At 57.1% G+C, this 57,671-nt stretch carries 46 protein-coding genes, 2 rRNA genes and 1 pseudogene (2 of these 49 only partly in view); 33 read left to right on the forward strand and 16 right to left on the reverse strand.

The annotated features are described in order from the left end of the window. From ACA074_RS03535 to yfiB, 8 genes are all read left to right on the forward strand, one after another. Positions 1–2,687 (forward strand): 23S ribosomal RNA (locus tag ACA074_RS03535); it begins 207 nt to the left of the window's first position. 151 nt (positions 2,688–2,838) lie between these two features. Then, positions 2,839–2,954 (forward strand): 5S ribosomal RNA (gene rrf / locus ACA074_RS03540). A 155-nt stretch (positions 2,955–3,109) separates the two neighbouring features. Further along, complete coding sequence (recC, locus tag ACA074_RS03545; RefSeq protein ID WP_497616348.1) at positions 3,110–6,562, forward strand: exodeoxyribonuclease V subunit gamma; 3,453 nt, start codon at positions 3,110–3,112, stop codon at positions 6,560–6,562. Further along, complete coding sequence (recB, locus tag ACA074_RS03550) at positions 6,559–10,248, forward strand: exodeoxyribonuclease V subunit beta (protein WP_497678452.1); 3,690 nt, start codon at positions 6,559–6,561, stop codon at positions 10,246–10,248. Before recC ends, recB begins: the two co-directional genes overlap by 4 nt. Continuing rightward, the gene (gene recD / locus ACA074_RS03555) at positions 10,245–12,350 is read left to right on the forward strand and encodes an exodeoxyribonuclease V subunit alpha (protein ID WP_497678453.1); all 2,106 of its coding nucleotides are present in this window, start codon (positions 10,245–10,247) and stop codon (positions 12,348–12,350) included. The genes recB and recD overlap by 4 nt, the downstream gene beginning before the upstream one ends. Positions 12,351–12,472: 122 nt before the next feature. Then, on the forward strand, positions 12,473–13,048 hold the full coding sequence (gene yfiR / locus ACA074_RS03560) for a regulatory sequestration protein YfiR (protein WP_187681267.1): 576 nt from the start codon (positions 12,473–12,475) through the stop codon (positions 13,046–13,048). After that, on the forward strand, positions 13,045–14,313 hold the full coding sequence (gene dgcN / locus ACA074_RS03565) for a diguanylate cyclase DgcN/YfiN (protein ID WP_187681268.1): 1,269 nt from the start codon (positions 13,045–13,047) through the stop codon (positions 14,311–14,313). Before yfiR ends, dgcN begins: the two co-directional genes overlap by 4 nt. After that, positions 14,313–14,813, forward strand: coding sequence for an outer membrane lipoprotein YfiB (yfiB, locus tag ACA074_RS03570; protein ID WP_187681269.1), 501 nt, complete (start codon positions 14,313–14,315; stop codon positions 14,811–14,813). The genes dgcN and yfiB overlap by 1 nt, the downstream gene beginning before the upstream one ends. Here yfiB and ACA074_RS03575 read toward each other — a convergent pair. Continuing rightward, positions 14,810–15,757, reverse strand: a complete 948-nt coding sequence (locus ACA074_RS03575) for a LysR family transcriptional regulator (protein WP_187681270.1) — start codon at positions 15,755–15,757, stop codon at positions 14,810–14,812. The genes yfiB and ACA074_RS03575 overlap by 4 nt on opposite strands. Positions 15,758–15,906: 149 nt before the next feature. Here ACA074_RS03575 and ACA074_RS03580 point away from each other — a divergent pair, with 149 nt between their 5' ends. Together ACA074_RS03580 and mmsB are read left to right on the forward strand one after the other, a co-directional pair. Beyond that, the gene (locus ACA074_RS03580; RefSeq protein ID WP_497678454.1) at positions 15,907–17,433 is read left to right on the forward strand and encodes a CoA-acylating methylmalonate-semialdehyde dehydrogenase; all 1,527 of its coding nucleotides are present in this window, start codon (positions 15,907–15,909) and stop codon (positions 17,431–17,433) included. Positions 17,434–17,443: 10 nt separating this feature from the next. Continuing rightward, the gene (gene mmsB, locus ACA074_RS03585) at positions 17,444–18,331 is read left to right on the forward strand and encodes a 3-hydroxyisobutyrate dehydrogenase (RefSeq protein WP_497678455.1); all 888 of its coding nucleotides are present in this window, start codon (positions 17,444–17,446) and stop codon (positions 18,329–18,331) included. Between the two features lie 104 nt (positions 18,332–18,435). Here the strand turns inward: mmsB and ACA074_RS03590 are convergent, their stop codons facing one another. From ACA074_RS03590 to ACA074_RS03605, 4 genes are all read right to left on the reverse strand, one after another. Next, positions 18,436–18,786, reverse strand: coding sequence for a cupin domain-containing protein (locus tag ACA074_RS03590; RefSeq protein ID WP_016770579.1), 351 nt, complete (start codon positions 18,784–18,786; stop codon positions 18,436–18,438). Between the two features lie 106 nt (positions 18,787–18,892). Continuing rightward, positions 18,893–19,264: a MerR family transcriptional regulator gene (locus ACA074_RS03595; RefSeq protein ID WP_401270446.1), complete on the reverse strand. Its 372-nt coding sequence runs from the start codon at positions 19,262–19,264 to the stop codon at positions 18,893–18,895. A 47-nt stretch (positions 19,265–19,311) separates the two neighbouring features. Beyond that, the gene (locus ACA074_RS03600) at positions 19,312–19,887 is read right to left on the reverse strand and encodes an NAD(P)H-dependent oxidoreductase (protein WP_401270448.1); all 576 of its coding nucleotides are present in this window, start codon (positions 19,885–19,887) and stop codon (positions 19,312–19,314) included. 46 nt (positions 19,888–19,933) lie between these two features. Further along, complete coding sequence (locus ACA074_RS03605) at positions 19,934–20,815, reverse strand: LysR family transcriptional regulator (protein ID WP_497678456.1); 882 nt, start codon at positions 20,813–20,815, stop codon at positions 19,934–19,936. Positions 20,816–21,028: 213 nt separating this feature from the next. Here ACA074_RS03605 and ACA074_RS03610 point away from each other — a divergent pair, with 213 nt between their 5' ends. Next, positions 21,029–21,793 (forward strand): sulfite exporter TauE/SafE family protein, encoded by a 765-nt coding sequence (locus ACA074_RS03610; protein ID WP_497678457.1) that lies wholly within the window; start codon positions 21,029–21,031, stop codon positions 21,791–21,793. On the opposite strand, the gene ACA074_RS03615 is transcribed toward ACA074_RS03610, so the two are convergent. Beyond that, positions 21,783–22,097 carry a putative quinol monooxygenase gene (locus tag ACA074_RS03615; RefSeq protein WP_187676615.1) on the reverse strand — a complete coding sequence of 105 codons (315 nt, stop codon included), beginning with the start codon at positions 22,095–22,097 and terminating at the stop codon, positions 21,783–21,785. The two genes, ACA074_RS03610 and ACA074_RS03615, sit on opposite strands and share 11 nt — an antisense overlap. Positions 22,098–22,279: 182 nt before the next feature. Between ACA074_RS03615 and mdaB the strand changes: the two genes are divergently transcribed. The 3 genes from mdaB (at position 22,280) to ACA074_RS03630 (ending at position 24,970) form a co-directional block, all read left to right on the forward strand. Beyond that, positions 22,280–22,870 carry an NADPH:quinone oxidoreductase MdaB gene (gene mdaB, locus ACA074_RS03620; protein ID WP_401270458.1) on the forward strand — a complete coding sequence of 197 codons (591 nt, stop codon included), beginning with the start codon at positions 22,280–22,282 and terminating at the stop codon, positions 22,868–22,870. Positions 22,871–23,061: 191 nt separating this feature from the next. Next, positions 23,062–23,973, forward strand: a complete 912-nt coding sequence (locus ACA074_RS03625) for a LysR substrate-binding domain-containing protein (RefSeq protein ID WP_187676617.1) — start codon at positions 23,062–23,064, stop codon at positions 23,971–23,973. Positions 23,974–24,076: 103 nt separating this feature from the next. Further along, the gene (locus ACA074_RS03630) at positions 24,077–24,970 is read left to right on the forward strand and encodes an NAD-dependent epimerase/dehydratase family protein (RefSeq protein WP_497678458.1); all 894 of its coding nucleotides are present in this window, start codon (positions 24,077–24,079) and stop codon (positions 24,968–24,970) included. Positions 24,971–25,345: 375 nt separating this feature from the next. On the opposite strand, the gene ACA074_RS03635 is transcribed toward ACA074_RS03630, so the two are convergent. After that, a complete protein-coding gene (locus ACA074_RS03635) occupies positions 25,346–25,507 on the reverse strand; it encodes a hypothetical protein (RefSeq protein ID WP_187676619.1) in 162 nt (53 codons plus the stop codon). 476 nt (positions 25,508–25,983) lie between these two features. On the opposite strand from ACA074_RS03635, the gene ACA074_RS03640 reads away from it, so the two are divergent. From ACA074_RS03640 to ACA074_RS03655, 4 genes are all read left to right on the forward strand, one after another. Beyond that, positions 25,984–27,333 carry a GntP family permease gene (locus tag ACA074_RS03640; protein WP_401270467.1) on the forward strand — a complete coding sequence of 450 codons (1,350 nt, stop codon included), beginning with the start codon at positions 25,984–25,986 and terminating at the stop codon, positions 27,331–27,333. A 15-nt stretch (positions 27,334–27,348) separates the two neighbouring features. Further along, on the forward strand, positions 27,349–28,209 hold the full coding sequence (locus ACA074_RS03645; RefSeq protein ID WP_489881296.1) for a MurR/RpiR family transcriptional regulator: 861 nt from the start codon (positions 27,349–27,351) through the stop codon (positions 28,207–28,209). Between the two features lies 1 nt (position 28,210). Next, entirely contained in the window at positions 28,211–29,668 is a 1,458-nt protein-coding gene (locus ACA074_RS03650) for an N-acyl-D-amino-acid deacylase family protein (RefSeq protein WP_497678459.1), read from the forward strand. A gap of 118 nt (positions 29,669–29,786) precedes the next feature. After that, positions 29,787–30,155, forward strand: coding sequence for a glyoxalase superfamily protein (locus tag ACA074_RS03655; protein WP_187676623.1), 369 nt, complete (start codon positions 29,787–29,789; stop codon positions 30,153–30,155). 227 nt (positions 30,156–30,382) lie between these two features. On the opposite strand, the gene ACA074_RS03660 is transcribed toward ACA074_RS03655, so the two are convergent. Together ACA074_RS03660 and gliR are read right to left on the reverse strand one after the other, a co-directional pair. Further along, a complete protein-coding gene (locus tag ACA074_RS03660; protein WP_187676624.1) occupies positions 30,383–30,748 on the reverse strand; it encodes a DUF6124 family protein in 366 nt (121 codons plus the stop codon). 415 nt (positions 30,749–31,163) lie between these two features. Then, positions 31,164–32,180 (reverse strand): AraC family transcriptional regulator GliR, encoded by a 1,017-nt coding sequence (gene gliR, locus ACA074_RS03665; protein WP_497678460.1) that lies wholly within the window; start codon positions 32,178–32,180, stop codon positions 31,164–31,166. 193 nt (positions 32,181–32,373) lie between these two features. Here gliR and ACA074_RS03670 point away from each other — a divergent pair, with 193 nt between their 5' ends. The 3 genes from ACA074_RS03670 to ACA074_RS03680 all read left to right on the forward strand — a co-directional run bounded on the left by ACA074_RS03670 (position 32,374) and on the right by ACA074_RS03680 (position 33,608). Then, the gene (locus tag ACA074_RS03670; RefSeq protein WP_401270478.1) at positions 32,374–32,619 is read left to right on the forward strand and encodes a FitA-like ribbon-helix-helix domain-containing protein; all 246 of its coding nucleotides are present in this window, start codon (positions 32,374–32,376) and stop codon (positions 32,617–32,619) included. After that, entirely contained in the window at positions 32,616–33,035 is a 420-nt protein-coding gene (locus tag ACA074_RS03675) for a type II toxin-antitoxin system VapC family toxin (protein ID WP_497678461.1), read from the forward strand. The genes ACA074_RS03670 and ACA074_RS03675 overlap by 4 nt, the downstream gene beginning before the upstream one ends. 300 nt (positions 33,036–33,335) lie before the next feature. Further along, positions 33,336–33,608 (forward strand): RNA recognition motif domain-containing protein, encoded by a 273-nt coding sequence (locus ACA074_RS03680; protein WP_497616368.1) that lies wholly within the window; start codon positions 33,336–33,338, stop codon positions 33,606–33,608. 80 nt (positions 33,609–33,688) lie between these two features. Here ACA074_RS03680 and ACA074_RS03685 read toward each other — a convergent pair whose 3' ends face one another. Both ACA074_RS03685 and ACA074_RS03690 read right to left on the reverse strand, forming a co-directional pair. Continuing rightward, a complete protein-coding gene (locus ACA074_RS03685) occupies positions 33,689–34,552 on the reverse strand; it encodes a methyl-accepting chemotaxis protein (RefSeq protein WP_401270513.1) in 864 nt (287 codons plus the stop codon). Continuing rightward, positions 34,547–35,608: pseudogene (locus tag ACA074_RS03690) on the reverse strand (methyl-accepting chemotaxis protein); the annotation flags it as partial. The gene ACA074_RS03685 and the pseudogene ACA074_RS03690, both read right to left, overlap by 6 nt. A gap of 244 nt (positions 35,609–35,852) precedes the next feature. On the opposite strand from ACA074_RS03690, the gene pmrG reads away from it, so the two are divergent. Together pmrG and ACA074_RS03700 are read left to right on the forward strand one after the other, a co-directional pair. Continuing rightward, positions 35,853–36,524, forward strand: coding sequence for a lipopolysaccharide core heptose(II)-phosphate phosphatase PmrG (pmrG, locus tag ACA074_RS03695; protein WP_497678462.1), 672 nt, complete (start codon positions 35,853–35,855; stop codon positions 36,522–36,524). Then, positions 36,521–37,360 (forward strand): phosphatase PAP2 family protein, encoded by an 840-nt coding sequence (locus ACA074_RS03700; RefSeq protein WP_497678463.1) that lies wholly within the window; start codon positions 36,521–36,523, stop codon positions 37,358–37,360. Before pmrG ends, ACA074_RS03700 begins: the two co-directional genes overlap by 4 nt. Here ACA074_RS03700 and ACA074_RS03705 read toward each other — a convergent pair. The 4 genes from ACA074_RS03705 to ACA074_RS03720 all read right to left on the reverse strand — a co-directional run bounded on the left by ACA074_RS03705 (position 37,342) and on the right by ACA074_RS03720 (position 41,197). Next, positions 37,342–38,781, reverse strand: coding sequence for an ArnT family glycosyltransferase (locus ACA074_RS03705; RefSeq protein WP_489881303.1), 1,440 nt, complete (start codon positions 38,779–38,781; stop codon positions 37,342–37,344). The two genes, ACA074_RS03700 and ACA074_RS03705, sit on opposite strands and share 19 nt — an antisense overlap. A 69-nt stretch (positions 38,782–38,850) precedes the next feature. Further along, a complete protein-coding gene (gene rimJ / locus ACA074_RS03710; RefSeq protein WP_401270491.1) occupies positions 38,851–39,438 on the reverse strand; it encodes a ribosomal protein S5-alanine N-acetyltransferase in 588 nt (195 codons plus the stop codon). Positions 39,439–39,684: 246 nt separating this feature from the next. Continuing rightward, positions 39,685–40,056 (reverse strand): DUF6124 family protein, encoded by a 372-nt coding sequence (locus ACA074_RS03715; RefSeq protein WP_187676633.1) that lies wholly within the window; start codon positions 40,054–40,056, stop codon positions 39,685–39,687. 214 nt (positions 40,057–40,270) lie between these two features. Continuing rightward, positions 40,271–41,197: a hypothetical protein gene (locus ACA074_RS03720; protein ID WP_497678464.1), complete on the reverse strand. Its 927-nt coding sequence runs from the start codon at positions 41,195–41,197 to the stop codon at positions 40,271–40,273. A gap of 241 nt (positions 41,198–41,438) precedes the next feature. On the opposite strand from ACA074_RS03720, the gene ACA074_RS03725 reads away from it, so the two are divergent. From ACA074_RS03725 to ACA074_RS03740, 4 genes are all read left to right on the forward strand, one after another. Beyond that, positions 41,439–42,479 carry a DMT family transporter gene (locus tag ACA074_RS03725; RefSeq protein ID WP_497679307.1) on the forward strand — a complete coding sequence of 347 codons (1,041 nt, stop codon included), beginning with the start codon at positions 41,439–41,441 and terminating at the stop codon, positions 42,477–42,479. Positions 42,480–42,922: 443 nt separating this feature from the next. Continuing rightward, entirely contained in the window at positions 42,923–43,345 is a 423-nt protein-coding gene (locus tag ACA074_RS03730; RefSeq protein WP_222943980.1) for a hypothetical protein, read from the forward strand. Further along, positions 43,342–44,847, forward strand: coding sequence for an ATPase domain-containing protein (locus ACA074_RS03735; protein ID WP_497678465.1), 1,506 nt, complete (start codon positions 43,342–43,344; stop codon positions 44,845–44,847). Before ACA074_RS03730 ends, ACA074_RS03735 begins: the two co-directional genes overlap by 4 nt. Then, positions 44,844–46,469, forward strand: coding sequence for a sensor histidine kinase (locus ACA074_RS03740; RefSeq protein WP_497678466.1), 1,626 nt, complete (start codon positions 44,844–44,846; stop codon positions 46,467–46,469). Before ACA074_RS03735 ends, ACA074_RS03740 begins: the two co-directional genes overlap by 4 nt. A 428-nt stretch (positions 46,470–46,897) precedes the next feature. On the opposite strand, the gene ACA074_RS03745 is transcribed toward ACA074_RS03740, so the two are convergent. After that, positions 46,898–47,548 (reverse strand): hypothetical protein, encoded by a 651-nt coding sequence (locus ACA074_RS03745; protein ID WP_497678467.1) that lies wholly within the window; start codon positions 47,546–47,548, stop codon positions 46,898–46,900. A 617-nt stretch (positions 47,549–48,165) separates the two neighbouring features. On the opposite strand from ACA074_RS03745, the gene ACA074_RS03750 reads away from it, so the two are divergent. From ACA074_RS03750 to ACA074_RS03775, 6 genes are all read left to right on the forward strand, one after another. Beyond that, the gene (locus tag ACA074_RS03750) at positions 48,166–49,089 is read left to right on the forward strand and encodes a hypothetical protein (RefSeq protein ID WP_497678468.1); all 924 of its coding nucleotides are present in this window, start codon (positions 48,166–48,168) and stop codon (positions 49,087–49,089) included. A 53-nt stretch (positions 49,090–49,142) separates the two neighbouring features. Further along, positions 49,143–49,373 (forward strand): helix-turn-helix transcriptional regulator, encoded by a 231-nt coding sequence (locus ACA074_RS03755; RefSeq protein ID WP_497678469.1) that lies wholly within the window; start codon positions 49,143–49,145, stop codon positions 49,371–49,373. Positions 49,374–49,697: 324 nt separating this feature from the next. Then, positions 49,698–50,687 carry a YagK/YfjJ domain-containing protein gene (locus tag ACA074_RS03760; RefSeq protein ID WP_497678470.1) on the forward strand — a complete coding sequence of 330 codons (990 nt, stop codon included), beginning with the start codon at positions 49,698–49,700 and terminating at the stop codon, positions 50,685–50,687. A gap of 469 nt (positions 50,688–51,156) precedes the next feature. Further along, positions 51,157–52,542 carry a hypothetical protein gene (locus ACA074_RS03765; protein ID WP_497678471.1) on the forward strand — a complete coding sequence of 462 codons (1,386 nt, stop codon included), beginning with the start codon at positions 51,157–51,159 and terminating at the stop codon, positions 52,540–52,542. Further along, positions 52,539–54,488 (forward strand): phospholipase D-like domain-containing protein, encoded by a 1,950-nt coding sequence (locus ACA074_RS03770; RefSeq protein ID WP_497678472.1) that lies wholly within the window; start codon positions 52,539–52,541, stop codon positions 54,486–54,488. The genes ACA074_RS03765 and ACA074_RS03770 overlap by 4 nt, the downstream gene beginning before the upstream one ends. Then, a protein-coding gene (locus tag ACA074_RS03775) for a DEAD/DEAH box helicase (protein WP_497678473.1) crosses the window boundary here: on the forward strand, positions 54,485–57,671 show its 5' portion. The gene runs 467 nt beyond the window's last position; the window shows 3,187 of its 3,654 coding nt (coding positions 1–3,187); its start codon is at positions 54,485–54,487; its stop codon lies off the right edge, out of view. Before ACA074_RS03770 ends, ACA074_RS03775 begins: the two co-directional genes overlap by 4 nt.

Raw genomic sequence — 57,671 nt, forward strand, 5'->3', positions numbered from 1 at the left:
CCCTGAGGAAAAGAAATCAACCGAGATTCCCTTAGTAGTGGCGAGCGAACGGGGACTAGCCCTTAAGTGGCTTTGAGATTAGCGGAACGCTCTGGAAAGTGCGGCCATAGTGGGTGATAGCCCTGTACGCGAAAATCTCTTAGTCATGAAATCGAGTAGGACGGAGCACGAGAAACTTTGTCTGAATATGGGGGGACCATCCTCCAAGGCTAAATACTACTGACTGACCGATAGTGAACTAGTACCGTGAGGGAAAGGCGAAAAGAACCCCGGAGAGGGGAGTGAAATAGATCCTGAAACCGTATGCGTACAAGCAGTGGGAGCCCACTTTGTTGGGTGACTGCGTACCTTTTGTATAATGGGTCAGCGACTTATTTTCAGTGGCGAGCTTAACCGAATAGGGGAGGCGTAGCGAAAGCGAGTCTTAATAGGGCGTCTAGTCGCTGGGAATAGACCCGAAACCGGGCGATCTATCCATGGGCAGGTTGAAGGTTGGGTAACACTAACTGGAGGACCGAACCGACTACCGTTGAAAAGTTAGCGGATGACCTGTGGATCGGAGTGAAAGGCTAATCAAGCTCGGAGATAGCTGGTTCTCCTCGAAAGCTATTTAGGTAGCGCCTCATGTATCACTGTAGGGGGTAGAGCACTGTTTCGGCTAGGGGGTCATCCCGACTTACCAAACCGATGCAAACTCCGAATACCTACAAGTGCCGAGCATGGGAGACACACGGCGGGTGCTAACGTCCGTCGTGAAAAGGGAAACAACCCAGACCGTCAGCTAAGGTCCCAAAGTTATGGTTAAGTGGGAAACGATGTGGGAAGGCTTAGACAGCTAGGAGGTTGGCTTAGAAGCAGCCACCCTTTAAAGAAAGCGTAATAGCTCACTAGTCGAGTCGGCCTGCGCGGAAGATGTAACGGGGCTCAAACCATACACCGAAGCTACGGGTATCATCTTAGGATGATGCGGTAGAGGAGCGTTCTGTAAGCCTGTGAAGGTGAGTTGAGAAGCTTGCTGGAGGTATCAGAAGTGCGAATGCTGACATGAGTAACGACAATGGGTGTGAAAAACACCCACGCCGAAAGACCAAGGTTTCCTGCGCAACGTTAATCGACGCAGGGTTAGTCGGTCCCTAAGGCGAGGCTGAAAAGCGTAGTCGATGGAAAACAGGTTAATATTCCTGTACTTCTGGTTATTGCGATGGAGGGACGGAGAAGGCTAGGCCAGCTTGGCGTTGGTTGTCCAAGTTTAAGGTGGTAGGCTGGAATCTTAGGTAAATCCGGGATTCTAAGGCCGAGAGCTGATGACGAGTCATCTTTTAGATGACGAAGTGGTTGATGCCATGCTTCCAAGAAAAGCTTCTAAGCTTCAGGTAACCAGGAACCGTACCCCAAACCGACACAGGTGGTTGGGTAGAGAATACCAAGGCGCTTGAGAGAACTCGGGTGAAGGAACTAGGCAAAATGGCACCGTAACTTCGGGAGAAGGTGCGCCGGTGAGGGTGAAGGACTTGCTCCGTAAGCTCATGCCGGTCGAAGATACCAGGCCGCTGCGACTGTTTATTAAAAACACAGCACTCTGCAAACACGAAAGTGGACGTATAGGGTGTGACGCCTGCCCGGTGCCGGAAGGTTAATTGATGGGGTTAGCTAACGCGAAGCTCTTGATCGAAGCCCCGGTAAACGGCGGCCGTAACTATAACGGTCCTAAGGTAGCGAAATTCCTTGTCGGGTAAGTTCCGACCTGCACGAATGGCGTAACGATGGCGGCGCTGTCTCCACCCGAGACTCAGTGAAATTGAAATCGCTGTGAAGATGCAGTGTATCCGCGGCTAGACGGAAAGACCCCGTGAACCTTTACTATAGCTTTGCACTGGACTTTGAATTTGCTTGTGTAGGATAGGTGGGAGGCTTTGAAGCGTGGACGCCAGTTCGCGTGGAGCCAACCTTGAAATACCACCCTGGCAACTTTGAGGTTCTAACTCAGGTCCGTTATCCGGATCGAGGACAGTGTATGGTGGGTAGTTTGACTGGGGCGGTCTCCTCCTAAAGAGTAACGGAGGAGTACGAAGGTGCGCTCAGACCGGTCGGAAATCGGTCGTAGAGTATAAAGGCAAAAGCGCGCTTGACTGCGAGACAGACACGTCGAGCAGGTACGAAAGTAGGTCTTAGTGATCCGGTGGTTCTGTATGGAAGGGCCATCGCTCAACGGATAAAAGGTACTCCGGGGATAACAGGCTGATACCGCCCAAGAGTTCATATCGACGGCGGTGTTTGGCACCTCGATGTCGGCTCATCACATCCTGGGGCTGAAGCCGGTCCCAAGGGTATGGCTGTTCGCCATTTAAAGTGGTACGCGAGCTGGGTTTAGAACGTCGTGAGACAGTTCGGTCCCTATCTGCCGTGGACGTTTGAGATTTGAGAGGGGCTGCTCCTAGTACGAGAGGACCGGAGTGGACGAACCTCTGGTGTTCCGGTTGTCACGCCAGTGGCATTGCCGGGTAGCTATGTTCGGGAAAGATAACCGCTGAAAGCATCTAAGCGGGAAACTTGCCTCAAGATGAGATCTCACTGGAACCTTGAGTTCCCTGAAGGGCCGTCGAAGACTACGACGTTGATAGGTTGGGTGTGTAAGCGCTGTGAGGCGTTGAGCTAACCAATACTAATTGCCCGTGAGGCTTGACCATATAACACCCAAGCAATTTGCGTCGAAAGGCCAGATTGCGGTGTGTGAAGACGAAACGAACCGAAAGTTCGATGTTCACAAAACACCGACAGCTGTCACATACCCAATTTGCTGAAGCGAGGCCATCAGGTCACGACTCAGTACCCGAATTTCTTGACGACCATAGAGCGTTGGAACCACCTGATCCCATCCCGAACTCAGCAGTGAAACGATGCATCGCCGATGGTAGTGTGGGGTTTCCCCATGTGAGAGTAGGTCATCGTCAAGATTAAATTCCGAAACCCCAATTGCGAAAGCAGTTGGGGTTTTGTTTTGTCCGCAGGAAAGTTCGTACAGCAATCACAGACGCCGTCCGGCTGTCATCACCTGCCGACAATGCTAAGGTTCTGACCTAGCTTTTGTACTTTTCTCCAAGGAAGTCTTATGCCGGACGCCCAGTCCCTCAACGCTGCATTCATGGTGGTTCAGAGCAATAGCCTGGACGAACTGCGCAGCCTGGTGGTCAGCATCATGCGGCGCTATCCACTGGCTCCCTTGGAAAATGAAATTGCCCTGGTACAGAGTAACGGCATCGCCCAGTGGCTTAAATTGGCCTTGGCCGAGGACCCTGAAGAAGACGACCTTGGGGGTTGCGGTATCGCTGCGGCGATTGATGTGCAATTGCCCGGTAGTTTCATGTGGCAGCTCTACCGCATGGTTTTGGGCCGAGATGAAATTCCGGCCAAATCCCTGCTCGATAAAGCCCCGCTGACCTGGCGCCTCATGAGGCTGCTACCTCAGGTTATCGACCGCGCGCATTTCGAACCTTTGCAACGTTTCCTGACTCACGACACTGACCTGCGCAAGCGATATCAATTATCCGAGCGCCTGGCGGATCTGTTCGACCAATACCAGGTGTATAGAGCTGACTGGCTTGAAGATTGGGCTGAAGGTCGACATCAACTGCGTAACGTCAGAGGCGAAGTAAAGCCACTATCGCCCACCAGTTGCTGGCAGGCTGAGCTCTGGCGTGCGTTGTTGGAAGATGTGGGTGCCCAAGGTATGGCTCAGAGCCGCGCCGGTGTTCATCAGCGTTTTATCGAGCGCATCGGTAACCTCGCAGAAGCGCCAGCGGGGCTGCCTTCACGAGTGATCGTTTTCGGGATTTCCTCATTGCCGGCCCAAGTGCTTGAAGCGTTGGCCGGACTCGCGCGTTTCAGTCAGGTTCTGCTGTGTGTCCATAACCCATGCCGCCATCACTGGGCCGACATCGTCGCTGACAAGGATTTGCTGCGTCACCAGTACAAGCGCCAATCGCGCAAGAGCGGTATGCCCGTAGTACTTGATCCCGAGACCCTGCATCAACATGCTCACCCTCTCCTTGCGGCATGGGGAAAACAAGGTCGCGATTACATCAACCTGCTCGACAGCTATGACGATCCCAACAGCTATCGATCGGCATTTCGCGACGGACGCATCGACCTGTTCAGCGAAACCCAGCCACATAATCTGCTCAATCAACTTCAGGACGACATCCTGGAACTGCGCCCACTCGATGAGACTCGCGAGCATTGGCCTGTGGTGGATCTGGCACACGACAAGTCGATCCGTTTTCATATTGCCCACAGCGCTCAACGCGAGGTGGAAATCCTTCACGACCAACTACTGGCGCGGTTCAGTGCCAATCCGGATCTACGCCCTCGCGACGTGATTGTGATGGTGCCGGACATCGACAGCTATGCACCTCATATCCGTGCGGTTTTTGGTCAACTTGATCGCTATGACCCACGCTTCATCCCATTCACCTTGGCGGATCAGGGACAGCGCGGGCGTGATCCATTACTGATTGCGGTTGAGCACCTGCTCAAACTGCCGGACAGTCGTTTCCCCGTCAGTGAAATCCTCGACCTGCTTGACGTTCCCGCATTGCGCGCCCGTTTTGGAGTGGAAGAGCGCGACTTGCCGACGCTACACCGCTGGATTGAAGGCGCCGGTGTGCGCTGGGGCATGAACGCCCAGCAACGTGCCGGGCTAGGTTTGCCGGACGAGTTGGAGCAGAACAGCTGGCACTTCGGCCTGCGTCGAATGCTCCTTGGTTACGCGGTCGGTAGCTCAACAGACTGCGCGGGTATCGAGCCCTACGATGAAATCGGGGGGCTGGATGCCGCGTTGATTGGGCCCTTGGTAGCTTTGCTCGATGCGCTGGAACTCGCCCATCAGGAACTCACACAACCGGCTCAACCCAAAGAGTGGGGGCATCGCTTGCAGGCGTTGATGCAGCTGTTCTTCAAAGCCAGCAACGAGCACGACGATTACTTGCTCACTCAGCTTGAAGAGCTTCGCGAAACCTGGCTGGAGACCTGTGGGGCTGTAGGACTTGAAGATGATCTTCCGCTTACCGTCGTTCGTGAAGCCTGGCTCGCCGGACTGGATCAGGGCCGTTTGTCTCAGCGCTTTCTTGCCGGCGCGGTGAACTTTTGTACGCTGATGCCCATGCGTGCCATTCCATTCAAGCTTGTCTGTTTGCTGGGGATGAATGATGGCGATTATCCCCGCGCGCAACCACCACTCGACTTCGATCTGATGGGCAGCGACTACCGGCCGGGGGATCGTTCACGGCGCGAGGATGATCGCTATCTTTTGCTCGAAGCCCTCCTGTCTGCACGTAACCAGCTCTACATCAGTTGGGTTGGCCGCAGCATTCGTGACAATAGCGAGCGACCTGCTTCGGTGCTGATCGGCCAGTTACGCGATCATCTCGCCAGCGGCTGGCGATCAATCGACGAAAGCCAGGATCTGTTAAGCGCCATGACGGAAGAACACCCGCTGCAGCCCTTCAGTGCGCGCTATTTCCACGAAGGCGATCAGTTGTTCAGCTATGCCAGCGAATGGCAGGTTTTGCATCAAAGCCACGAGAAACAAAACGAGGCGGAATTGCTCGCGCCCCACGTCCAGGAGGAGCCATTGAGTCTCACCCTGTTGCAGGACTTCTTGCGTAACCCGGTTCGGCACTTTTTCACTCAGAGACTCAAAGTGTACTTTGAAGCCGCGCAAGCGCCGCAGGCCGATGAAGAGCCTTTTGTACTGGACGCTCTGCAACGATATACGCTCAGCGACAGCTTGCTCGAAGCGGCGCTCAGGCAACCGGACAATGTTGATCAGGCACTGGAAGCCCAGGCCCGACGTCTGCAAAACAGTGGGTTATTGCCAATGGCAGGGTTTGGCGAGTGCCTTCAACGGGAGCTGATCGAACCGTTACCCGACCTGCTGCAACGCTATCAGCAACTCCTGACCCTGTGGCCGACGCCGTTGACCAGTGCGACCCCGATCAGCCTCGAGTTGCAGGGCTTGCGTCTTGAAGGCTGGCTCTCGGCTTTGCATCAGCGCGCTGACGGAGGTCTGTTGTCGGTCACGACCATTCCCAACAGCATCGGCTCGATCAAAAGCCGCAAATGGCATCGACTCACAAAGCCCTGGGTCAATCACCTTGCGGCCTGCGCCAGCGGTCTCTCGCTGACCACGGCGTTGGTGGCCAGTGACGACACGTTACTGCTTGAACCCATGGAGCAGGGGAGAGCCATTCGTTTCCTCGGGGATCTTCTACTCGCCTGGCAAGCGGGCATGCGCCAGCCTCTGCCGATCGCAGTGAAGACCGCTTTTGCCTGGCTGTCCCAGACCGACCCAGTCAAGGCCGAGGCCGCTGCCCGTAAAACCTACGAAGGCGATGGACAGACCAGTGAAGGCGAGCGCCGCGAAAGTCCTGCACTGTCCCGACAATTCACCGACTTCGTTGCATTACTCTCGGACGAGACCTTTTCAGGTTGGTGCGACGCCTTGTATCGTCCTCTGTTTGAAGCGCCCTGGCAGTCATTGTCCAGTGAAGGGGCGCGCTCATGAGCACGAAGACACCACTTGCGCTGGCATTCCCTCTGCGGGGCAGCCAGTTGATCGAAGCCAGTGCCGGCACTGGCAAAACCTTCACTATTTCTGCGCTCTACCTGCGGCTGATCCTTGGCCATGGTGGCGAGTCAAACGGCTTCGCCCGCGAACTGTTGCCGCCTCAGATTCTAGTGGTGACGTTCACCGATGCAGCGACCAAAGAACTGCGTGAGCGGATTCGCACACGCCTTGCCGAGGCCGCGCGATTCTTCCGTGACGAAACGCCAGCCCCTGATGCACTGATCGCCGAACTACGCGATCAATTCGACCCTCAGCAATGGCCCGGTTGCGCCAATCGTCTGGATATCGCTGCGCAATGGATGGACGAAGCAGCCGTCTCCACCATTCACAGTTGGTGTCAGCGCATGCTGCGCGAGCATGCTTTCGATAGCGGCAGCTTGTTCACCCAATCCCTGGAAACCGACCACAGCGATTTGCTCGGCGAAGTGCTGCGCGACTACTGGCGCCTGTTCTGTTACCCGATGCAAGGTGACGCCTTGAATTGGGTTCGCAGCAATTGGGGTGGGCCTGCGGCGTTGTTACCTCGGGTGCGCGGTTTGTTCGCCAGTGAGCGCGACAGCGATGAAGGCAAAGCTCCGGCAGAGCTGATCGAAGAGTGCTTGCAAGAGCGCCGCGCAGCTTTGATCGAACTGAAAATGCCATGGCGGCAATGGGCCGATGAGTTGCTCGCGATCTGTCATCAGGGCGTTGCCAGTAAAACCGTCGACGGTCGCAAGATGCAGGCACGGTACTTTGAACCGTGGTTCGAAAAGCTCAGGACCTGGGCCGAAGACGAGTCATTGGAGCAACTGGACATTGGCACCGGATTCACGCGACTGACGCCCGACGGGATGGCCGAAGCCTGGAAAGGCCAAGCCCCGAGTCATCCGGGACTCGACGCGATGCCGTGGCTAAAGTCTAGCCTCGATTCTTTGCCAACCCCCGATGCGGCGGTGTTGCAGCACGCCGCCAAATGGGTAGGGGCGCGCTTCGAAGAAGAGAAACGTCGCCGCGCCGAGATGGGCTTCGACGACATGCTGCTGCGCCTGGATGCGGCGCTGCAATCGGAGGGCGGCGAACGTCTCGCAACGCTGATTCGCGAGCAATTCCCGGTCGCGCTGATCGACGAGTTTCAGGACACCGACCCGGTGCAATACCGAATCTTCGAAAGCATCTACCGCATCGAAGAAAACAATCCCGATACTGGTCTGTTTCTGATCGGCGATCCCAAGCAGGCGATTTACGCTTTTCGTGGCGCAGACATCTACACCTATTTACGCGCTCGCCAAGCCACTACCGGTCGTCTGCATACGCTGGGCACCAACTTCCGTTCCAGCCATGGCATGGTGACAGCGGTCAACCATGTATTCGAGCGCGCTGAGTCCCGAGAGCAGGGACGCGGCGCGTTTTTGTTCCGGGAAAAAAGTGGTGAAAACCCTGTACCGTTTCAACCGGTGGAATCTCAGGGTCGTAAAGAAAAACTGCAGATCGCCGGACAGGACGTCGCGGCGCTGAATGTCTGGCACTTGTCCACCGATCAACCCCTGTCAGGCGCGGTCTACCGTCAACAGTTGGCAGCTTCCTGCGCGAGCGAAATCACCGCTCTGCTCAATGGCGGGCAAACCGGTAGCGCCGGGTTCATTCAGGATGGCAAAGCCTTCAGAGGCCTGCGACCGTCCGACATTGCGATCCTCGTACGTGACGGAAAAGAGGCCCAGGCTGTTCGCGGGGAACTCGCCAACCGCGGTGTGCGCAGCGTTTATCTGTCCGACAAGGATTCGGTTTTCGCGGCTCAGGAAGCTCACGACTTGTTGTCCTGGCTCAAGGCCTGCGCCGAGCCTGATGTCGAGCGTTCCCTGAAAGCGGCGCTGGCCTGTATCACCCTGAACCTGCCGTTGGCAGAGCTCGAACGCCTGAACCAGGATGAGCTGGTCTGGGAAACTCGCGTCATGCAGTTCCGGGGCTATCGCGAGCTTTGGCGCAAGCAAGGCGTACTGCCGATGTTGCGGCGCCTGCTGCATGACTTCCACTTGCCGCAGAACTTGATCGCACGTAGCGATGGTGAGCGTGTGCTGACCAACCTTTTGCATCTGTCGGAACTGATGCAGCAAGCCGCCGCCGAACTGGATGGTGAGCAAGCGTTGATCCGTCATCTGGCCGAGCTTCTGGCGTTGTCCGGTCAGGCCGGCGAAGAGCAGATTCTGCGTCTGGAAAGCGACGAACAACTGGTCAAAGTCGTGACCATCCACAAGTCGAAAGGCCTCGAATATCCGTTGGTGTTTTTGCCCTTCATCTGCTCGGCAAAACCGGTGGACGGTAGCCGATTGCCGCTGCATTACCACGACGCTTCGGGCAAGGCTCAAGTGAGCTTGAAGCCAACCCCCGAGCTGATTGCGCAAGCGGACGATGAGCGTCTGGCCGAGGATTTACGCTTGCTCTACGTCGCCCTGACCCGGGCGCAACATGCTTGCTGGCTCGGGGTGACGGATCTCAAACGGGGCAACAACAATAGCTCCGTTCTGAATCTTTCTGCGCTGGGTTACTTGCTGGGTGGTGGCGACTCCTTGAAGGAGTCCATCGGACTGAGTCGTTGGCTGCAAGATCTGCAACAAGACTGCACGGCCATCAGCATGGGTGAAATGCCGCAACCCACCGACGAGCATTACCAGCCACCGCGCAATGACTCGGTCCTCAGTGCCACTCTGTTACCCAAACGCAAGGCCAGCGAAAACTGGTGGATCGCGTCATACAGCGCATTGCGCATCAGCGACGTATTGAGTGTCGGCAGTGATGAAGCGCCGGACAGTCCTCAGGCCCAGAAACTGTTCGATGACGAACGTCTCGACCCCGATGCTCCGCGAGAAATCATTGCCGGTGGTGCCGATATCCATCGCTTCCCCCGTGGCCCAAATCCGGGAACGTTTCTCCATGGTTTGCTGGAGTGGGCGGGTGACGATGGTTTCGCCGTTACCCGTGAGGCATTGGAGGACGCGATTGCCCGGCGTTGTAATTTGCGCGGCTGGGAGGGCTGGATAATTACCCTGACTGACTGGCTGCAACACTTGCTCAAATCCCCGCTACTGGTTGGTGGCGGGCAAGCACCGGTCATTCTTGAGCAACTGAAACAGTACCGGGTCGAAATGGAATTCTGGTTCGCCAGCCATAAAGTCGACGTACTCAAACTCGACGAGCTGGTGCGCCAGTACACCCACAATGGCGTGGCGCGGGTGGCGGCCGAACCGGTGCAGCTCAATGGCATGTTCAAAGGCTTCATCGACCTGACCTTCGAGCACGACGGTCGCTATTACGTGGCCGACTACAAATCCAACTGGCTGGGTGCCGATGACCTGGCCTACACCGAACAGGCCATGGAGCAGTCGATCCTCGAAAACCGCTACGACCTGCAATACGTGTTGTACCTGTTGGCGTTGCATCGCCAGCTCAAGGCACGATTGCCCGACTACGATTACGACCGGCATGTCGGTGGCGCGCTGTACCTGTTCCTGCGCGGTACTCGCGCGGACAGTCGCGGCGTTTACTTTGCCCGTCCGCCGCGTGAGCTGATCGAGCGTCTTGACCGGATGTTTCAAGGCAAACCCGAACCCAAAGCCCAACCCGCATGGGAACAGGGAGTCTTGCTATGAGCCGCACCTTCGACGATCTCTTACCGACGCCGCTGACCGCGGACAGCCTGTCTTCACTCTCGCCACTGACGCGCTCCGATGATCTGCTGTTGCTGCTCACCCGGTGGGTCGAGCGAGGCTGGCTGCGTGCGCTGGACAAAGCATTCGTCGCGTTTCTTCACGAGCTAGACCCCGATACTGATCCATTGGTGTTGCTCGCCGCCGCACTGACCAGCCATCAACTCGGTCATGGCCATGTATGCCTGGACCTGTTCGAAACCCTCAAAGCGCCGGATTTCGCCCTGTCGCTACCGCCCGAAGGCGATGTACAAGGCGGGGTGCTGTTGCTGCCTTCGCAATTGCTGGAGGCACTCGACGGTGCGCATTGGTGCAAAGCGCTGGCAGGCAGCCCGTTGGTTGCATTGTCGGCTGATAGCAGTGATTCCGCACAGCATCGTCCACTGGTGTTGTCCGGCAAACGGCTCTACCTGAGACGCTATTGGACCTATGAGCGCCGCATCGATACGGCGTTGCGCCAACGCCTTTCTCAGGGCGAAGCGACGCCAATCGATCTACCGCAACGGCTGAACGGATTGTTCGGAGTGGCCAAAACCGACGATGTGATCGACTGGCAGAAACTCGCCTGCGCCATCGCGACACGCGGAGCCTTCAGCATTGTCACTGGCGGCCCGGGCACCGGCAAAACCACCACGGTGGTGCGTTTGCTGGCATTGCTTCAGGCGCCAGCGGTGGAGGCGGGGCATCCGTTGCGAATTCGTCTGGCGGCGCCGACTGGCAAAGCGGCGGCACGGTTGACCGAGTCCATCAGTCAGCAAGTGCAATCGCTGAAAGTCGCTGAAGACGTGCGGGCCAAAATCCCCTGCGACGTGGCCACGGTGCACCGCTTGCTCGGTAGCCGTCCCGGCACCCGACACTTCCGCCACCATGCCGGCAATCGCTTGCCACTGGATGTGCTGGTGGTCGATGAGGCCTCGATGATTGACCTGGAAATGATGGCCAATCTGCTTGATGCCTTACCGGCCCATGCGCGATTGGTGTTGCTGGGTGACAAGGATCAGTTGGCATCCGTAGAGGCCGGAGCGGTGCTGGGAGATCTGTGTCGCGACGCCGAAAGCGGTTGGTATAGCCCTCAGACGCGGCAGTGGCTTGAGTCGGTCAGCGGTGAAACATTGCAGGGCAGTGGTTTGCATGAGGACGTCGACGACACCCATCCGCTTGCGCAACAAGTGGTGATGTTGCGCCACTCCCGGCGATTCGGCGAAGGCAGTGGTATCGGCCAACTCGCGCGGCGGGTCAATCAGCAGTTGCCGGATGAGGCGCGTCAGTTGCTGGCGGCAGGGCACTATGACGATGTGTATTCGTTGCCGCTCAAGGGCGAGGAAGATCACAAACTCGAACGCCTTCTGCTTGAGGGCCATGACGATGGCCCGCAAGGTTATCGGCATTATCTGAGTGTTTTGCGCAATCAGCGCCCACCGCTCGGCACGCCGCTCGAACATCCGGACTGGATCAATTGGGCCCGTGAAGTCTTGCAGGCGTTCGACACCTTTCAGTTGCTGTGTGCGGTGCGCAAGGGACCATGGGGTGTTGAAGGTTTGAACCAGCGCATCACGGCCGCACTGCTCAAGGCTCGCCTGATCGAAAGCGACCAGCAATGGTACGAGGGCCGCCCGGTGTTGATGACCCGCAACGACTACGGTCTGGGTTTGATGAACGGCGATATTGGTATTGCCTTGAAACTCCCCGAGCGCGAAGGGCCTGACGCTGGCAAACCGGTGTTGCGCGTGGCCTTCCCGCGTAACGATGGCCAGGGCGGCGTGCGCTTCGTGTTGCCGAGTCGGCTCAACGACGTCGAAACCGTGTACGCCATGACCGTGCACAAATCCCAGGGCTCGGAGTTCGCCCATACCGCGTTGATCCTGCCGGACGCGCTGAATCCCGTGCTGACCAAGGAGTTGATCTACACCGGTATCACCCGGGCCAAGCACTGGTTCACCTTGATCGAGCCGCGCGCCGGGGTCTTTGAAGAGGCGGTACAGCGCAAGGTGAAGCGTCTTAGCGGGCTTATGCTGGAACTGGAAGAGGGCGCTGAGGTTCGGTGAGGATGAATGCTGCGATTTGCGGCGATTACTGACCGACCAGTCAGGAGTCGCTGTCTCGCTGGTGATTCAGCGCTGTGCTATCGTTGCGGCATCATTTCGTTACGATCCAAGAGAATCCCTGCATGAAGGTGGCTGTCTGGGCGACAGATCGCGTGGTTGGCTGCAAGCACGCAGTGCTTGTCGGTCTGCTCTGGTTGTTGACGGGGGCAGCCGTCGCACAATCGCCAACGCCGACGGGCATGGCCGAGCAACGTGCCCAGTCTGTCACCAAAGTCGTGCTTGGTATTCTCAGCTACGCGCGTTGGCCGGTGGAGCCTGCGCAGTTGCGCCTGTGCATCGTCGGCCCTACCGAATACACCGACGACTTGGTCAAAGGCACTACACAAGCCACTGGCCGGGCGGTCATCGTGCGACGACTGTTGGCGGATAATCCGGCCATCATCAGCGAATGCGATGCGGTGTACATCGGCAAACTCACGGCGGATGAACGCAGTCGCCTGTTTACCTCATTGATTGGCCATCCGGTGCTGAGCATCAGTGAAAGTGACGATCAGTGCACGGTTGGCAGTCTGTTCTGCCTGCGGGTTGGCGACGATCAGGTGTCTTTCGAAGTCAATCTCGACTCCGTTGCCCGCAGCGGTGTGCGCATTCACCCAAGCGTGCTGCAGTTGTCGCGCCGCAAACCGGCGGCGCCATGAAACTGTTCAGTTCCAAAATCCGCCCCACGCTGGGCTCGGTCATCGGTCGCGGGCATTTGATTGTTGCGCTGGTGGCCGTGGCTATGGCCAGTGTCTCGTTGACCCTGCTGGGGGTTCTGGCGCTACGGGTTTACGCCGATCACAACTTGCACCTGATCGCCCGCTCGATCAGTTACACCGTCGAAGCGGCAGTAGTGTTCAACGACAAGTCTGCTGCAACTGAAGCACTGGCGCTGATCGCCTCCACCGAGGAGGTGGCCGATGCCCAAGTGCTCGATGCTAAGGGCCAGTTGCTCGCACGTTGGCAGCGACCGGAAAACGGTCTGTTCTCCGAGCTGGAAATGCAGGTCACCCGCACCCTTCTGGAGAAACCGGTCAGCCTGCCGATCGTGCACCAGGATCGCGAAATCGGGCGCGTCCTCCTCACCGGTCACGGCGGCAGTCTGATGCGCTTTCTGCTCAGCGGTCTGGCGGGAATCATCCTCTGTACTGCGATCAGTGCCTGGGTCGCGCTCTATCTGGCGCGTCGGCAACTGCGCGGCATTACTGGCCCGCTGCGCAGCCTGGCTGCTGTGGCTCACGCTGCTCGCAGCGACCGAGCGCTGGACCGTCGAGTGCCGCCCGCGAAGATCGCTGAACTCGACAACCTCGGCAACGACTTCAACGCCTTGCTCGATGAGCTCGAGTCTTGGCAAACCCATTTGCAAAACGAAAACGAAACGCTCGCTCACCAGGCCAGTCACGACAGCCTGACCGGGCTGCCGAACCGCGCCTTTTTCGAGGGCCGATTGATTCGCGCGCTGCGTAATGCCAGCAAACTCAACGAGCGGGTGGCGGTGCTGTTTCTCGACAGTGATCGGTTCAAAGGCATCAATGATAATTTCGGTCATGCCGCCGGTGACGCGGTGTTGGTGGCGATCGCCAGTCGGGTGCGCGCGCAACTGCGCGAGGAAGATCTGGTGGCGCGATTGGGTGGTGACGAGTTCGCCGTCTTGCTCACACCGCTGCACAAGGTCGAAGACGCCGAACGCATCGCCGACAAGATTCTGGCCAGCATGGACATGCCCATCGTGCTACCGGACGAGTCTAGTGTCATGACGTCGCTCAGTATCGGCATTGCGGTTTACCCCGATCATGGCGCTACGCCGGGTGGCTTGCTCAATGCTGCCGATGCGGCGATGTATCAAGCCAAACGCTTGTCGCGCGGCGCCCAATTCACGGCCGGGTCGGAGCACCCGGTCGATCCCGTGCAATCCAGGAGCTGATGCCCGTGTTCACACTTCCAACTCGATTTTTTTCCGCTTTGCTGTTGATGGCCGCACTGGCCCTGACCGGTTGCCAGACCGCACCGCAAAAAGGCCTGACCCCGGCGCAAGTCACCGTGCTCAAACAACAAGGCTTTGAGCTGACCGACGAGGGCTGGGAGTTTGGCCTGTCCGGCAAAGTACTGTTTGGCAGCGATGTCGAAAGCCTGAACAACCAGAGCACCGAGATCGTCGAACGTATCGGCAAGGCGTTGTTGGGCGTCGGCATCGAGCGCGTGCGGGTCGATGGCCACACCGATGCCTCGGGCAAGGAAACCTACAATCAGCAACTGTCGCTGCGCCGAGCCAAAAGTGTCGCCAAAGTGCTGGGCACGGTCGGCATGAAGCAAGAGAACATTCAACTGCAAGGTCTGGGCAGCAGCGAACCGGTGGCCTCCAACGACACCCCGGAGGGCCGCACGGAAAACCGCCGAGTGTCGATTGTAGTCAGTGCCGATTAATCGGCGAACTGCATCTCGCGGGTCTGCCCCATCAACAGCCCCTGATTGCGCTCGGTCACCTCACGGATGTAATCCCACAACAGGGTGATCCGCTTGAGCTTGCGCAGATCCTCCCGGCAGTACATCCAGAACTGCCGGGTGATGTCGATTTCATCTGGCAGCACTGGCAGCAGGCGCGGATCCTGCGCGGCGAGGAAGCACGGCAGAATCGCCAGTGAGCGCCCTTGCTGCGCCGCGACGAATTGCGCGATCACGCTGGTGCTGCGCAAATGTGCGTTGGCGCCGGGCAGCACGTTTGCCAGGTACAGCAGCTCCGAACTGAACGCCAAGTCATCCACGTAACTGATGAATTGATGCTTGCTCAAATCCGCCGGGCGGCGGATCGGTGGGTGTTTGTCGAGGTAGTCCTGGGTCGCGTACAGCTGCAACCGGTAGTCGCAGAGTTTGCAGCACACGTATGGCCCGTGCTCCGGGCGCTCCAGGGCAATGACAATATCGGCCTCGCGCTTGGACAGGCTGATGAAGTGCGGCAGCGGCAGGATGTCCACTGAGATCGCCGGGTAAGCGTCGACGAAATGGCTTAACTGCGGGGTGATGAAAAAACTGCCGAAACCTTCGGTGCAGCCCATGCGCACATGCCCGGACAGCGCCACGCCGGAGCCTGACACCTGCTCGCAGGCCATATGCAGCGTGCTTTCGATCGACTCGGCATAACCCAGCAAGCGCTGGCCTTCGGTGGTCAAGACGAAGCCGCTGGTACGCGACTTTTCGAACAGCAATGTGCCCAGCGCCGCTTCCAGCGAACTGATCCGTCGCGACACCGTGGTGTAGTCGACGGCCAGCCGTTTGGCGGCGGTGCTGGCCTTGCGGGTGCGGGCGACTTCGAGGAAAAACTTGAGGTCGTCCCAGTTCAGCGAACCTAGAGAGGTGATGTTTTTTTGCATGATGGACGGGCTTATATGTGCGTTCTTATTAGAAGTTTGCACATCTATACTCCAAAAACAGTCCGACAACCAATTCGTGACACACGCCTCATCTCAAGGCGAACCTTTCGCCTTGGCTCCTACGATAAAAACAAATTTCGGAGACCAGCATGAACGCATCGCTTACGCCCAACGAAACCACGGTCCAGAAGGTCAAGCTGCTGATCAACGGCGAATGGGTCGAGTCGCAGACCACCGAGTGGCACGACATCGTCAACCCGGCGACCCAACAAGTGCTGGCCAAAGTCCCGTTCGCCACTGCCGCTGAAGTCGACGCCGCCGTAAGCGCTGCGCAGCGCGCCTTCCAGACCTGGAAACTGACCCCGATCGGCGCACGCATGCGCATCATGCTCAAGCTGCAAGCGCTGATCCGCGAGCATTCCAAGCGCATCGCCGTGGTGCTGAGCGCCGAGCAGGGCAAAACCATTGCCGACGCCGAGGGCGATATTTTCCGTGGCCTGGAAGTGGTCGAGCACGCTTGCTCCATCGGCAGCCTGCAAATGGGCGAGTTCGCCGAGAACGTCGCGGGCGGCGTTGATACCTACACCCTGCGTCAGCCAATCGGTGTCTGCGCCGGCATCACACCGTTCAACTTCCCGGCGATGATTCCGCTGTGGATGTTCCCGATGGCCATCGCCTGCGGCAACACTTTCGTCCTGAAGCCGTCCGAACAGGATCCGTTGTCGACCATGCAGCTGGTGGAACTGGCCATCGAGGCTGGCGTTCCGGCCGGCGTGCTCAACGTGGTGCATGGCGGTAAAGATGTGGTGGATGGCCTGTGCACGCATAAGGACATCAAGGCTATTTCGTTCGTCGGTTCGACCGCTGTCGGCACTCATGTCTACGACCTGGCTGGCAAGCACGGCAAACGCGTGCAATCGATGATGGGCGCGAAGAACCATGCCGTGGTGCTGCCGGATGCCAACCGCGAGCAAGCGCTGAACGCCCTGGTCGGTGCCGGTTTCGGTGCTGCCGGGCAACGCTGCATGGCCACTTCGGTGGTGGTGCTGGTCGGTGCGGCGAAACAATGGCTGCCGGATCTGAAAGCGCTGGCGCAGAAACTCAAGGTCAACGCCGGCAGCGAGCCGGGCACTGATGTTGGCCCGGTGATTTCGAAAAAGGCCAAGGCGCGGATTCTCGACCTGATCGAAAGCGGCATCAAGGAAGGCGCCAAGCTTGAGCTGGACGGTCGCGAGATCAGCGTGCCGGGTTACGAGCAAGGCAACTTCGTCGGCCCGACCCTATTCTCCGGGGTGACGACTGACATGCAGATCTACACCCAGGAAATCTTCGGCCCGGTGCTGGTGGTGCTGGAAGTCGACACTCTCGACCAGGCCATTGCGCTGGTCAACGCCAACCCGTTCGGCAACGGCACTGGCCTGTTCACCCAAAGCGGCGCAGCGGCGCGCAAATTCCAGACTGAAATCGACGTCGGTCAGGTCGGCATCAACATCCCGATTCCAGTACCCGTGCCGTTCTTCAGCTTCACCGGTTCCCGTGGTTCGAAACTCGGCGACCTCGGCCCGTACGGCAAGCAAGTGGTGCAGTTCTACACGCAGACCAAAACGGTCACGGCGCGCTGGTTCGATGACGACAGCGTCAACGACGGCGTGAACACCACCATCAACCTGCGCTGAGGAACGTGCCATGAAAATCGCATTTATCGGTCTGGGTAACATGGGCGCGCCGATGGCGCGCAACCTGATCAAGGCCGGCCATTCGCTGAATCTGGTCGACCTGAACAAAACCGTGCTGGCGGAACTGGAGCAACTGGGCGGTACCATCCGCGCTTCGGCCCGCGAGGCTGCCGAGGACGCCGAACTGGTGATCACCATGCTCCCGGCCGCCGTGCATGTGCGCAGCGTCTGGCTCGGTGAGGCGGGTGTCTTGGCCGGTATCGGCAAAGGCGTGCCGGCAGTCGATTGCAGCACCATCGATCCGCAGACCGCTCGCGATGTGGCGGCGACCGCTGCGAAACAAGGCGTGGCCATGGCCGATGCACCGGTCTCCGGCGGCACGGGTGGCGCGACCGCCGGGACACTGACCTTCATGGTCGGCGCCACCCCGGAACTGTTCGCTACTCTGCAACCGGTGCTGGCGCAGATGGGCCGCAACATTGTCCATTGTGGCGAAGTCGGCACCGGGCAGATCGCCAAGATCTGCAACAACCTGCTGCTGGCGATTTCGATGGTCGGCGTCAGTGAAGCCATGGCGTTGGGCGATGCACTGGGGATCGACACCTCGGTGCTGGCCGGGATCATCAACAGCTCCACCGGTCGCTGCTGGAGTTCGGAAATGTACAACCCATGGCCGGGCATCGTCGAAACGGCGCCGGCCTCGCGCGGGTATACCGGCGGGTTTGGTGCGGAGTTGATGCTTAAGGATCTGGGCCTGGCCACGGAAGCGGCACGTCAGGCGCATCAACCGGTGGTGCTTGGCGCGGTGGCGCAGCAGTTGTATCAAGCGATGAGCCAGCGTGGGGACGGCGGGAAAGACTTCTCGGCGATCATCAACAGCTATCGCAAGCCGCAGTAATCATTTGTAGAACGGTGGCGAGGCGTCTTGCCACCGTGTCCAACCTTCAGATGCAGTAGGTGTTGCCGGGAAATCACGTCGGGTGATCTCCCGGCTTTTTTGCATCAGGCGAACACGAAATATTTGCGCACGGTCTCGACCACTTCCCACGTGCCTTTCATGCCCGGCTCGACCACAAAGATATCGCCGGCGCGCAGATGAATCGGTGCCATGCCATCCGGCGTGATCACGCAGTAGCCTTCCTGGAAATGGCAGTACTCCCACTTCACGTAATCCACGCGCCACTTGCCCGGGGTGCAAATCCACGTGCCCATGATCTTGCTGCCGTCTTCGCTGGTGTAGGCGTTGAGGTTGACGGTGTGCGGGTCGCCTTCGAGTTTTTCCCATTTGCAGGCGTCGAGTACCGGCAGTGGGTGGGTGTCGCGCAGAACGGTGATAGGGGCGGTGGCGGTCATGAGAACTCCGGGCGGTTGGCTGTGAACTGAAGTCGCACCCTATAGCGCCCGGTCGCGGGTCAGTTGTCTGTGCTCGACATCGAGCTGCTCAGAAACGCGCTGACTGTTATAGCTTTTCCAACGGGCAACTGACCCTGGCCTGTTCGAGGCTGGATTCGAACACTTCAAGTTGCGCGTATTGCCGGGTGAGTTCGCTCAGGGCCGCGCTGATTTCGCGTTTCTTCATTTCGATAGCTTGTCGGGCTCGCTCCCACGGCATCGCCTCACCGTGATGCTCGGCGAAAATCACCTGCAACTCCTTGAGCCGGAAACCCATGTCTTTGGCGCATTTGATGAAGATCAGCAGTTCGACACTCTGTTGATCGTAGAGGCGGTAGTTGCCCTGTCGCCGGGGCGTGGGCAACAGACCAATCGACTCATAGTGACGGATGCTTTTGATGGTGGTGCCGGAGCGTTGCGCGGCTTGGCCGATGTACATAAAAGTCCTTTTTCAGTGTGTAACTGTGCGGCGCATTATCAGCACACTCAGCGACTCGCGATAGCCTGCACCTGTCGCAACCAGGCGTGTCGCTGCTGATCGCTTGAGCCCAGCACCGGGCCGAACGTGAGCGTGCGCAGTGGTTTGATGCCGCAGAAATCAAGGGTGGTTTTGCGTACCTGATGCAGCCCCGGCATGCGATAAAACCAGCGGTAATACCAGGGCGGCGTGTCCATGGTCACCAGCAAATCCGCAGTGCGCCCCTTCAGCAATTTGTCGGGGAAGGCTTTGCCTTTGCGGTATTTGAAGGCGAAACCCGGCAGCAACACCCGATCAAAAAAGCCTTTGAGCAGTGCCGGTATGCCGCCCCACCAAATCGGGTAAACCAGGGTCAGATGTTCGGCCCAGAGGATGTCGGACTGTGCTGCGCGCAAGTCATCTTCCAGCGCCTGAATCTGCTGATAACCCTCGCGCAACACGGGGTCGAAGTTCAGTTCCCCCAGCCGCAACTGGCGCACTTCATGTCCGGCATCGAGTGCCGATTGTGCGTACCCATCGGCGAGTGCGGCGCACAAGCTTGACGTCGAAGGATGGCCGAGAATCAGCAGAATGCGTTTGCCCATGGTCACTGTCCTTGCTGATGAAAAAGCCAAGGATGAAGTCTGCCCCTTAGGGGAGAGTCAAGGCGTGCAGCAGGGCTTTGGCGTAATTGGGCAGGGCGCTGAAATCCCTGGCGCACAACATCAACCTGCGACGCGCCCACAGCTCATCGAGAGCGATGCTTTTGAATGACTGCGGCTTTGCGCGCTCAACGGCGGCCAGCGGCACGATGGCCAACCCGGCGCCACGGGCGACCATGCGGATCACGCCATCGAAACCATTCGCGCGGATACGGATCTGCAGGCGTGAGCCGCTGTGCAGGGCCTGTTCTTCGAGGTAGATCGCCAAGGCGCTGTCGGCGCTCAGTCCTACGAAGTCATGGTGCAGGGTGTCGCTGAAACTGACCTCGGCGGCGTCGGACAAGGGGTGGTCGAGGGGCAGAATCAGCACCAGTGGATCGTCGCGAAACGGCTGGGTCTGTAAGTCGCTGGTGTCCACCGCGTCGGAAACAATCCCGAGATCCGCCGCGCCCTGGCGCAAGGCGTGAGTAATGCGCGCGCTCGGCAACTCTTGCAGATCAATGTCGAGGTTGGGATGACTGCGCAAGAAGTCCGCCAGCACTTCCGGCAGGTATTCGGTGATCGCGGTGGTGTTGCACAACAAACGCACCTGACCTTTGACGCCTTGGGCGTATTCGGCCAAATCCTGCTGCATGCGTTCGGCCTGTTGCAGGAGGATGCGGGCGTGCTGTGCCAGGGCTTTGCCGGCCGCTGTCGGGGTGACGCCGCGGCGGCCGCGCTCCAGGAAATCGGTGCCCAATGAGGCTTCCATGGCGCGTATGCGTGCGCTGGCGGCGGCGAGGGACAGATGGCTGCGGGCGGCGCCGGCGGTGATGTTGCCGGTGTCGAGGATGTGCAGGTAGAGGCGCAGGTCGGTGAGGTCGAAGTGCATGGGTAGCCTCTGGAGTGGTGGTGTCCGGGCTGGCCCCATCGCGAGCAGGCTCACTCCTACATTGGATCAGAGGCGAACACAGAACCTGTAGGAGTGAGCCTGCTCGGGATGAGGCCCGAAGCTTCAAAGAAAATGCCAGCCTCTTGTATGGGTAGAGGCAACCTCAGTATATGGCAGATTTTCAACCGCCCTCGACCGGCGCACATTAGCGCCATGAATACACTCGCAGATTTCTACCAAAACCTCGGTCTGGCCCTGTCGGTATTGGTGATCCTCACTTTCGTCCTGGCCGGCCTGGTCAAAGGCGTGATCGGCCTCGGCCTGCCCACCGTCGCCATGGGCCTGCTTGGTCTGGCTATGGCGCCGTCACAGGCTGCGGCGTTGCTGATCATTCCGGCCACACTGACCAATCTCTGGCAACTGGCATTCGGCGGTCACTTGAAAGGGCTGATCGAACGCTTGTGGCCCATGCTGTTGATGATCTTCCTCGGTACCGGCATCGGCACGTTGTGGATCGGCATGGCAGGTGGGCATTGGGTCGGCCGCGGACTCGGCGCGGCGCTGTTGCTATACGCGTTGAGCGGATTATTCCTGCCAACGCTGCACATCAAGCCGCGTCATGAACCGTGGCTCGGCCCGGTCTGCGGTGTCATCACTGGCGTCATCACGTCGGCCACCGGCGTATTTGTCATCCCGGCCGTGCCGTATATGCAGGCGCTCAATTTAAGTCGCGATGAACTGGTGCAGGCGCTTGGTTTGTCCTTCACCGTTTCGACCCTGGCACTGGCCGCCGGACTGCTCTGGCGCGGCGCCCTTGGCGGCGGCGAATTGAGTGCGTCGCTGTTGGCGTTTATCCCGGCGGTGCTTGGTATGTTGCTCGGCCAATGGCTGCGTCAGCGGATCAGCGCCGTGCTGTTCAAGCGCGTGTTCTTTATTGGTCTGGGCACGCTCGGCGCCCATTTGCTGATCAGCGGTTAGCCGAGGCTTCGCTGAGCATGTCGATCAGGCGAATATCGAAATCGCGCTCCAGATAGTCCATGCGCTGATCGTAAAACTGCTTCATGTGCGGCAGCGTCGAATGCACATCGAGATGCGCCTGTGATTCCCAGATCTCGTAAAAGATGAACAGCGTCGGATCTTCTTTATCGCGCAGCATGTGGTACTCGATACAGCCCGGCTCGGCGCGGCTTGGCTCAACGTAGGCACGGAACAGCGCCTCGAAAGCCTCGGCTTTTTCCGGGCGGGTCTTGGCGTGCAGGATGAAACCCAGACGTTCAGTCATCACAAACTCCTCAAATTCTGATGGCTGCGAATGCTACGGCAACAATCCGCAATGGATTCGTGCGTTTTACTCAAATGTATTTTGCGCAACCCTGGCTTATTCCGCGCGAGGCAGATCGTTAATCTGCCGCCATTCAATTTTCCCTTCTCCCTCCAGCCCAATGGCTGCGCCGAGGCTTTCTCATGAAAAAAGTTTTGTTGCTCAATGGCGGTAAAAAATTCGCCCACTCCGACGGTCGCTACAACGCCACCCTGCACGAAGCCGCGCTGAGCGTGCTGGATCGCGGCGGTCTCGACGTCAAGACCACCTTCATCGACGAGGGGTATGACGTCGCCGAAGAAGTGGCCAAATTCCTCTGGGCCGACGTGATCATTTATCAGATGCCGGGCTGGTGGATGGGCGCGCCGTGGACGGTGAAAAAGTACCTCGACGAAGTCTTCACCGAAGGCCACGGCAGCCTCTACGCCAGCGATGGCCGCACCCGTTCCGATGCGTCGCAGAAGTACGGCAGCGGCGGCCTGATTCAGGGCAAGCAATACATGCTGTCGCTGACCTGGAACGCGCCGCAGCAAGCCTTCGATGACCCGACCGATTTCTTCGAAGCCAAAGGCGTCGACGCCGTGTACTTCCCGTTTCACAAGGCCAACGAGTTTTTAGGCATGACTGCTTTGCCGACGTTCCTCTGCGTAGACGTGATGAAACGCCCGAACATCGAAAACGATGTGGCGCGGTATGAGCAGCACCTGAAAGAGGTGTTCGCTCTCAAGGCTTGAGGTGCTTTCCTCTGGCAAATGGATTTATCTGTGGTGAGGGGATTTATCCCCGATGGGTCGCACAGCGGCCCCGCTCTTGATCCTGATAAAGAAGGGGACTGCTGCGCAGTCCATCGGGGATAAATCCCCTCGCCACAAAGGTGTTCTCTCTCCACAATGAATTTGTGCCGACGATCAATTAAGGGACACCCGTGAAAGCCAGATCCGATGAGTTGCAGATTTTCGTCTGCGTGATCGAATGCGGTTCGATTTCCGCCGCCGCCGAGCAGGTCGGGCAGACGCCATCGGCTGTCAGCCGGACGTTGTCGCGGCTGGAGGCCAAGCTCGACACCACGCTGATCAACCGCACCACGCGGCGTATGGATCTGACCGAGGAGGGCAAGTATTTCTTCGAGCAGGCCAAGCTGATTCTCGATCAGATGGATCAACTCGAAGAACGGCTGTCCTCACGCCAGCAAACCCCGTCCGGACGCCTGCGGATCAACGCCGCGTCGCCGTTCATGCTTCATGCGGTCGTGCCGTATATCGACGAATTCCGCCGGCTCTACCCGGACATCCAGCTCGAACTCAACAGCAATGACCTGATCATTGATCTGCTGGAACAAAGCACCGACGTCGCCATCCGCATCGGCACCCTGGCTGATTCGACGCTGCACGCGCGTTCGCTCGGTTGCAGTCCGCTGCTGATCGTCGCCAGTCCCGCGTATCTGGAAAAACATGGCGCGCCGCAACAAGTGGCGGACTTGAGCGAACACACCTTGCTCGGCTTCACCCAGAACGAAGGCCTCAACCAATGGCCGCTGCGTTACGTGCACGGTGACCGTTGGCCGATCACCCCGGCGATCAGCGCCTCCAGCGGCGAGACCGTGCGGCACCTGGCGTTGGAGGGGCAGGGCATCGCGTGCCTGTCGCACTTCATGACGATTGAGGACATCCGCGCCGGGCGTTTGAAAGTGGTGCTGGCGGAATTCAACAGCGGCTATCGCCAGCCGATCAACGCCGTGTACTACCGTAACTCACAACTGGCGCTGCGCATTCAGTGCTTCCTCGACTTCATCCAGAGCAAACTCGCTGCCTACGCCAGCGCCGATTTCAAGGGCTGATTCGTGACCTCTGCGCAAGAGTGAATTGGGCGAGGACGGGTTTTTCCACAGGGCTCGTCGGTCGATACTCGTCCCATCACTTATTCACGCAGGGAGTTTCTCCATGAACGTATTTGTTACCGGCGCTGCCGGTTTTATCGGCGGCTCCATCGCCACCGGTCTGGTTCAGGCCGGGCATAACGTCACTGGCTTGGTGCGTAGCACTGAGCAGGCTGATGAACTGAAAGCTCTGGGCATCACTCCGGTGATCGGCACCCTCGACGACAAAACGCTGCTCGCCGAACAGGCCCGCGCCGCCGACGCGGTGATCAACGCCGCCAGCAGCGACCATCGCGGCGCGGTCGAAGCCTTGCTCGACGCCTTGCGCGGTTCCAACAAAGTATTCCTGCACACCAGCGGTTCGAGCATCGTCGGCGATGCGTCGGGCGGTAAGTCCAGCGACGTCATCTACTACGAAGACAACCTGCCGGAACCGACCGTCGACAAAGCCGCCCGCGTGGCGATCGACAACCTGATCCTCGCAGCGGCAAACGACGGCGTGAACTCGGCGGTGATCTGCAACACCCTGATCTACGGCCACAGCCTGGGCGTCAACCGCGACAGCGTGCAGTTGCCGCGCTTGCTTAAACAAGCACGCAAAAGCGGCGTGGTGCGCCATGTCGGCACGGGTCAGAACATCTGGTCCAACGTACACATCGAAGATGTTGTTGCGCTGTACCTGCTGGCGCTGACCAAAAACGTCCCGGGCACGTTCTACTTCGTTGAAAGCGGCGAAGCGTCGTTCATCGACATGACCACTGCCATGGCGCAAGCGCTGAGTCTGGACCAGCCACAAGACTGGCCACTGAAAGACGCCGAAGCCGAATGGGGCTACGAAATGGCCAACTACGGCCTCGGCTCCAACAGCCGTGTACGTGGCAAACATGCCCGCGAATTGCTGGGCTGGGCGCCGAAGAGTACGTCGGTGGTTGAATGGATTCGTAACGAAATGGTGTGATGGGCGTTTAAGCCCCGCCGGGCTTCGCCTTCAACCTTTAGAACGGCTGCCATCGGGCAGCCGTTTTTATTTCAGGCTTTGCTCTTGCGTGACGCCAGACCTATGGTGCTCTGAAAATTGCCGGTTCAGCAGGTACAAGGATGATTAACCGTTACGACGCAGAAGGGGCACAGAGCAGCTTTCAGCCAGGCTCTAATGAGCAAGTGCTGAGCAATAAACTGGGAATTACAAGGCCGTGCAGGCAGGTTACGTACCGCTGGACTACAGCAGTTGGGAACGAAATAAAGAGGCTTATTTTTCTGCGATCCACCAAGGTCTGAACTGCAACTACGAACCTATGGAGTATTGGGTAAGACAGGCGTTGTGGACTTGACGTTACTTGGCCAGGGATAGGTGCAGGAACTTGCTGGATTTGACTTTGAGCTTGTGTTCAATCGCCTCGACACTCTCACCTGTCTCGATGGCTGTTGAGCTCGCGATTGCACGGATCAGCGTTTCGGCAGTGATTTTTTTTCTGGTGCGGCGCGCAGTTGTCATGTCGCAGGCTCGATAGAGAACGTCAGGCGAGTATAGCGCTTGCCTCAATTTTCCGAATACCCCTTAAACCTGTGGGAGCTGCCTTGCCAGCGACAGCGGTCGACCAGTCAGCATCTATGTTGAACGTGCCGCCGCCATCGCTGGCAAGCCAGCTCCCACAGGTGTCTGCATTCTGGTTGAAGGAATGCGAACAATTGTGGGAGCGAGCCTGCTCGCGAAAGCGGTGCTTCAGTCGACAGAAATGTTGATGTGAGACCATCTTCGCGAGCAGGCTCGCTCCCACCTTGGTTTCTCGTCTACCGGAAAGTGATGTAAATCCCGCCCCTCGATTTTCATTAATCGCGACACGGCATATCTCTTAGCGACACACCTTATCTCTCCACGAAAATTACTTTCATGTGGTTTGAAAACTCGATCTCGAAATGATTTATGAGTTTCACAACCCATTCGAACGTGACCCTTTCGAGGAGTACCGCATGACGCCTTCCTTCGGCTATTGGCTGCTGGTCTATGCCGCCGTCGCCATCATCGCTTTGATCGTGCTGATCGCCCGTTACCGGCTCAATCCGTTCATTGTTATCACCCTGATTTCCATCGGTCTGGCGCTGGTGGCGGGCATGCCGCCATCCGGTGTGGTGGGCGCGTATGAGGCCGGGGTGGGCAAGACGCTGGGGCACATTGCGCTGGTGGTGGCGCTGGGGACGATGCTCGGCAAGATGATGGCCGAGTCCGGCGGTGCCGAGCAGATGGCGCGCACGTTGATCGACAAATTCGGCGAGAAAAACGCGCACTGGGCGATGGTCTGCATCGCGTTTCTGGTGGGGCTGCCGCTGTTCTTCGAAGTCGGTTTCGTGTTGCTGGTGCCGATTGCCTTCACCGTGGCGCGGCGGGTCGGCGTGTCGATTCTGATGGTCGGCCTGCCGATGGTTGCAGGCTTGTCGGTGGTGCACGCGCTGGTGCCGCCGCACCCGGCGGCGATGCTCGCGGTGCAGGTCTATCAGGCGTCGGTCGGGCAGACGCTGCTGTATGCGATTGCCATCGGCATTCCGACGGCGATTATCGCCGGTCCCCTGTACGCCAAATTCATCGTCCCGCGTATTCAGTTGCCGGCGGATAACCCGCTGGAGAAACAATTTCTCGACCGTGAACCGCGCGACAAACTGCCGGGTTTCGGCATCACCATGGCGACCATTCTGTTGCCCGTGGTGTTGATGCTGATTGGCGGTTGGGCCAACCTGATTTCCACGCCGGGCAGCGGTTTCAATCAATTCCTGTTGTTCATCGGCAACTCGGTGATTGCGCTGTTGCTGGCAACGTTACTGAGCTTCTGGACGCTGGGGATTGCCCAGGGTTTCAACCGCGAATCGATCCTCAAATTCACCAATGAATGCCTGGCGCCCACCGCCAGCATCACCTTGTTGGTCGGCGCCGGCGGCGGCTTGAACCGGATTCTGGTGGACGCAGGCGTGACCGATCAGATTGTCGGCCTCGCCCACGAATTCCACCTGTCGCCGCTGATCATGGGCTGGCTGTTTGCGGCGCTGATGCGCGTTGCCACTGGCTCGGCAACCGTGGCGATGACCACCGCGTCTGGCGTGGTCGCGCCCGTCGCCATCGGTCTGGGTTATCCACACCCCGAGCTGTTGGTGCTGGCGACCGGCGCCGGGTCGGTTATCTTTTCACACGTCAACGACGGCGGCTTCTGGTTGATCAAGGAATACTTCAACATGACGGTCGCGCAGACGTTCAAGACCTGGACCGTGCTCGAGACGTTGATCTCGCTGGTCGCTTTCGGTCTGACCGTCGGCCTTTCCTACCTGCTGTAACCGGAGCCCGCCGCCATGGACATCCTCTACCAGATCCGCGCCCGCCAGGATTCCTTCAGCGCCGGCGAAGGCCGCATCGCCCGACTGATGCTCGACGACGTTGGCTTTGCCGCCTCCGCCAGCCTCGAAGATCTGGCGCAACGGGCCGAAGTCAGCACCGCCACACTGTCGCGATTTGCCCGCACCGTCGGCTGTCGTGACCTGCGCGATCTGCGCCTGCAACTGGCCCAGGCCAGCGGCGTCGGCAGTCGCTTTCTAGACCCGGCGGGCACGCCTGAGCAGTCGGCGTTTTACGGGCAGATTGTCGGCGATATCGAAACCACACTGCGTCAGCATCTCGCTGGATTCGACGAATCACGCTTCGCCGACGCGGTGAAATTGCTCGGCCAGGCGCGGATGATTCACGCGTTTGGCATGGGCGGTTGCTCGACCCTGTGCAGTGATGAATTGCAGGTGCGGCTGGTGCGCCTCGGCTACCCGATTGCGGTGTGTCACGACGCGGTGATGATGCGCGTCACCGCTGCCAGCCTGAACGCCGAGCAAGTATTGATCGTCTGCTCGCTGACCGGGATCACCCCCGAACTGCTGGAGACCGTCGAGCTGGCGCGCAACTACGGCGCCCGCATCCTCGCCATCACCCGCGCCGACTCGCCACTGGCCGAACTGGCCGACATCGTCCTGCCGCTGCAAGGCGCAGAAACCTCGTTCATCTACAAGCCGACGGCGGCGCGCTACGGCATGTTGCTCGCCATCGACGTGCTCGCCACCGAGTTGGCGCTGGTCAATCCTGAAGACAATCAAGAGCGTCTGCGGCGGATCAAACTCGCCCTCGACGAATACCGTGGCGGCGACGATCACCTGCCACTGGGAGACTGACATGCAGTACGACACGCTGATTCGCAATGCCCTGATCATCGACGGCAGCAACACGCCCGGTTACCGCGCCGACGTGGCGATTCTCAATGGTCGCATCGAGCGAATCGGCGACTTGCACGACGCCACCGCCAGCGAACAAATCGACGCCGCCGGCCGCGTGCTGGCGCCGGGTTTTATCGACGTACACACCCATGACGACACCGTGGTCATCCGCCAACCCGAGATGCTGCCCAAGCTCAGCCAAGGCGTGACCACGGTGATTGTCGGCAACTGCGGAATCAGCGCCTCACCGGTCAGTTTGAAAGGCAATCCGCCGGACCCGATGAACCTGCTCGGCACTGCCGCAGCGTTCGTTTATCCACGCTTCAGCGATTACCGCGCGGCGGTCGAAGCGGCCAATACCACGTTGAACGTGGCCGCGTTGATTGGGCACACAGCACTGCGCAGCAATCACCTCGACGATTTGTTCCGCACCGCAACGGCGGAAGAAATCAGCGCCATGCGCGAGCAGTTACGCGAAAGCCTTGAGGCCGGTGCGCTTGGGTTATCCACAGGTCTGGCCTACGCCAGCGCCTACAACGCTTCCACCGATGAAGTCATGCAACTGACCGAAGAGCTCACGGCATTCGGCGCGGTTTACACGACCCACCTACGCAGCGAATTTGCACCAGTGCTGGAGGCAATGGACGAGGCGTTTCGCATCGGAAAACACGCACAGTCACCGGTGATCATTTCCCACCTCAAGTGTGCCGGAGTCGGTAACTGGGGGCGCAGTCCGCAGCTATTGGCATCCCTTGAAGAAGCGGCGAAAACCCATCCGGTCGGCTGCGACTGCTATCCGTATGCAGCGAGTTCATCGACGCTGGATCTGAAGCAAGTCACCGACGCCCACCGCATCACCATCACTTGGTCGACGCCGCACCCGGAAGTCAGCGGCCGCGACCTGATCGATATCGCCGCCGAATGGAACCTGCCGCTGCTCGACGCCGCCAAACGCCTGCAACCGGCGGGTGCGGTGTATTACGGCATGGACGAGGCCGATGTAAGAAGAATCCTCGCGCATCCGTTGTCGATGGTCGGCTCTGACGGACTACCGGAAGACCCGTTCCCGCATCCACGTTTGTGGGGCGCTTTCCCACGGGTGCTCGGACATTTCAGTCGCGACGTCGGGCTGTTTCCGCTGCACACCGCCGTGCACAAGATGACCGGTCTGTCGGCCGCGCGATTCGGGCTGAAGGAAAGGGGTGAGATTCGTGAAGGACATTGGGCGGATCTGGTGTTGTTTGATCCGGCGACGGTGCGTGATGTGGCGGATTTCAATGACCCGCAACGCGCGGCACAGGGCATCGACGGCGTTTGGGTCAACGGCGTTTTGAGTTATCGCGACGGAAAGGCAAATGGCCGAAGGGAAGGGCGTTTTCTTGCGCGGGAGGGCGATTTGCGTGACGGCTTTTGTTGAAGTTTCGCGCAGTGCGTCACAGTGGTGGCACATTGCGATTAAAGAAAGCCATCAACAAGCCGAATTGCTGACATCAAGCCCAGCTAAACTCTTGGGCCAACCAGTCAGGGAGCACCCCATGAGCTTCGGCAAAACCACCCCGATCCTGCGGATTTTCGATGAAGCCAAAGCCGTAGAATTCTACGTCGACTTCCTCGGGTTCAAGATCGACTGGCAGCATCGTTTCGAAGCGAACTACCCGTTGTATCTGCAGGTGTCGCGGGGTGAGTGTGTGTTGCATCTTTCCGAGCACCATGGTGATGCGACGCCGGGGTCGGCATTGCGGATTGAGACCGATGAGCTGGAGGCGTTTCAGCAGCAATTGGTGGCCAAGGACTACAAGTTCTCGCACCCGCAAATTCAGGCGATGCCATGGGGCAGCCAGGACATGACCATTGCTGATCCGTTTGGCAATCGGTTGGTGTTTACCAATGCGATCAGCGTCTGAGCTGGAAAAACCCCTCACCCTAGCCCTCTCCCGGAGGGAGAGGGGACTGATTGGGGGATGCTTGAGAAGTACGCCGACCTGAAAGTGATTGACCGAATCCATAATCGACCGGGGCGTTCAGGTCGATGTACAGCGCAAGACACCTCGGTCGGCCCCCTCTCCCTCCGGGAGAGGGCTGAGGTGAGGGCCGCTGCCAAACCCGTTCTGCCTGACAGCGGGTTTTTTCGTTACTCGGTCGGCACTAACTTATCCAGCACTCGATTGACCGCCAACTCGGCCAGCATCACCACCTGAGCGATGCCTTGCAGGGTCTTGCGGTGCGTGCCTTCAACCATTGCCACATGGTTGTGCAGCAACACGATGGCCGAGCCGAGGGTTTCACTGGCGTCCGCGATCAGGGATTCGGTGTTGGCCTCGGGGTGTGCCATGTACAGGGCGTTGGGTTTGTAGGGCGCAGCCATGATGGCGGCGGTCGGTGGGCCGAGATAGTGGTCGAGGGCACGTTCGGCGGCGTCGTGGAATTTCTTTGAATCGGGCGATTCGTAAGGAGAGCCCGGGTCGGTGACCGGCGGGTTAGGCGTTGGTTTGAACATAAGCTGTGTTCCCTTCATTGAGCCCCAACCCTTTGCTACTAAACGAAGGGGTGGCAGCTGTACGCAGGTTAGTAGACCGGGGAACTCAGCTTAAGCCGGCGCGCCGAAGCGCCCTACGTACAGCCACCATAAAACTCAGGTACGTAAGCACCTGTGATGAATGTACGACCAAGCGAATTACCTCGGGCTACTAAACCCGATCACTGGAAATCAGTGACGGACTCAAGTTACCGATGGGCTCCGGGGCGCACAAGCCGGCGGATTCTGGCGTAGGCGTAGGCAGCGGCGCAAGGATTTGTAGGCTTTCGGGCGTAACACTGAGTGTCTTTAAACGGCTAGGGTGGAATGGGTTTATTGCGCTACAGAGATTGAGGATTTGCCTGTCGGAGTTCGGGCGGCGATGAGGCCCGCACAGTCACCCTCGATGCATTTGCCGAAACTCGCCGGGCGGCATCCCGCGCCGACTCTTGAATGTGCGATGAAACGAGCGCGGTTCGGTAAACCCCAGATACTGCGCAATGTCCTGGATGGGCAGGTTGCTGTTGAGCAAGTAATGCTCAGCCAGTTCCTGACGCAGATCGTCAAGAATCTGCTGATACGACGTCCCCGCCTGCTGCAACTGACGCTGCAACGTACGCACTGACACTTTGAGCTGCCCGGCCACTTGCTCCTTGCGCGGCAAACCCTCCTTGAGCAATTGACGCAGAATGTTTTTCACCCGCTGCGCAAGCGACGCGTCCTCCAGCGTCGCCATCAACCCCATGGCATGCTCCTCCAGCGTGCGCAGCAATTGCGCATCGGCCTGGCGCAACGGCAATTGCAGATACGCCATCGGCACAATTAATGCCGAATAGGGCTGATCGAACAAAACCGGACAACCGAAAAACGCTTCGTACTGCGTCAACGTCGTCTCGGCCGGGCGCGAATGTTCCAGCCAGACAGCGGCAGGCGACACCTGCGTATCAGCAATCCAGCGCGCATAGTACAGCCACGAACCGAGCACGTTTTCCACCAGATGCCGGCGAATCCGTGGGCGCTGATAACGGCAGCTCCAGATCAGATGCACATGGCCGTCCTGCACCTCGGCGCGACTCACGCCCATGTCGCCCACCAGTTTTTCGAACGGCATGATCCGGCTCATGGCATCGCCCAGCGTCGCGCAGTTCATGGTGATGTAACCCAACACCCTCCAGGAATTGGGCAACACAAATTTCGCCGCGTTAAGCCCGAACAACGGATCACCCGAGTGTTCGCAGAAATAATCGAGCAACTTTTCATGCGCCTCACCCGGCAAACGCAGGGTGTTGTCACTCAACTGCTGCGGCTGCAACCCGGCCGCCGCTAAGGCCGGCTCAATGGCCATGCCCAAATACTCGGCGTGGCGCAGGTATTTGAGCAGCGGCGGAACAGAGGTGAAGCCGAGCGATTGCATGATCGTCATTCCTGGATCAAGGCGCGCGTGAGCGGATGAGTGCCTTGAAAGGTAGTTGCAAACCATGGCTGAAGTAAATTCCCAGCGTGGAATGCGGTGAGGCTGCTATGCGCCGCCGGGAAGATTGCCGGATTTGAGCATGATGGGATGTGCTAGCCTGCAATCAATGATTTCATTGATTGCAGGGGGCGTTATGGCCAGCATCACGATTCGAAACCTCGACGAGAAGCTCAAGGAACAGTTGCGCATCACCGCTGCTCATAACGGGCACTCCATGGAAGAAGAGGCTCGCCTGATTCTCGGCAGAGCCTTGGCGACGGTTGATCGCGCCGGTGGACTTGGCAGCCGGATACGCAACAGATTCAGCGATGTGGACGCAGTGGAGCTGGAACTACCAAAGCGTTCAGAGAAAGCCACCGGGGTGGATTTTTCTGAATGATAGTGCTCGATACCAATGTTCTTTCAGAGTTTATGCGAGCCGAGCCTGCAGCTCGGGTGCTTGATTGGGTGGATGCGCAGCCAGCGATGGATCTGGCAATCAGCGCCGTCACCGTGGCAGAAATCCTCCACGGCATCGCACGCCTGCCCTCTGGCAAGCGCAAACAAAAACTTGAGGCGCATGCCATGGCCATGTTCGAAGAGGACTTCTCCGGGCGCATTTTGCCGTTCGATGCTCACGCCGCCGTCGAATACGCGACACTGGTTGCTGATTGCGAAGCTAAGGGCCGCGCGGTGTCGATGGCTGATGCGCAAATAGCCGCCATCTGCCGAGCGCATGGCGCATCGATTGCCACTCGTAATGTGAAGGATTTTGAGTTTTCCGCAATTGAGGTGATCAATCCTTGGCAAGCCTGAAGCACTCTTGCACCTGCGACATTTTGCAGAATGGGTGGCTGAGCGGAATTATGAGCGCGAAACCGAAACTGTTTTGATTTATGGCTTAGCCATGCCAATTGCTTGGCGCCGCCTAATTAATGCCTTACCCAGTGCGGTCGATTTCCACTGGCTGAAACAAAAAATAATTTATATCTGGCGGGACTGGTGCCTAGTTCGAAATGTTCTAAAAAACTAGTATTTTTTACAGGTCTCAAATTCTTTTGAAGTAGTTAGGTTTGGATTGCAGGAAATCTACCTATATTTCAAGAGGTGCAGGTTATGGCTGTGAAACCGATTGGACCGAAAACGAAGATTTTTGTAGGCGGGCTTTCGCATATGACTACAGATGAGTCACTAAGAGCTAAGTTCGAAGTGTATGGGGTAGTTACAGACGCAAGGGTAGTTCTCGGTAGGGATACGGGGCGGCCTACAGGATTCGGCTTTGTTATTTATAATGATCAATTAGATGCGCAAAGTGCTGTTGATGGTCTGGGTGGAACGGAGTTTGAAGGTGGAACCATAATGATTAGAGACCTCACTGAAGAGGGATAAGTTTTCAAACGCTGGAGCTTATTAACTACAAAGCCTTTGTTCTCAAAGGCTTTGTAGTTGATGTTTACCAGGTGACTGAATCAGACGCGGAAGTGGCTCACCATCTGCTGCAACTGACCACCCAACCGCGCCAGTTCAACACTGGACGCTGCGGTTTCATCGCTGGCGGCGGCGGTCTGTTCAGACACGTCGCGCACGTTGATGATGCTGCGGCTGATCTCTTCGGCCACGGCGCTTTGCTGTTCGGCAGCGGCGGCGATCTGCTGGTTCATCGACTGGATGTTCGACACCGTGCGAGTGATGTTTTCCAGGGAGACGCCGGCCTTGCGGGTCAGGGCGACGCTGCTGTCGGTCAGGGCGCGGCTGTTGTTCATCACGGCCGAGACTTGCTGGGTGCCGTTTTGCAGACCGGCGACCAGGCCTTCGATTTCTTCGGTGGATTTCTGGGTACGCTGGGCCAGGCCACGGACTTCGTCGGCGACCACGGCAAAACCACGACCGGCTTCACCGGCACGCGCCGCTTCAATGGCCGCGTTGAGCGCGAGCAGGTTGGTCTGTTCAGCAACAGCCTTGATCACGTCCATGACGCTGCCGATCTTGTCGCTTTCCTGTTGCAGCACGCTCATGGCTTCGGTGGAACGCGCCACTTCGCTGGCCAGACGCTCGATCTGGGCAATGGCTTCATTCACAACCTTGTCGCCTTCACGGGCTTCGCCGTCAGCGGCCGCTGCGGCTTGCGAGGCTTCTTCGGCGTTGCGCGCGACTTCCTGCACGGTGGCGGTCATCTCGTGCATGGCGGTGGCGACCTGATCGGTCTCGACCTTCTGGCTGTTCACGCCGGCACTGGTCTGTTCGGTCACGGCCGACAGTTCTTCAGCCGCGCTGGCGATCTGGGTGACGCCGTCGCGGATGCCGCTGATCAAGTCGCGCAGGGTCACGCCCATGCGGGCGATGCCTTGTTGCAGCACGCCGAGTTCGTCGCGGCGGGTGACGACCACGTTCTGCGACAGGTCGCCGCTGGCGATGCGCTCGACCACGGCCAGGGTTTCTTGCAGCGGACGGGTGATCTGACGGGTGATGATCACGGCGGCAATCACACCGACCAGCAGGGCCAGCAGGGTGCTGATCAACTGGAAGGTGCGCGCCTGGGCGCTTTCGATGTCACGACGGTCAAGCTGGATCTGGTACAGCTGCTCGCTCAGGCTCACGATGGTGGTGCCCTGATCGGTCATTTCCTTACGTGCCTGCACGGCTTCGCTGTTGGCGTTTTTGTACGCCATCAATGCGCTGCGATAGTTGGTCAATGCCGTTTCCAACTGACGCAGAGCGTCTTGCTGGGTATCGGCGAAGCGCACGTTCAGTTGCTTGAGGCTGGCGATTGCCACGTCGATCTGGCCGATGGCTTTCTGCTCGGTTTCGGCATTGGTGCTGGCGGTGTAGCCGCGCACTTCATAGCGCGCGAGGATGAATGCTTCCTTGGCGGCGGTGATGGCCTGGAACTGTTCGAAACGCTGCTCGCTCAAGTCCATCTGCTGGACGCGCTTGCTGATCGACTCGATCAGGTTGTAAGCGGCGTCGGCGTTGGTACCCATGACGTCGCGGGCGCTGTTACCGGTGCGGTAGGCGTTGCGCATTTTGTTCAGGGACGTCTGGTACTCGGCGATGGTCGCCGCCTGCGCCTTGAGCAGTTTGACGTTTTCCGGGCTCTTGAATTTGCTGATCAGCGCCTGCTGCTGTGCGGCGAAGCTTTCAAGGGTGGTCTGCACATTCTGCGCGGCGGTTTCGTCGCCGTTGGTCAGCATGTATTGCAGGCGCACCACGCGCAGTTTGGTCAGGCCAGAGTTCAACTGGGTGATGTCGCTCATCCAGTTGCTGCGGTCAATCAGGCCGCCCAGGCTCGTCCAGCCGGTCAGGGCCAGGACGCAGGTCAGTGCCAGGACAAGGCCGAAGCCCAGCCCCAATTTCATGTTCACGCTGATGTTGCCGAACCAGCTATTCATCACAATTCCTCCAGGAACGTTGTGCTTCTTGATCGTCGGTCAGGCTGGAAGATTGTTGTTTTTTTGAGCCAGCAAGGGTGTTAGCAGGTTTGTATCGGCCGCAAACCCGAGAGCTGAAAGGATTTTGTCCGACAGAATTTGTAACAAGCTCATCCCAAGATTTTTTTCACAAGGGTTTCACCGGCTGCCTACGCGGGCATCGGTAGCTTCGCCGCATCGAATGACAAGTGATGGCGGCTTTTCTGTGGAATTGAGACTGAGTCTGTTCGGCGTGAACCACTCGATTGATCTGAGCGGTCTGGCGCGCTTTCGCAACACCTGGGTGGTGCTCGCAGCATCGATACTGGTGCTGCCGCTGACCTTATGGCTGCTGGCTCCGGCGGCGGTACCGGATCTGGCCCACGGCAATGTCGCCGGTGCGCAGGCGTTGGCGGCAGGGTGGGTCAAGGGTGACATGATCGTGCTGGTGCGCCATGTCGAGCGTTGCGATCACTCCAAGGCTGCGTGCCTGAGCGGCCATGACGGCATCACCGACCGCTCGCGCAGTGTCGCGGTAGCCGTTGGCGCGCAGTTCGAGCATTTGGGCCTGAACAACGCCGACATCTATAACAGCCCGGTAATGCGTACCGTGCAAACCGCCGGTTACATGTTCAACCATGCCGCCAGCGGCGAAGACTGGCTGATCAACTGCAAGGGCCGCATGTTGCAGGACGCACTCGCCCACAAGATCCCCGGTCGCAACCTGATTCTGGTGACCCACAGTGAATGCATGGCACAACTGGAAAAAGATCTGAAAGTACCGACGTCCAATCTGGGTTATGGCGCTTCACTGTTTGTTTCCGCTGCCAGCCCGGCGGCTCCAAAAATGCTCGGCTTTATTGAAGCCTCCGACTGGCGCACGGTGACCATCCGATGAAATCACGTTTTTACGCTTACAACTTCGGTATCCCGCTGGTCTGCGCGGCGCTGGTGTTCCTGATGTTCGACATGACCAAGATCGATATCGCCTTCAGCAATCTGCTATTCGATCCGCTGACCCAGAGCTTCCCGCTCGACAAGATTCACTTCTTTGAAAAGCTCACCCACAAGTGGGCGCGGATCATTCCGAACTGGACTGCCGAAATTGCCCTCATCGGCGCGATGCTGTCGATGGTCTGGCCGTTGGTCAATCCACAGAAACGCCCGCGACTCGGCGCGTTTCTGGAGCGCAGTAAAGTCGCGCCAGTGCTGCGATTTACCGCTGATCATCGTAGGGATTTTCTGTTTGTTGTCGTTGCTTTCGCGGTGTGTACCGGGGTGATCCATTTCCTCAAATCCCACACCAGCGTTTACTGCCCGATCGAGACAACGTTGTATGGCGGCAAAATGGCCCACATCGAGTGGTACAGCAATTTCCAGTTGTTCCACGAAGCGGGTAGCGGCCGCTGCTGGCCGGGCGGACACGCGTCCGGCGGTTTCACCATGCTGGCGTTGTATTTCGTGGGGCGCCGTTACCAGTGGCGTTTTTCCAGTGCATTGTTGTGGGGCTCGTTGTTGCTCGGTTTCGTCTACGGCACGACGCGGGTTCTGCAGGGGTGGCACTACATGTCCCACACGTTCTGGGCCGGAATCTTTGTGTGGCTGGCATGTTTGCTGACGGCGCTGGCGTTTTATGGGCGGGCACGGTTGCAGGTACCGGTGTTGCACAAGCCTCAGCCGCCTGATTACGCCGCCAAGCCGCTATCTGATGGGCTTCAGTCGCTGACGAAGTAATACGCCTGGCGCCCGACCATCAGGGTCTTGAGCACTTTGAGCGGTGCGGCGGGAATGCTGTCACCGGCCATCACCACTACGTTCGCAGGCGCGGCCGCGAGAAACTCCCTCAGTTGCGCGTCGGTGTCCAAGCCCCTTAGCACCTGTTGGGTGTAGAAAACGCTGGCGCCGCCGACCCGTTCATTGGCTTGAAACAATGCGACCTGATGCCCTTCGGCTTGCAGCGTCTGAATGTGTTCGGTCAGCGGCAGGAACGACAGTTTTTTATCGGCATGGGGCAGCGCCCACTGCGCGGCGGCGAGATAACTGGCGATCACAAGGGTCAGTACACCGGCGCCCAGTGCCTGACGATGACGGGCGATTCTTCCGATAAATCGTTTGGTGCTTTCGTACTCTTTCAATCGCTCGAACAACACGCCCGCATACTCCGCAGCGATCACAGCCGCCGCCGGTGTCATCGACATCAGGTACACCGTGCGCTTGCTTGAGGCCAGGGTGAGCATGATGAATTGCGCAATTATCCACAGGCTGAAAAACAGCAGGTAACGATTGGTCTTCAACTGTTTACGGAAATGCCACAGCCCCAGGTACACCAGAACGTTCCACGGCAGGAACGCTTCGGGCAGTTTGGCCAGGTAGTAATAGAAAGGCTCATAGTGCCCGGCCTCGACGAACGATCCGCTGAAGCGACCGACGCTGTTGGTCAGCAACACTTCTTTTACCGCTTGCGCACCGCCGTGTTGATAAAGAACGACGAGCCAGATCAGCAGTGGAATCAGCCCTGCCAAGGTGAGCAATCCCGGGCGCAGCCAGTCGCCGATCTTCAGACGTCTGTCGATCAGGTTATCGGCCAGCAGATAAGCAAAAATCACCACCCCCGGCATGGCCAGTCCCAGCACACCTTTGCTCAAGGTGGCGATGGCAATCCCGACGACAAACAGCAGCGAATTGCCCGCAGTTGATGCGCGTTGCGCCTGGAAAAACGCCAGCAGCGCTGCCGTCACGCCGAGCGCCAGCAGCGCGTCCTCGCCAACCCCACGCACGTTGCTCCAGTAACTGGCCATCGTCGCCAGCAGAATCCCGGCCGTCCACGCGATGGCTTTCGGCCGTTCAAAGCGGCGCAGCATGCCGTACAGCAACATTACGCTGACCAACCCGGCCACCGCCGACGCCAGCCGCACCGCCCACGGCGAAACGCCGAATACGCGCATCGCGCCGGCATCCAGCCACAAACTCAGCGGCGGTTTCTCTAGAAATGGCTCACCGAACAGACGGGGCGTCACCCAGTCATTGTCCAGATGCATCTCCATGGCGATCCCGGCGACGCGGGCTTCGGTGGAACCTTGCAATTGATGGTTGCCCAGCGCGAAGAAAAACAGCAGGGCAGCAAGTAGAAACAGCGAAGTGGCGGCACGCGACATGGGTTTCAGGCAACCGGAAGGGGCGGGAGGCCTGAGCATAAATCGCCATTGCTGAACAAATTGTGAACATCACCCCAGACGGCGCGACCAACGCTGATCTGGCGCTTCGAATGCCGGATTGACCAGCGCCGTCAGCACATGATCCTGCCAGCGCCCGGCAATGTTCAGATATGCCTTGGCATAGCCTTCCTGTTCGAAGCCCAGTCGCTCCAGCAATCGTGCGCTGCGCTCGTTGCCGGGAACGTAATTGGCCATGATCCGGTGCAGGTTCTGGGTATCGAACATGTAGCCGATGCCAGCCTCCAGGCCTTCCTGCATCAAGCCTTGGCCCTGATGCCCTTCATCGATGTGATAGCCCAGATAACACGCCTGAAACGCCCCGCGAATGATGCCGCTGAAGTTGCACGCGCCGATCATCTGCTGGCCGTCCGGCGTCAGCAGGGCGAAATGCATGGCCAGCCCGGCTTCAAAGGCGCTGGCCTGGATGTCGAGGCGGCGGCGAATCTGTGCCGTGGAAAAGTAGTCGGTGGTGCGGATCGGCGACCACGGTGCGAGGTGACGTTGGTTGCGTTGGTAGAAATCACTTTCCAGCTCTGCTTGCTCCGGAGCAAGTATCGCCAGCGTCAGGCGTTGGCAGGGCAAAGTCAGCAGCGGCATCGGGCGCTCCGGTGGGCGAGAAGATTGCTGGCAGGTTCGCGCAATACCCAGGGTTCGGCAAGTGATGGAGAGTGGGGGGACGTTGAATGCCAGGCAAAAAAAAGCCCGCGGGAGAGCCGCGGGCGAACCGTAGTTTCTTGAATGAGCGAGTGGACTGTACAGCTTCGGCTGAACAGCGGCAGTGAAGAAAAATTCATCTCGATGGACCGCTTCGATGCCGCTGCCGGCCTGTACAGACTTCGTGGGTCAGTGGCGAACTTCAGGGGTGGGCGAGTCAGGCGATCCCTGTTGAGCAACCTGATCCCGTGCCCGGCAGATCACGATTTCGGCCAGCGCACTCAATTGCTTCATGACCACAGCGACATGGCGCTTGGAGCCATCGAATTCGTCGGCAAAGTTTGCACTGATGTCCACAAGGGACTCGAGCAGATCACTGGCATGCGTGAGCAGGGTCAATGTGTCGACATCGTCGCGCACGCTGAGCATCTGCTTGAGGGGAACGGTGCGGCGGCGTTTGCGTGGGTTCGAACCGGTGGTGCCGGGTTGTTGTTGCGGTCCGGAAATTTGCGCATCGGCAGGTACCGGTCCAACAAGCGTAAGTCGGGTGATTTTTTTCATGACGTGGCTCCGTGGAGTGAACAATCTCTGCGGGGGCGGTCTGTCAAACCGTCCGCTGGAGGGCAGCGAGTCGTGGAGGGCAGCGAGTCGTGGAGGGTAGCGCCCTGAAAATCGGTTCACCAGTTCATGAAAGTCGACGCGTGTTGAGGGAAATTTCCTAGGACGTGGAATGTAGGAAGCGAAAGTCGCTGGCTAACCACGTCCGAGAGGTTTTTCAGTACTCCGAGACTTTATCCTCGCGCAAGACCCATCCCGCTTCACCCTGTATCAACTTGTATTGAATCTGTCGCATCTTCCCTGTTCGCCCTGCGTTGGCATCCGCGCTGTCGTACACCGGAAAGCGCTGCACCAGCGTATTTTCCACCACCGAGAATGAATCCTCGCCCTGGTAGCCCTCGGCTATTTTCGGGTTGTCGCTGACCGGTGGCAGGTAGATTTCGCTGAGGGATTTTTTGTTGTTGGCCGAGTAGGCGATCAATTCGCCCGGCATGCTGCGCCCGGGAGGACGTGTGAATACGTAGATCTCGGGGGAGCCGTCGTTATTCAGATCGGCGACTTCGGCGCGCACGATGTTGCCGTTGAGCGGGCGGGTGATCGTCGAGTTATCAATTTCCAGCCCTTTAGGCTCGATGCGCAAGGCGGGTTTGCCGTCGACCTCATCCGCTTTCACATGAAAGTCGATGCCCTGCAACGCCAGGTTCTTGTCGAAGGATTGGCTGTTATCCACAGCGTCGCCGTTGGCGAGAACCAGGGAAACTTCGTAATTGGCCACTTCATCGCGCCGTGCCGCATTGCGCATGAGATAGACCTGAACCGTGTATTCGCTATCGGCGGGCAGCGAGCCAGTGAAGTGATGGCCCATGATCGAGCTGTTGAACAGGGCGTAATCAGCGCCTTTGGCGGTGACGTTGAAGTTGGCGGAATTGTTGGAGGTTTTAAAACCCACCGTCAGGATCTGCCCAGCCTTGGCGTTGAGCGTGTACTCGGCCGTTTTATAGCCCTTGATCGACTGTTTGAATTGCACGCTGCCATAGCCGCTTTTGTAGACGACTGGCTGGATCCTTGGAGGGTTCTCGCTGTTGGCTGCGTGGGCAGACAGTGAAACGAGGGCCGCCAGTGCGGCGCCGAGCCAGATATTCATGAGTGTCCTTGGGGTAAGGGCCTGGGTGCCTCGAAGGATAGTTCCACAGGCGCGCCCCCGTCCAACCGCACCTTTGCTTAAATCTCGGTGGATTTCAGGGGGTGTTTGACGTGAGTCACACATCCGATTGGCCCGGCGATGAGGCGACAGTCAGGGGCGCATCGGCTGTTCACATAATTCTTACGCAAGCAAAGCTATGATGTTCGGGCATGTGCATTGGGCCAGACAGGGCGGCTCCATTATGAATTTGAATGTTCTCTACGCGTTGGCGGCTGCGGCATTGTTCGGCGCCAGCACGCCACTCGCCAAGCTTTTGGGGGTGGAGACAAACCCCGTCCTGTTGGCCGGGCTGCTCTATCTGGGAAGTGGTCTGGGGCTGGGCGTTGTTCGTGTTGTTCGCGATCGAGCGTGGCAGCGTTCAGGGCTAACGGCAGAGGAGTGGCCCTGGCTGATCGGTGCCATCGTCTTTGGCGGTGTACTGGCGCCGACCGCCCTGATGTTCGGTCTGACTCGAACGACCGGGGCCACAGCCTCGCTGATGCTCAATCTTGAGTCGGTGCTGACGGCGGTGCTGGCGTGGGTGGTGTTCAAGGAAAATGCTGATCGCCGGATCGTGCTCGGCATGATCGCGATTGTCCTGGGCGGTGTCGTGCTGGCATGGCCACAAGAGACGGCGACGGCCCATGACTGGACGGGGCCGCTGGCGGTGGCTTTCGCTTGTTTGTGTTGGGCGATCGATAACAATCTGACCCGTAAAGTCTCGGCCTCGGACGCGCTGTTTATCGCCGGCAGCAAAGGTCTGGCGGCCGGTGTGGTCAATTGCTCTCTGGCATTGGTCATCGGCATGCAACTGCCTGCTGCGGGCTCATTGGTCTCAATCATGCTGGTGGGATTTCTCGGCTACGGTGTCAGCCTGGTGCTGTTCGTTCTCGCCCTTCGCGGACTGGGCAGCGCTCGTACGGGCGCGTACTTTTCCACGGCGCCGTTTCTCGGCGCGGTTATTTCGATCATGGTGCTGGGCGAGTCGGTATCGCTGATGTTCGCACTCGCGGCAGCGTTGATGGCCTTCGGTGTGTGGGTTCACCTGATGGAAAACCATACACACGAGCATCAACATGAACCGCTAGAGCACGACCATCGCCATACACATGACGAACATCACCAGCATGAACATGACTTTGTGTGGGACGGCACCGAGCCGCACAGTCATCCGCATGGGCATTCCCCGATACGCCACAGCCATGCGCATTTTCCCGATGTTCATCATCGGCATCGGCATTGATGAGATGAAGCGGGTCGGGGAGTCTGGAGTTTTTGGGCGCAAAATCCTTTTCATCCTGAGACCAACTCGCTGCTGGCGTAGAGCATTTTCGAAAAGGGAGGATAACCGCTGAAAGTTGAGTGTCGAGTGATGGCGTATAGCCAGAATCGGAGGCGTGCTCGGTATTTCGAGAACCTGTCAAAACCTGTCATCGAGCGCAAACCAGAACCTTAAAGTATGCGTTTGGACAACACACCGAACGGATACCTAAGCTAAGGGTAACGGTGTCCACCTATCCAACACGTCAGAGTTAAAAGCCGGAGGATGGATGCGTTAACTTTTACTTATTCGTGATCTCTACAACACCGGTCGTCGCACGAAAGATCCCTTGCTGAAAATAGACCCGTTGATCAGGGGAGCAGGGTGTACTATCTAGAAATAGCATCATGAAGTGATACTTACCCATGGAAAGGGATGATAGCTGCAGGATTTCGGCATCGACGGCTAAACGTGCCGGGAACACTCCGAGCGCCGGACAAATCGCTAATGCGGTAGTGGCAACATTCGGGGATATTCATACTATTCTCGCGCCGATTATTGGGCAGGAAGGCGTGTTTGCGCTTTATAGGCGAAGCGTCTTTATTTGCGCCTCACGTCATACTTGTCTCTCCATCCTCAACGACAGCCTCGAGAAAGACTTTTCTGGATTGAGACTCCTGCTCGCGCAGCAAACCAGCGACACAGCCACAACATATGGTGACGACTTGCTGAAGACTTTGAATGAGCTACTTATCTCGTTCATAGGATCTTCTCTATCCGAACGTCTGTTGCAGGCTGTTTGGGAAAACTCTCTTAGCGACACTCCCGCCCAGGATACCTCGTCATGAATACCAAAGTGACAATCAATCGCTTGCGCACAGGTGTGCCAGGACTGGATGAGGTGCTAGGCGGAGGATTGCCGGAGTTCTCGTTCAATCTGATCGCCGGTACACCGGGCTGCGGAAAGACAACGCTGGCGCATCAAATGATGTTCGCCCTCGCTACACCGGAACGGCCAGCTCTGTATTTCACTGTGCTGGGTGAGCCGCCATTAAAGATGTTGCGATATCAGCAGCAGTTTGAGTTCTTCGACAACGAAGCAGTGACGCGTTCGATCCGGTACATCAACTTGATTGACGATACGCTTACTGGCGACCTGGATGAAGTTTTGCGACGGATTGTGGCCGAGGTTGAAACTCATGCCCCATCACTAGTTTTCGTCGACTCTTTCCGTTCAGTGGTGCTGGCGAGCAGTACCCAGAGCAACCCGAACAATAAACTTCAGCAGTTCGTCCAGCAGTTGGGAATGATGATGACGACGTGGCAGGCCACCACATTTTTGATTGGCGAATATTTTAACGAAACGGAAAGCAATCCCGTTTTCACCGTAGCCGATGGGCTCATTTGGTTGCGCCAAAGCGTTCTCCGCAACTCTATAGTACGCAAAATGGAAATCATGAAGATGCGGGGGCAACCTACGTTACCGGGCCTGCACTCTTTTCGCATCAGCAATGCCGGCATCAAGGTATTCGCTCCAGCTGTTACCCATATTAAGGCAAGCACTCCTGCCGAAAACTCAACAGCACTTGGTTTTCGTCTGCTGATGGGGGTTCCGCACCTGGATGAAATGCTAGGCGGCGGTTTACCACGAGGGTATTCACTGCTAGTTGCGGGCCCTTCCGGCTCTGGTAAAAGTATTCTTGCGACAACCTTCCTTGCAGAGGGGGCTAGGGCCGGAGAAACCGGCGTGATTGCTGTGTTCGAGCAGCGCCCGAATTACGCTCAAAACGCAATACTTTCAAACCTGATCAGCACCGGCCAAGTGGGTTTGGTGGATAGCCGTTCCCCTGATTTATCAATCGAAGAGGTCATCCATATGCTGCTTGCCGAGATCGAGCGTCTTGGAGCCAGTCGCGTGGTCATAGACTCTTTGTCAGGTTTCGAATTGGCCTTGGCACCGACCTTCCGGGAAGATTTTCGCGAGTCGTTGTCGTGCCTGGTCAGCTCATTGGCGAGCGTTGGTGTAACGGTGCTGATGACCTCGGAGCTGGAGGATCGCTACACTGACCTCCGCTTCAGCCCTTACGGCACGGCGTTTTTGACCGACGCGATTATTGTTCAGCGCTATATCGAAATTGAAAGTCGGTTGTTGCGAGTCATGGCAGTGGTGAAGGTTCGCGCAAGCGAGCACTCCGATGAGTTACGTCTATACCAAATCGACGATCAAGGCATTCGTATTGGCAAAATGCTTGTTGAGCGAGAGGGTCTCTTAGGGGGCCGCCCGACTCAGAAGAACAATCAAACGTCGATACCGCGGTCAGAGGCGGATGAACTCGGAACGCTTTCGTGAACCGCAAAACGGAGAACGACAAAAAAGCGCTCGCTGCTGCGAGTATCGAGCTGACTCAGGTTGTGCAGAAAACTCAGGAGGCTCGCATAAAGCTTGATGATCTTGAGCAGAAAGTTGCGAACACTCAGTACCAAGTGCTGGAAAACCAGCAGTCCGGGCAGTTAATCGAGGCCAATGAACAACTGGTACTCGCGCTTCTCCAAGCCCAAATTGGCGTTGAACAGGCAGCCACTGCGTTGCGTGAGGTTTCTCACGCCGCGCAGCTCGATGTTTTGACGGGGCTTCCCAATCGCAGATTGTTACTCGGACGGTTAGCCCAGGCGATCAAAGATACGACGCCGGAGGGAGAGGGTCTGGCGGTACTCTTTTTGGATTTAAATCACTTCAAATTGATCAACGACACCTTGGGGCACAGTGTCGGCGATGAAGTGCTCAAGGAAACTGCACTGCGACTGAGTGGCGCGGTACGCAAGAATGATACGGTTGGACGATACGGCGGGGACGAGTTCATTATCTTGCTGGAAGGCACTATCAGCCATGCCGATGTATTGGGTATCTGCGATAAAATTATCAAGGCGCTTGGAGTGCCACACCCTATCGGGAATCAGGTTCTGCAACTGGCAGCGAGTATCGGGGTGAGTTATTACCCGAAAGATGGCGATGACCCACACACATTGATCGATTGCGCTGATGCGGCGATGTATCGGGCAAAACGGCATAGTCTAGGGGTAGCCTTTCACAGCACCGTCTTGCTTCCAGTACCGTTGCCTACCCACCTCCCAATTATCCAGGCACAAAAAAAATCGGGCGCTCACCAATACATAGCCCATGGAGAACACGAAAGACGGCGTGCTCATTTGCGAGAGGCAAACGAGCAGTTGGTATTAACGGCACTCAACGCGCAACAACTCCAGGCCGCTGCGGAGGACGCCCTTGATAAGCAGAAAAAAATTCTGGCAATGGTTGCGCACGAGTTGCGCAATCCTCTGACACCGCTAACCCAGGTGGCGGGGATGCTGATGCACTCCTCCCATGAACGGTTGGTGAGCATACAGGCGATTATTGAACGTCAGACAAGCCATATTGCGCGGCTGGTCGACGACCTGATGGACATATCCATGGTTCAGACAGGCAAGCTCAGACTGAACTTCCAGCCTGTAGACATAGCAACGATCATTGATGAGGCCGTCATTGTCTGTCGTCCTGCGATCGACCTACGCTTTCAGCAATTTGTAGTGCGCCAGCCAAGTCGCTCGCTGATGATCAATGGTGATCACCTCAGATTGACGCAAATTTTATGCAACCTGCTTGGCAATGCCTCCAAGTACACACCCAATAATGGCTCGATCGAGCTAGCTATCGGTGCCGGTAGCGATGACATCACCTTGACCTTTTCCGATACCGGTATAGGTATTAGCGCTGAGGTTCTGGATTTTATTTTTGATCCCTTCGTTCAGGATGCCCACGCCATTGGGTACAACGGCGCAGGACTGGGGGTTGGGCTGTCAGTCGTTCGCGAATTGGTCGAGGGACACCGAGGCTCGGTAAGCGTTTCCAGCGGTGGTTTAGGGCTCGGCAGCAAGTTTGTCGTCACGCTGCCGTTGCACCCGCAATCCCAATAACTGTTTTGTAATGGTGGCAACACGTCATGCTGGGTGATCGCGGCTTGATCATGATTGCTGGATCAACTGTTCTCGCTGCCCGTGCAGGATTTACAGCAGACCAAAAAACCCTGCGAACACTTCAGGAGTATGTGACGTGTGTGTCTTTCGAAGGGGATGTGCAGTAGGCGGGAACGCCTGAGAGGATTTTGCTGAAAAGTCGCTGAAGCTGGCGTGAATCGGCATCAATCCACAACAACACCCAGCAACATTCCAAGGCCCCAGATGCGACAAAGCCCGCACTGGGCGGGCCTTGTCGTTGAGAGTTGGTGGGCCGGGGTAATCTGAACAGGACTGTTAACTTGTTGATTTTAATTAGTAATTCTCGGTTAAATATTTGCGTGGAATACCTTTTGGAATACCAAGAGTTTTAGCGTGGTTGTCGAGGTTCAGATAAGCCTCTCGCTAATAATGTCATGCTTGAACGCGATGATGTTGAGCGACCTCTTGATTCCCTTCATCCTTTTTTCTACCTCTCTGCGTGCGTCGGTCTCGTCGCCATCGAAAGGTGGTTGACTAGCATTCATGGATGTTTCCCACATTACGAGTAACTCCATGTGACGTTCCAGGTGATTCATCACCTCGTCCAATTGGCTTTTGAGCATGGCATTCATTTGCTTGGCCGCTTTCTGCTCAATTTGTGTGGCTTCCTTTAACTGCTTGGCTTTCGTCTGTTGCTCTTTGGTGAGGCTGTGCAGTCCATCAATGAGTTCGGTAACGATCGATGTTTCTGATTGGTTGGGAGCTTTTGCCAACCGACGAAGGTTCTTCACGGTGGAGTTGGGGAGCGAAAAAGTACATGCCTGTCTGCCGTTGCTGGGTGACCGGTACCTGCGCTGCCGCAAGGCATTTTTTAATCGCTCGATCAACCTCAGTCCATCGATGTGCTGTCCAAGACGTTCGATGATCAGGGTTGTCTTCGCGTGGCTTGGACTTCCGAAAATTCCCAAGAGTAACTCGCTCGGAGCTCGATGCCGCAGATAGCTCTCAGCCCATTGCCATTCATCTTGGCGTAGCCATTTCAAGCTCTTTTTGGTCACAGGTCTTCGCCTTTTAACTCGTTACAGAAAGTATTTTGTATTCCTCTTTAGGGGCGATCGCAACTTTTTGTAAAACGTTACGGTAACGTTATGCGTTTGTTTGAGATAATTGCTTTGTTGTTTATACCGGTGTAAAAACTGGTATTTAATTCTGAGGAGGATCGTGGTTGGCTCTGTATATAGAGAGAATGATTGCGAATTTAGCCAGCTGTGGCGCGGCGGCTCGCTTTCTTTTGGAAGCTATGGCGTGCCGTGTTCTCGAGGAGTCCAGCGCAGACGTCGCTTGCAGTGCCAAGGCGCTCGCTAAGGCGCTTCAACTTTCTGGAGTGCTGGTCACTGACGCTCTCGCTGAGCTCGTGTCCGTTGGTGTGGTGTGTCGGTTGTCGGAATCTTTAGGCCGAGGTAGGCCGTCAATCCGTTACCACATCGCACCGGGGACGGTAGCTACTCTGAGGGCCAATCAATGCTCATACGGGTTCCACTCCCAACACCTGCAACGGCTCTTCTCTGGAGCCTCGATGGTGACGGAGAGGTTAGGTGAGCCTCCGAAGGGCCGGAAGGAGAGGGTAACCGTTACTAAGCTAGGTAAGCCCGCGCCTCTCGGTGCACGCGGTCAATTGAGCGCCTGCAATCGCTTGCTGCTGGGTGTCTTGCTGGCACATGCGGATCGCTTTGGCGTGGTGGAGGGGATTGGTAACGTAGGTTTGCAACGCGCAACCGGGCTCGATACCGACAGCTTAAAATATCGACTTCAGCGGCTGATCGCCTTGGGTTTGGTCCGTCGCCATATGCCGGGGTTATCAAGTTCTGTGTTTAGCGGTGGCAAGATCAGCAGCACTTATTACCTAAATCTGAATCACTCGGTATTTGCCGTGAAGCGCAGTACCGCGGTAATGGTGCATGCGGCTAGGGATGTGGACGCCAAACGCGTTGACCATGGGGAAGCACTTCGGCGGGATGTCCTGGCATGGAGAAGTCGGCACGCAGGAGATCAGCATGAGACACCCCAGGCGGTAATTAGATTTCTTGCAGGGCAGAAAATCGAGGTCTTCGAGGTCCTTCAGCACATGCTACTGCGTCATGCCTCTGATTTGCTTTCACGGCATTGGATTGACCTTGGTAATGGGGTGCAAATCGACGCTGGCTGGCTTCAGGAAAATATCGCTGCGGCGCTGCGAAATCCATCGGCATTCGAAGAGGGACAAACGGAAACCGAGTTGCGCGAAGTGGTCGAGCATTTTTGCCGTCTAGTGTTTGAGATGGCGCAAGAGTTCAGGTCGAGGTTTGGTCAGGCGAATTGGGTCGGATTTGAACCGGGTTGCCTGAGTATCCTGCCAGCCTCGGCGGGCGCGGGTTACAAAGTCATAACGTTAGTACTTCAGCCGCCTCCTATTGAAGTCCCTGAGTGCATGGTTTTACGCGAAGAAAGGCGAGGCCTCGTGAGTGATAAACCCTGGAGTTCTGAAGCTGAGATGCCGCTGACGGATCGATTATTTTGTGGCCTCGCTTCGCCTCCGCCGAGACGGCTAATGAAGGGCTAGGTCATTTTTTACCGACCTTGCCAATCCTCTGAACGTAATACAGGAGCTCGTTCATGAGGATCATCCGACTGAAAGAAGTCATTGACTCGACTGGTCTTGCACGGTCGACCATCTACAAGTACATCGGGGAAAACATCTTCCCGAAGCCCGTTCCACTAGGTGATCGCTGCGTCGGTTGGGTTGATAGCGAGGTGCACGATTGGATCCTGGCAAGGATCGAAGAGCGTGACCTGGCCGTGGGTGCTGCGGTGAAGTCCACAGGCCACTTGAGTATGGCCAGCTAGAAACGACCATAAGCGCCATGACCTGCTACGGCTGGTCATGGCGCTTATGGTCGTTTGGGGTTCTCAGCTAACTCTCCCAAGGCCAGGATGGTTCAATCTCTCGGTTGGCGCGGTAATGTTGCTCCCCGTTGCCTTGCCCGGCTGGGATGGTCGCTGGGGCTCGGATCGGGATCTAGTTATATAGATCTAGACTATCAATCCATAAACAATCAATGGCTGGAAATTGATAGCGACACAGCCACCACTGCTCAGCTGATGGGGGCATCAATTAAATAAATACACATCACGCACCTGATATGCCAACAACCAATCAGGTGCACCATGATGACCGAACGAAACAGCTACACCTGCCGCTCACAGTCCGATATTGCAATCCGGGTTGAGCGACTCATCAACGCCGTTCAACATACAGATAGCCAAGCCTTCCGAATCACTTACTCGAAGCACGGGAACGAGCAGGTCAATGCAACCAGGCTTTCAAAATACTTCGATGGAATCGAGCAGATGGTCGCATTGTTCGAGTGTGACGAGGAGTATCAGTACAGCTGGCATTTGATCCTTTTTCGGGAGGCCTGCCAGGCCATTGGGATTGAACGCAGCCCATGTGGCATTACCTGTTTGAACGAAGGTGAAACTCGCTATCTGAGCACCAGCGAGACGCTGAACGAACTTACCAAACACATCCGAACGCTTCTCACCAAAAAGCGACACAAGCGCTGGGAGCACGATCAGCGCTACGAAGCGATTCAGCAGGATGTCGAAATCGCTCGCTACGTTGATGCTGTGCTGGATCGTTACGCCCGTACCTGCGTGATCAGGGTTGATCTGTATTACTACGCAGAGGCGCAGGTTAGATTACGTGTGGAGGACGTATTCGACGACCTGAATCAGCTGATTGCTGAGCGTGAGCGTAATCTGCTTTTCGACCATGAGACCGGCTACGTATGCAGCGTTGAGCAAGCGGAAGATCGGGGGTATCACATTCATGCCGCCTTCTTCTTCAACGGTGCTCAGGTGAGTGCTGATATCTACAGGGCGCAGCGGATCGGTGAGCTGTGGGAGCGTATTACCCGTGGTCGGGGCTATATCAACAACTGCAATCTCGAAAAAGATAAATACCAAGACAGGTTAGGGATTGGCCTAATCCACAGACGGGATCTGAATGCGCGAGGTAATGTGCATTACGCCATGAATTACCTGGTCAAGAATGATCAGCATCTGCGGCTCAAGCCTGTAGGGGCTCGTTGCTTGCGTAAGGGGCAGGCAACAAAGGTTTCAGGGGCAGCTAACTGGTCCACTACTCGGCGAGAGTAATTTATTGAGCAAGCTGGGAGGTCCAGCCATCCCATGTGACGTGAATTATTTTCCAAGCTGTTTCCGCGCCATCTACCTCTGCAAGACGTCTATAAAGTCCTACAGGTTTAACATCACGGGTTCGGAAGCAGCAGAGGCTAATAGCCTAGTCGATGGGTTCAGGGTGGTATCCCGTAAAACCCTTGAGGTCTTTTTGCATGATGAGAAGCATCTTCTCTGGCCGATAGACCAGCTTGACGAGGATGATCAGTGCTCATTGTTTCCCGATGGGTTTTCTTCAAAACGTTTCGTGGCGATTGTCGAGTCCGATGAGCTCTGGCAAGGCATCTGTTAGCTGCGAGTACGCCACAGGTTTCGCGACCAATACATGCGTTCTTTATTTACAGATGCAAAGGTTTAGATGTCGTGGTCAGGCAGCCAGTGCGACTAGCGTGTAGCCGGACGTATCAACTCGAACTAAGGAAGTGCTATGCAACTCAGCCATATTTTGACCGAGTACGACGATGAACTAAGCGGCGATAGCTATATCGATCCTCTTGGGGTTCTAGTGATCTGGTCGGCGTTCGGTCAGCGGATCTTCAAGAATAGGGTCAACTCCATCTCCAACGATGTGCGCAATTACACTCTTAACCTGCTGCACCACGCGTTGATCCGTGACCTGTGTGACGACGACTCTGTTCAACCGAGCAAGGCACTGGTCGACGAGGTAGGAGACAAGCACAGCTTAGCGTTGCGCCAGGCTTGCCTTGTCTATCTGGAGAATATTTTTACCTATGCCATGGTGGAGCCTGCCAGTGCAGGCGTAGACAGTATGGGTGTTCTGGGTGCCAGCAAGGCTCGTGCTAGGCTTGAGCAGGATCCAGGAGGTAATCCGCAGCTGCAGTTTACTCACAAAAAAGCAGGCTACCTGCTGGTCCGCCAATTGGGGCTTGGCGTAAGTGGGCGTTACAAAACTCCCTTCATGGAGATGGGTTTTTTCAACGCTGCATACAACTACCACCACAAACCCGATGCTGTACTGCTGTGGGATAAAGCTCACTCTCTGTTTCAGAGCAATAAGCGACTGGGTGCTCTCTATCAAGAGGCTCGCCTGCATTTGCTGGAAATCTTGACGGGGTTCAAGCGCAAAGCCCCGATTGCCTTACACGATGTGCCACCTAGCCTACGTGATGCTTACCGGACAACACTGCCAACCCCGGGACAGGTGGGGGCGGATACGCGCGACTTTTGGCTGGATATCACCGGTCTGGCTCAAGGTGCTTCAGGTGCTTTGTTAAGCGTATTGGATGAGCACGCGCAGCAATCCTCTGAAATGCTCTTACCAGCACAGCAGTTGTTTGCTTTAGCCGAGCAACGCTGTGATAACACTGCACAGCAGATCAAGTTGGCGCATGTGCAAGCCCTAGAGCCACTACTAGCAGAAGCACATTTACTGTTTACCCTTGCGCACCATGCCAAGAGCCAACGCATCACAGAGATCGAGGCTCACTGGAAGGCACTTGGGCGTGATGCCAGCACTCTGCCAGTGGCAGCTGCCCGGATAGAAGCGTTGCCAACACTGACCATCGTACCGATCGGCACAGGCCGTAAGCGTCTGGCGCAGTTGCTCAAGTTGGCCAGCGCTGAAAGCTTTGCCGAGCAACTGTGTGGTTTGCTGGAATATCACGCCTGGGTGATGCGTGGCCGAGGCCAATTACCTTGGGCACAAGCGCAGGATCTTGAGCTGATCAAGGTCAATGCCCGCACTACAGCGTTGCCATCTGCTGAAAAATGGCCGCTAGGCCGCTGGGTAAATAATTACTACATACCGCAGTTTCGCAATCTGCTGGCCGGTTACCGTGGAGTGTCGGCATGAAGTTGCTAAATGCATTTGCCGAGCAGGTTAAAGACCTTGGCAAGCTAAAACGGGTGTGGTTAACCAGCTTCTGTATCGACATCGAGTTTATTGAAACCTATCTGCTACCTGCGGTGCTGGGGGCTGAGACTCCGCGTACGCGCATGGACTACGAAGCCTTACAACTGGTACTGAATGAGCAGGGCATCGACTTTAGGGTGTTCTGCGATCGGCGTTTTATCGGGGCCGATCAAATCAAGCGCACGGCGATACCGGTACATGGTATCGCGCCGGGTAACAACCCTCAGGAGCCCCGCAGGGGTATCAGCGTAGATAGCCTGTTCCATGCCAAGGTGATTTATCTGGAAGGAGCCGAGGGCCGTGTGCTGGGCACGGGCAGCGCCAATCTGACCCTCAGTGGCTGGGGGCGCAATCAGGAAGTCTTTCACTTTGTACCGGTGCAAAGCCTGACGCTTTATCAGTCATTGAAAGCGTTTTTTAAGGCCGTTTTTGACAACGTGGGAATGGATTGCCCGCTGGAAGTACGCAGGGCTTTTTCGTCTGAAAGCAGCGACGTGCGTTTCTGCCACAGCTTTCAGAGTGAGGTGTTTCTCCACCAGCTGTTCGGGGATAATTCGCTACAGCGACTGGCAGTATGGTCGCCGTATTTCTCAAAAGACCTGGCCAGCTTTATTCGCCACTTGAAGCAGGATTTTAACCAGCCGCAATTAATGCTCAGTCTGGTAGCTGATCGAGTGGATGGTCAGTACCTGCGCACCCAGTGGAGCGATGCGCTGGAGCAAATGCTTGCGGATAAAGAGCTGTTCTTGTGTCAGAACCCATGCCAACTGGATGAGCGGGTAGCAATGACCCACGCCAAGCTCTGGAAAACCTCGAGCCATTTAGCCCTGGGCTCCTGGAACTTCACCCATGCGGGCGCCAACACGTGTATTGGCGCCGCCACTAGTGGGCGGCACAACAACATCGAGGCCGGTTTTATCATTGCCGACAGCAGTCCGATTGATCGTGTGCTAGGCAAGGTGCTGGATGCCCACGACGGCCTGTTTGCCACCGATGAACAGCTAGCGGCTGAGGCCCTTGAGGTACCTGAGCCACTGCCGTTTTCTATTGCGGTGAGGTTTGACTGGGCCAATCAGACCTATCAGTTTAGTGGGCAGTGGAATGCAGCTTGCCCGCCGGGAAATGACTATTTATTGCGTATTCCTGATCATGAAAAACTCCTGCGTTTGAACTGGGTGCCGCAGGCAAAAACGCTGAAGCTGCCTCCTCTCTCTATAGCCACAGTGCGTGCACTGCTGACGGATCACTGTTTTAAAGTGTTTAACGGCGATCAGCTTTGCCATGTCGGCATGCTGATCGAAACCCAGCCGCAGTTCCGTCGTGCTCAGCAATACGACGACTTGAAGAGTCTGTTTGACGCCATGGCATATGCCGGCAACGAGTCTTCGTTTGAGGATGCGAGCTTCCGGGTGCGTGAAACCGAGAGCGGTGAGCTTTTGCTGGACGGTGCGCTCTGCGAGTCTGACGAGGCCGCTAACGCTCAAATTGAGGGTACGGCAAGTGAAATCAGTTACTTCCGCTTGTTTTCTGCTAGCTACCAGTACGCCGCACGCCTGCATGCCATTGAAAATATTCGTACGCTCGAGCACTGGGTGTTTAGCCGACCGGGTTGCTTAGAAGAGTTGGTCGGCAAGACCACCGAACGTATTTCGCAAGATGGCAGCAGTGTTTTCAGCTGGTTTCTGGCGCAGGAGGTCAATGGCCTGTGTGAATTGGCCCGGCGTATCCGTAAGCGCTTTCCCAAAACTGAACAGTCCGTACCTCTGACGCGATGGCGAGCATTGTCGATTGCCGAGACAATTTTACCGGCGGGTGCCAACGAGGCCTACCGACAAAGTTTGCAGCAGGCGCATCAGCAAATCAGCGGCAAATGGGGCACACGATGAGTTCGCTAATCTGGGGTGGGCTCGACCCGCAGCGTGTGTCGCAATGGATCAACTTCGAACGTAGCAACCCCGACTGGCAGTATCAGGCTAATGATCGTGAGTCGATGGCGGCCAAGCAGACCGAAGGTGTGGCTTACCTGTGGAACCTGCTGTCGACTAAGGGAGTTGCTCTGCTGGCCGATGAAGTTGGCATGGGGAAGACCTTCCAGGCGCTTGGTGTGGCGGCGTTGCTATGGAAGCTCAAGCCCGATGCGCGGGTGCTGGTCATGGCCCCAGGTCGGGATATTTGCCGGCATTGGCGACGTGAGTTCGAGACCTTTGTGCGTGTGCACTATCGCGATGCCGATCACAGCGTGAAGAATATCGTGGACGGCGGCCCAGTGCCTTCGGTGCAGCAGTGTTATCGCCTCGATGATCTAGTGAGTGCGGTCGAACGACGAGCCGGGCATCTATACCTGACGACGATCCACGCACTAAGCGGCTTGGTGCCGTCCGAATTGAAATCAGAAGGCCCTCGTGCGGCCCGTGTTGCAGCTGAAAGTATTCATCAGCGCCTTAAGGCAGCTTTGGGAGTGGACGGCTTTGACCTGATCATCGTCGATGAGGCGCATTACCTACGCAACCTCAATGGTGGCTCACAGCGGGTTAGTGCTGCGCGCGCGTTGTTCGGTTCCGAGGGCAATCGGCTGGGCGCGAAGAATCTGTTGATGACAGCCACCCCCAGTCATACGCGCTTAATCGATGTACAAAGCATTCTCAGTTACTTCGCCGAGATTGACCCCGCGGGTGAGTTGGTCGGCTTGAGTGATTCAGCCAAGACCCGCTCGCTTTTGCAAACCTATGCGCTCAGGCGCTTGCGCCTGATGGAGGGGGTTGGTGGCTTACACGGCAAGCACCATTACCGTCATGAGAAAGCTTTAGCCGCAGGCTTTGAAGGGCGACCGAATGCTGAAATGTTCTTCGCCTTGTATCAAAAAAGGCTGGTGGCTGACCTGCGCAAACAAAAGGAAAACAAGAGCCTGATGTATGGCTACCTTGAGGGCTTTGAGTCGATTGGCCATCAACCTGAGGTGAGTGAGAACGGTGAGGCTGAAGGTATTGAGGACAATGCCGTCGAGGACTTTTCCAAGGCCAGTGATACCGAGCTGCTACGCGAACTGACAGGAGATTACCTCAAGCAGTTCGGTACCTTCCCTGACCATCCCAAGTACGGGGCTTTGATCGAACAGTGCGTACCTAAAGACTTGTATGCGTCAGACAGCAAGCTTCACGACCATAAGCATTTGGTTTTTGTGCGGCGTATTCCTTCGGTCCGTGAGTTGACCCAGCGGATTAACGCGCGTTATGACGAATTGCTTGCAGAAATCATTCTGCGTGCCTGGGGCATCCCCGTGGATGACGCTCGAGTGGATGTTTGGCGGCGTACTGGCTGGTCGCGCAAAGGTTTTGAGCAGCTCACTGCAGGGTTAAACCCTACGCTCGCGATGGATGATGCAGTGGAAGTCGTTGATGGTGACGAAGACGGCGACGAGGAAAGTGCCCAGCTGGCATCCCGCATTGCCGAGCTTTTTGTAGTCAAGAAGGGGCAGGGTGGGCAGACCGATTGCGCGAATGTGCGGTTGCGCTTCAGCAAGCCGGAAAGTGTCTTTGCTTTGTTTCTAGAGCCAGCCTCCGACTACCTGGAAGCTGGATATACGGGCTATTACGCGCAAGCAGATACGAAGAAAGCGGACTATGCCAATGCTGCTAAATTCCTGCGCTTTCAACACAGTGGCAATCATGCACAGCTCAAGTCCGCAGTCGGTGATCGTCTAGCGTTGGACGGTAGCTTTGAGCAGCCCATGTATAGCATCTGGTCGCTGCTGGTGCCCAGGCTACCGGAAGTGCTTCGAGAGAAGCTTGCGCACTGGGCGCAGTCAGACAAGGCAGTTGCGGAAAATTTCGGTAATTACCTCAAAGCGGGCTTTCTGCATGCAAGTCCAGTGATTGTCGAACTGTACGGATGGTTTGTTGAATTTCAACGCGGTGAACGCGATAGGGATGCTCAGCGCTGGTATCGGAGTTTTTACGCGTGGGTTAGCGGAAAAATTGAAGGCTCGCTTATGCTGCGTTACTTCATCGCGGCGCTAGAGACCTTTGATCAATTGTGCGGCAAGATTATCGATCACGGTCTGGATCGCTGGGATCAGGAGTGGCGCAGTTTGAAAGGTCTCACGAGTCCAGGCTTCTATGCCAGTGGTGAGAACAGCAATAGCCGGCAGCGCTTGATTCTTGGGTTCAACAGCCCGTTTTATCCCAATGTACTGGTGACGACTTCGGTATTACAGGAGGGTGTCAACCTGCATATGCAGTGTCATCAGATCCATCACTACGGCCTGGCTGGCTCCCCCGGTGACAACGAACAGCGGATAGGCCGCCTTGATCGTTTGTTTGGCTGCGTCAATCAACGACTAAAACAAGCCGGTAATACTGATCTGAGTATCCATTACCCGTTTCTGCAACGCTCGGTTGATGAGGATCAAGTGGCTTCGTTTGTCGTGCGCAAATATCGGGTTGAGGAGCAGATGGATGCCTGCGTGCAGGCGCATTTCGACAAGGAAGTGCGGTTGAGCAATACCCAGGATTGGAAGCAGTTTCTGCGCACGCCGGTTAACCTTGGGCAGCAGGCTATTAATGACCCTTACGGAGCTTGTTTTGCTAATGGCGAGCAAGCCAATAGCTATAAGCCTTGTGCGATGCATACGGAGCATGAGGTGATGGTATTACTGGCGTCGTATCTGCAACAGGTGATTGATCCGAGTCAAGAGTCGTTTGAGTCTGTGGATGTTGGTCATGGTACGCCTCGAACCTTATTCCTGATCGATCCGCTGGTTGAGCAGGCCGCCGGCAAAAGGCGGCAGCCCATCTTCGTAAATCTAGCCTACGCTGCTGAGTTTTCTGCGTTGGTACCGGAGACCGCCTATCTACTGACGCTAACGTCACCCATCTCCAATAAGGTGCGGCTGGATGAGTACTGCCGAAGTCAGAAGGATGCTATTGCCCGGCTTGAAGAGTTCGTAGAAGGGCTTAGCGCCCGTTATCCACTGGCACGGCTAACCATCAACGAGGATGCGGACAACAGTTATTTCTACCTTAGCGCGACGGTAGACCTACCACTTCTGGTCAAGCAGGGGCAGCTCGAAA

Source organism: Pseudomonas sp. LBUM1655 (assembly GCF_059716085.1).

Bases quoted from the DNA above. Each gene is read 5' to 3' on its own strand.
- ACA074_RS03590 (WP_016770579.1), bottom strand. From the start codon at position 18,786: ATGACCGCCACCGCCCCTATCACCGTTCTGCGCGACACCCACCCACTG.
- ACA074_RS03580 (WP_497678454.1), top strand. From the start codon at position 15,907: ATGAACGCATCGCTTACGCCCAACGAAACCACGGTCCAGAAGGTCAAG.
- ACA074_RS03755 (WP_497678469.1), top strand. From the start codon at position 49,143: ATGAGGATCATCCGACTGAAAGAAGTCATTGACTCGACTGGTCTTGCA.
- dgcN (WP_187681268.1), top strand. From the start codon at position 13,045: ATGAAACTGTTCAGTTCCAAAATCCGCCCCACGCTGGGCTCGGTCATC.
- ACA074_RS03635 (WP_187676619.1), bottom strand. From the start codon at position 25,507: ATGACAACTGCGCGCCGCACCAGAAAAAAAATCACTGCCGAAACGCTG.
- ACA074_RS03705 (WP_489881303.1), bottom strand. From the start codon at position 38,781: ATGTCGCGTGCCGCCACTTCGCTGTTTCTACTTGCTGCCCTGCTGTTT.
- recB (WP_497678452.1), top strand. From the start codon at position 6,559: ATGAGCACGAAGACACCACTTGCGCTGGCATTCCCTCTGCGGGGCAGC.
- ACA074_RS03725 (WP_497679307.1), top strand. From the start codon at position 41,439: ATGAATTTGAATGTTCTCTACGCGTTGGCGGCTGCGGCATTGTTCGGC.
- ACA074_RS03630 (WP_497678458.1), top strand. From the start codon at position 24,077: ATGAACGTATTTGTTACCGGCGCTGCCGGTTTTATCGGCGGCTCCATC.
- ACA074_RS03600 (WP_401270448.1), bottom strand. From the start codon at position 19,887: ATGGGCAAACGCATTCTGCTGATTCTCGGCCATCCTTCGACGTCAAGC.
- ACA074_RS03660 (WP_187676624.1), bottom strand. From the start codon at position 30,748: ATGTTCAAACCAACGCCTAACCCGCCGGTCACCGACCCGGGCTCTCCT.
- ACA074_RS03650 (WP_497678459.1), top strand. From the start codon at position 28,211: ATGCAGTACGACACGCTGATTCGCAATGCCCTGATCATCGACGGCAGC.
- rimJ (WP_401270491.1), bottom strand. From the start codon at position 39,438: ATGCCGCTGCTGACTTTGCCCTGCCAACGCCTGACGCTGGCGATACTT.
- mmsB (WP_497678455.1), top strand. From the start codon at position 17,444: ATGAAAATCGCATTTATCGGTCTGGGTAACATGGGCGCGCCGATGGCG.
- ACA074_RS03715 (WP_187676633.1), bottom strand. From the start codon at position 40,056: ATGAAAAAAATCACCCGACTTACGCTTGTTGGACCGGTACCTGCCGAT.
- gliR (WP_497678460.1), bottom strand. From the start codon at position 32,180: ATGCAATCGCTCGGCTTCACCTCTGTTCCGCCGCTGCTCAAATACCTG.
- recC (WP_497616348.1), top strand. From the start codon at position 3,110: ATGCCGGACGCCCAGTCCCTCAACGCTGCATTCATGGTGGTTCAGAGC.
- yfiR (WP_187681267.1), top strand. From the start codon at position 12,473: ATGAAGGTGGCTGTCTGGGCGACAGATCGCGTGGTTGGCTGCAAGCAC.
- ACA074_RS03720 (WP_497678464.1), bottom strand. From the start codon at position 41,197: ATGAATATCTGGCTCGGCGCCGCACTGGCGGCCCTCGTTTCACTGTCT.
- ACA074_RS03655 (WP_187676623.1), top strand. From the start codon at position 29,787: ATGAGCTTCGGCAAAACCACCCCGATCCTGCGGATTTTCGATGAAGCC.
- ACA074_RS03640 (WP_401270467.1), top strand. From the start codon at position 25,984: ATGACGCCTTCCTTCGGCTATTGGCTGCTGGTCTATGCCGCCGTCGCC.
- ACA074_RS03575 (WP_187681270.1), bottom strand. From the start codon at position 15,757: ATGCAAAAAAACATCACCTCTCTAGGTTCGCTGAACTGGGACGACCTC.
- mdaB (WP_401270458.1), top strand. From the start codon at position 22,280: ATGAAAAAAGTTTTGTTGCTCAATGGCGGTAAAAAATTCGCCCACTCC.
- ACA074_RS03770 (WP_497678472.1), top strand. From the start codon at position 52,539: ATGAAGTTGCTAAATGCATTTGCCGAGCAGGTTAAAGACCTTGGCAAG.
- yfiB (WP_187681269.1), top strand. From the start codon at position 14,313: ATGCCCGTGTTCACACTTCCAACTCGATTTTTTTCCGCTTTGCTGTTG.
- ACA074_RS03610 (WP_497678457.1), top strand. From the start codon at position 21,029: ATGAATACACTCGCAGATTTCTACCAAAACCTCGGTCTGGCCCTGTCG.
- ACA074_RS03735 (WP_497678465.1), top strand. From the start codon at position 43,342: ATGAATACCAAAGTGACAATCAATCGCTTGCGCACAGGTGTGCCAGGA.
- ACA074_RS03605 (WP_497678456.1), bottom strand. From the start codon at position 20,815: ATGCACTTCGACCTCACCGACCTGCGCCTCTACCTGCACATCCTCGAC.
- ACA074_RS03670 (WP_401270478.1), top strand. From the start codon at position 32,374: ATGGCCAGCATCACGATTCGAAACCTCGACGAGAAGCTCAAGGAACAG.
- ACA074_RS03730 (WP_222943980.1), top strand. From the start codon at position 42,923: ATGGAAAGGGATGATAGCTGCAGGATTTCGGCATCGACGGCTAAACGT.
- ACA074_RS03700 (WP_497678463.1), top strand. From the start codon at position 36,521: ATGAAATCACGTTTTTACGCTTACAACTTCGGTATCCCGCTGGTCTGC.
- recD (WP_497678453.1), top strand. From the start codon at position 10,245: ATGAGCCGCACCTTCGACGATCTCTTACCGACGCCGCTGACCGCGGAC.
- ACA074_RS03765 (WP_497678471.1), top strand. From the start codon at position 51,157: ATGCAACTCAGCCATATTTTGACCGAGTACGACGATGAACTAAGCGGC.
- ACA074_RS03760 (WP_497678470.1), top strand. From the start codon at position 49,698: ATGACCGAACGAAACAGCTACACCTGCCGCTCACAGTCCGATATTGCA.
- ACA074_RS03675 (WP_497678461.1), top strand. From the start codon at position 32,616: ATGATAGTGCTCGATACCAATGTTCTTTCAGAGTTTATGCGAGCCGAG.
- ACA074_RS03680 (WP_497616368.1), top strand. From the start codon at position 33,336: ATGGCTGTGAAACCGATTGGACCGAAAACGAAGATTTTTGTAGGCGGG.
- ACA074_RS03615 (WP_187676615.1), bottom strand. From the start codon at position 22,097: ATGACTGAACGTCTGGGTTTCATCCTGCACGCCAAGACCCGCCCGGAA.
- ACA074_RS03685 (WP_401270513.1), bottom strand. From the start codon at position 34,552: ATGGGCGTGACCCTGCGCGACTTGATCAGCGGCATCCGCGACGGCGTC.
- ACA074_RS03595 (WP_401270446.1), bottom strand. From the start codon at position 19,264: ATGTACATCGGCCAAGCCGCGCAACGCTCCGGCACCACCATCAAAAGC.
- ACA074_RS03645 (WP_489881296.1), top strand. From the start codon at position 27,349: ATGGACATCCTCTACCAGATCCGCGCCCGCCAGGATTCCTTCAGCGCC.